General features: G+C 66.3%; 65 protein-coding genes (1 of these 65 running past the window's edge). 29 read left to right on the top strand and 36 right to left on the bottom strand.

Annotated features, from left to right (window positions below):
• The first annotated feature begins 3 nt into the window (after positions 1–3).
• Together rocF and NO363_RS03890 are read left to right on the top strand one after the other, a co-directional pair.
• A complete protein-coding gene (rocF, locus tag NO363_RS03895) occupies positions 4–900 on the top strand; it encodes an arginase (protein ID WP_256687020.1) in 897 nt (298 codons plus the stop codon).
• Positions 901–991: 91 nt separating this feature from the next.
• Entirely contained in the window at positions 992–1354 is a 363-nt protein-coding gene (locus tag NO363_RS03890; protein WP_256687019.1) for a HesB/IscA family protein, read from the top strand.
• A gap of 144 nt (positions 1355–1498) precedes the next feature.
• On the opposite strand, the gene NO363_RS03885 is transcribed toward NO363_RS03890, so the two are convergent.
• The 11 genes from NO363_RS03885 to NO363_RS03835 form a co-directional block, all read right to left on the bottom strand.
• Entirely contained in the window at positions 1499–2974 is a 1476-nt protein-coding gene (locus tag NO363_RS03885; RefSeq protein WP_256687017.1) for an NADH-quinone oxidoreductase subunit N, read from the bottom strand.
• Complete coding sequence (locus NO363_RS03880) at positions 2975–4498, bottom strand: complex I subunit 4 family protein (protein WP_004054765.1); 1524 nt, start codon at positions 4496–4498, stop codon at positions 2975–2977. It lies immediately after the preceding gene.
• Positions 4499–6499, bottom strand: coding sequence for an NADH-quinone oxidoreductase subunit L (gene nuoL, locus NO363_RS03875; protein ID WP_256687015.1), 2001 nt, complete (start codon positions 6497–6499; stop codon positions 4499–4501).
• A 2-nt stretch (positions 6500–6501) separates the two neighbouring features.
• Positions 6502–6804, bottom strand: a complete 303-nt coding sequence (nuoK, locus tag NO363_RS03870; protein ID WP_004054770.1) for an NADH-quinone oxidoreductase subunit NuoK — start codon at positions 6802–6804, stop codon at positions 6502–6504.
• Entirely contained in the window at positions 6804–7214 is a 411-nt protein-coding gene (locus NO363_RS03865; RefSeq protein WP_256687013.1) for an NADH-quinone oxidoreductase subunit J, read from the bottom strand. The genes nuoK and NO363_RS03865 overlap by 1 nt, the downstream gene beginning before the upstream one ends.
• On the bottom strand, positions 7211–7483 hold the full coding sequence (locus NO363_RS03860; RefSeq protein ID WP_004054773.1) for an NADH-quinone oxidoreductase subunit J: 273 nt from the start codon (positions 7481–7483) through the stop codon (positions 7211–7213). Before NO363_RS03860 ends, NO363_RS03865 begins: the two co-directional genes overlap by 4 nt.
• A 128-nt stretch (positions 7484–7611) precedes the next feature.
• Complete coding sequence (gene hisD / locus NO363_RS03855; RefSeq protein WP_256687010.1) at positions 7612–8892, bottom strand: histidinol dehydrogenase; 1281 nt, start codon at positions 8890–8892, stop codon at positions 7612–7614.
• A gap of 42 nt (positions 8893–8934) precedes the next feature.
• Entirely contained in the window at positions 8935–9147 is a 213-nt protein-coding gene (locus tag NO363_RS03850) for a hypothetical protein (RefSeq protein WP_256687008.1), read from the bottom strand.
• Between the two features lie 89 nt (positions 9148–9236).
• A complete protein-coding gene (locus tag NO363_RS03845) occupies positions 9237–9503 on the bottom strand; it encodes a hypothetical protein (protein WP_256687006.1) in 267 nt (88 codons plus the stop codon).
• Positions 9500–9745, bottom strand: coding sequence for a hypothetical protein (locus NO363_RS03840; protein ID WP_256687004.1), 246 nt, complete (start codon positions 9743–9745; stop codon positions 9500–9502). Before NO363_RS03840 ends, NO363_RS03845 begins: the two co-directional genes overlap by 4 nt.
• A 566-nt stretch (positions 9746–10311) precedes the next feature.
• Complete coding sequence (locus tag NO363_RS03835) at positions 10312–11658, bottom strand: NAD(P)/FAD-dependent oxidoreductase (RefSeq protein WP_256687002.1); 1347 nt, start codon at positions 11656–11658, stop codon at positions 10312–10314.
• 132 nt (positions 11659–11790) lie between these two features.
• Here NO363_RS03835 and NO363_RS03830 point away from each other — a divergent pair, with 132 nt between their 5' ends.
• The gene (locus NO363_RS03830; protein WP_256687001.1) at positions 11791–12753 is read left to right on the top strand and encodes a D-2-hydroxyacid dehydrogenase; all 963 of its coding nucleotides are present in this window, start codon (positions 11791–11793) and stop codon (positions 12751–12753) included.
• A gap of 4 nt (positions 12754–12757) precedes the next feature.
• On the opposite strand, the gene asd is transcribed toward NO363_RS03830, so the two are convergent.
• The 6 genes from asd to cofD are packed head-to-tail and all read right to left on the bottom strand — an operon-like array spanning position 12758 to position 17263.
• Positions 12758–13789 carry an aspartate-semialdehyde dehydrogenase gene (gene asd / locus NO363_RS03825; RefSeq protein ID WP_256687000.1) on the bottom strand — a complete coding sequence of 344 codons (1032 nt, stop codon included), beginning with the start codon at positions 13787–13789 and terminating at the stop codon, positions 12758–12760.
• 55 nt (positions 13790–13844) lie between these two features.
• Complete coding sequence (locus tag NO363_RS03820; protein ID WP_007742596.1) at positions 13845–14033, bottom strand: 30S ribosomal protein S17e; 189 nt, start codon at positions 14031–14033, stop codon at positions 13845–13847.
• Between the two features lie 44 nt (positions 14034–14077).
• A complete protein-coding gene (locus NO363_RS03815; protein ID WP_256686998.1) occupies positions 14078–14674 on the bottom strand; it encodes a DUF447 domain-containing protein in 597 nt (198 codons plus the stop codon).
• A complete protein-coding gene (locus tag NO363_RS03810; RefSeq protein WP_256686996.1) occupies positions 14671–15504 on the bottom strand; it encodes a triphosphoribosyl-dephospho-CoA synthase in 834 nt (277 codons plus the stop codon). The genes NO363_RS03815 and NO363_RS03810 overlap by 4 nt, the downstream gene beginning before the upstream one ends.
• Complete coding sequence (locus tag NO363_RS03805) at positions 15501–16265, bottom strand: tRNA-dihydrouridine synthase (protein WP_256686994.1); 765 nt, start codon at positions 16263–16265, stop codon at positions 15501–15503. The genes NO363_RS03810 and NO363_RS03805 overlap by 4 nt, the downstream gene beginning before the upstream one ends.
• Positions 16265–17263, bottom strand: coding sequence for a 2-phospho-L-lactate transferase (cofD, locus tag NO363_RS03800; protein WP_256686992.1), 999 nt, complete (start codon positions 17261–17263; stop codon positions 16265–16267). Before cofD ends, NO363_RS03805 begins: the two co-directional genes overlap by 1 nt.
• 348 nt (positions 17264–17611) lie before the next feature.
• On the opposite strand from cofD, the gene NO363_RS03795 reads away from it, so the two are divergent.
• From NO363_RS03795 to NO363_RS03775, 5 genes are all read left to right on the top strand, one after another.
• Positions 17612–18838, top strand: a complete 1227-nt coding sequence (locus tag NO363_RS03795) for an HD domain-containing protein (protein ID WP_256686990.1) — start codon at positions 17612–17614, stop codon at positions 18836–18838.
• 123 nt (positions 18839–18961) lie between these two features.
• The gene (locus NO363_RS03790; protein ID WP_256686988.1) at positions 18962–19885 is read left to right on the top strand and encodes a DUF1028 domain-containing protein; all 924 of its coding nucleotides are present in this window, start codon (positions 18962–18964) and stop codon (positions 19883–19885) included.
• 39 nt (positions 19886–19924) lie between these two features.
• The gene (locus NO363_RS03785) at positions 19925–20071 is read left to right on the top strand and encodes a DUF8555 family protein (protein ID WP_007742586.1); all 147 of its coding nucleotides are present in this window, start codon (positions 19925–19927) and stop codon (positions 20069–20071) included.
• Between the two features lie 318 nt (positions 20072–20389).
• Complete coding sequence (locus NO363_RS03780) at positions 20390–20665, top strand: PadR family transcriptional regulator (protein ID WP_007742585.1); 276 nt, start codon at positions 20390–20392, stop codon at positions 20663–20665.
• Positions 20666–20722: 57 nt separating this feature from the next.
• Positions 20723–22045: an aminotransferase class III-fold pyridoxal phosphate-dependent enzyme gene (locus tag NO363_RS03775; RefSeq protein ID WP_256686983.1), complete on the top strand. Its 1323-nt coding sequence runs from the start codon at positions 20723–20725 to the stop codon at positions 22043–22045.
• A 389-nt stretch (positions 22046–22434) separates the two neighbouring features.
• Here the strand turns inward: NO363_RS03775 and NO363_RS03770 are convergent, their stop codons facing one another.
• Both NO363_RS03770 and NO363_RS03765 read right to left on the bottom strand, forming a co-directional pair.
• Positions 22435–22755, bottom strand: a complete 321-nt coding sequence (locus tag NO363_RS03770) for a transcription factor S (RefSeq protein ID WP_256686981.1) — start codon at positions 22753–22755, stop codon at positions 22435–22437.
• Between the two features lie 65 nt (positions 22756–22820).
• A complete protein-coding gene (locus NO363_RS03765) occupies positions 22821–23588 on the bottom strand; it encodes an enoyl-CoA hydratase/isomerase family protein (protein ID WP_256686979.1) in 768 nt (255 codons plus the stop codon).
• A gap of 82 nt (positions 23589–23670) precedes the next feature.
• Between NO363_RS03765 and NO363_RS03760 the strand changes: the two genes are divergently transcribed.
• The gene (locus tag NO363_RS03760; RefSeq protein ID WP_256686978.1) at positions 23671–24060 is read left to right on the top strand and encodes a MaoC/PaaZ C-terminal domain-containing protein; all 390 of its coding nucleotides are present in this window, start codon (positions 23671–23673) and stop codon (positions 24058–24060) included.
• Positions 24061–24091: 31 nt separating this feature from the next.
• On the top strand, positions 24092–24313 hold the full coding sequence (locus NO363_RS03755) for a DUF8024 family protein (protein WP_256686976.1): 222 nt from the start codon (positions 24092–24094) through the stop codon (positions 24311–24313).
• Here the strand turns inward: NO363_RS03755 and NO363_RS03750 are convergent.
• On the bottom strand, positions 24267–25247 hold the full coding sequence (locus NO363_RS03750; protein WP_256686975.1) for a 5,10-methylenetetrahydromethanopterin reductase: 981 nt from the start codon (positions 25245–25247) through the stop codon (positions 24267–24269). The two genes, NO363_RS03755 and NO363_RS03750, sit on opposite strands and share 47 nt — an antisense overlap.
• Positions 25234–25986, bottom strand: a complete 753-nt coding sequence (locus NO363_RS03745) for a coenzyme F420-0:L-glutamate ligase (RefSeq protein WP_256686974.1) — start codon at positions 25984–25986, stop codon at positions 25234–25236. Before NO363_RS03745 ends, NO363_RS03750 begins: the two co-directional genes overlap by 14 nt.
• A 119-nt stretch (positions 25987–26105) precedes the next feature.
• Here NO363_RS03745 and NO363_RS03740 point away from each other — a divergent pair, with 119 nt between their 5' ends.
• Positions 26106–27362, top strand: a complete 1257-nt coding sequence (locus NO363_RS03740) for an eIF2B alpha/beta/delta subunit family protein (RefSeq protein ID WP_256686973.1) — start codon at positions 26106–26108, stop codon at positions 27360–27362.
• A gap of 32 nt (positions 27363–27394) precedes the next feature.
• Here NO363_RS03740 and NO363_RS03735 read toward each other — a convergent pair whose 3' ends face one another.
• From NO363_RS03735 to NO363_RS03710, 6 genes are all read right to left on the bottom strand, one after another.
• Positions 27395–28159 (bottom strand): TrmB family transcriptional regulator, encoded by a 765-nt coding sequence (locus NO363_RS03735; protein WP_256686970.1) that lies wholly within the window; start codon positions 28157–28159, stop codon positions 27395–27397.
• Entirely contained in the window at positions 28156–30603 is a 2448-nt protein-coding gene (locus tag NO363_RS03730) for an efflux RND transporter permease subunit (protein WP_256686969.1), read from the bottom strand. The genes NO363_RS03735 and NO363_RS03730 overlap by 4 nt, the downstream gene beginning before the upstream one ends.
• Positions 30604–33351: a COG1361 S-layer family protein gene (locus NO363_RS03725; protein ID WP_256686967.1), complete on the bottom strand. Its 2748-nt coding sequence runs from the start codon at positions 33349–33351 to the stop codon at positions 30604–30606.
• A 166-nt stretch (positions 33352–33517) separates the two neighbouring features.
• Entirely contained in the window at positions 33518–34717 is a 1200-nt protein-coding gene (locus tag NO363_RS03720) for a methionine adenosyltransferase (protein WP_244700613.1), read from the bottom strand.
• A 68-nt stretch (positions 34718–34785) separates the two neighbouring features.
• The gene (gene cyaB / locus NO363_RS03715; RefSeq protein WP_256686965.1) at positions 34786–35340 is read right to left on the bottom strand and encodes a class IV adenylate cyclase; all 555 of its coding nucleotides are present in this window, start codon (positions 35338–35340) and stop codon (positions 34786–34788) included.
• Between the two features lie 25 nt (positions 35341–35365).
• Positions 35366–35608 carry an amphi-Trp domain-containing protein gene (locus NO363_RS03710; protein ID WP_256686964.1) on the bottom strand — a complete coding sequence of 81 codons (243 nt, stop codon included), beginning with the start codon at positions 35606–35608 and terminating at the stop codon, positions 35366–35368.
• A gap of 149 nt (positions 35609–35757) precedes the next feature.
• Here NO363_RS03710 and NO363_RS03705 point away from each other — a divergent pair, with 149 nt between their 5' ends.
• Positions 35758–36711 (top strand): FKBP-type peptidyl-prolyl cis-trans isomerase, encoded by a 954-nt coding sequence (locus NO363_RS03705; RefSeq protein ID WP_256686963.1) that lies wholly within the window; start codon positions 35758–35760, stop codon positions 36709–36711.
• 18 nt (positions 36712–36729) lie between these two features.
• Here NO363_RS03705 and NO363_RS03700 read toward each other — a convergent pair whose 3' ends face one another.
• Together NO363_RS03700 and NO363_RS03695 are read right to left on the bottom strand one after the other, a co-directional pair.
• The gene (locus NO363_RS03700; protein WP_256686962.1) at positions 36730–37056 is read right to left on the bottom strand and encodes a DUF8064 family membrane protein; all 327 of its coding nucleotides are present in this window, start codon (positions 37054–37056) and stop codon (positions 36730–36732) included.
• Between the two features lie 59 nt (positions 37057–37115).
• Positions 37116–37742: an RAD55 family ATPase gene (locus NO363_RS03695; protein WP_256686961.1), complete on the bottom strand. Its 627-nt coding sequence runs from the start codon at positions 37740–37742 to the stop codon at positions 37116–37118.
• A 91-nt stretch (positions 37743–37833) separates the two neighbouring features.
• Here NO363_RS03695 and pyrB point away from each other — a divergent pair, with 91 nt between their 5' ends.
• The 16 genes from pyrB (at position 37834) to NO363_RS03615 (ending at position 48823) form a co-directional block, all read left to right on the top strand.
• Positions 37834–38751 (top strand): aspartate carbamoyltransferase, encoded by a 918-nt coding sequence (pyrB, locus tag NO363_RS03690; RefSeq protein ID WP_256686960.1) that lies wholly within the window; start codon positions 37834–37836, stop codon positions 38749–38751.
• Positions 38748–39257 carry an aspartate carbamoyltransferase regulatory subunit gene (gene pyrI, locus NO363_RS03685; protein ID WP_256686959.1) on the top strand — a complete coding sequence of 170 codons (510 nt, stop codon included), beginning with the start codon at positions 38748–38750 and terminating at the stop codon, positions 39255–39257. Before pyrB ends, pyrI begins: the two co-directional genes overlap by 4 nt.
• Positions 39258–39338: 81 nt before the next feature.
• Complete coding sequence (locus tag NO363_RS03680) at positions 39339–39545, top strand: hypothetical protein (RefSeq protein WP_256686958.1); 207 nt, start codon at positions 39339–39341, stop codon at positions 39543–39545.
• Positions 39546–39599: 54 nt separating this feature from the next.
• The gene (locus NO363_RS03675; RefSeq protein WP_256686957.1) at positions 39600–40421 is read left to right on the top strand and encodes a glycoside hydrolase family protein; all 822 of its coding nucleotides are present in this window, start codon (positions 39600–39602) and stop codon (positions 40419–40421) included.
• 60 nt (positions 40422–40481) lie between these two features.
• Positions 40482–41024, top strand: coding sequence for a DUF6789 family protein (locus NO363_RS03670; protein ID WP_256686956.1), 543 nt, complete (start codon positions 40482–40484; stop codon positions 41022–41024).
• A 71-nt stretch (positions 41025–41095) separates the two neighbouring features.
• Positions 41096–41275, top strand: a complete 180-nt coding sequence (locus NO363_RS03665) for a hypothetical protein (protein ID WP_004054856.1) — start codon at positions 41096–41098, stop codon at positions 41273–41275.
• Between the two features lie 31 nt (positions 41276–41306).
• A complete protein-coding gene (locus tag NO363_RS03660) occupies positions 41307–41732 on the top strand; it encodes an RNA-binding protein (RefSeq protein WP_256686955.1) in 426 nt (141 codons plus the stop codon).
• A 1-nt stretch (position 41733) separates the two neighbouring features.
• Positions 41734–42441, top strand: a complete 708-nt coding sequence (locus NO363_RS03655) for an RNase P subunit p30 family protein (RefSeq protein WP_256686954.1) — start codon at positions 41734–41736, stop codon at positions 42439–42441.
• Complete coding sequence (locus NO363_RS03650; RefSeq protein WP_256686953.1) at positions 42425–43060, top strand: class I SAM-dependent methyltransferase; 636 nt, start codon at positions 42425–42427, stop codon at positions 43058–43060. The genes NO363_RS03655 and NO363_RS03650 overlap by 17 nt, the downstream gene beginning before the upstream one ends.
• Positions 43061–43062: 2 nt before the next feature.
• Positions 43063–43539: an Rpp14/Pop5 family protein gene (locus NO363_RS03645; RefSeq protein WP_256686952.1), complete on the top strand. Its 477-nt coding sequence runs from the start codon at positions 43063–43065 to the stop codon at positions 43537–43539.
• A 4-nt stretch (positions 43540–43543) separates the two neighbouring features.
• A complete protein-coding gene (gene psmA, locus NO363_RS03640) occupies positions 43544–44299 on the top strand; it encodes an archaeal proteasome endopeptidase complex subunit alpha (protein ID WP_256686951.1) in 756 nt (251 codons plus the stop codon).
• 70 nt (positions 44300–44369) lie between these two features.
• Positions 44370–45095: a ribosome assembly factor SBDS gene (locus NO363_RS03635; protein ID WP_256686950.1), complete on the top strand. Its 726-nt coding sequence runs from the start codon at positions 44370–44372 to the stop codon at positions 45093–45095.
• A gap of 116 nt (positions 45096–45211) precedes the next feature.
• Positions 45212–45607 carry a hypothetical protein gene (locus NO363_RS03630; RefSeq protein WP_256686949.1) on the top strand — a complete coding sequence of 132 codons (396 nt, stop codon included), beginning with the start codon at positions 45212–45214 and terminating at the stop codon, positions 45605–45607.
• A 12-nt stretch (positions 45608–45619) separates the two neighbouring features.
• On the top strand, positions 45620–46537 hold the full coding sequence (locus NO363_RS03625) for a DUF7972 family membrane protein (protein ID WP_256686947.1): 918 nt from the start codon (positions 45620–45622) through the stop codon (positions 46535–46537).
• A 115-nt stretch (positions 46538–46652) separates the two neighbouring features.
• Positions 46653–47945: a GTPase HflX gene (gene hflX, locus NO363_RS03620; protein WP_256686946.1), complete on the top strand. Its 1293-nt coding sequence runs from the start codon at positions 46653–46655 to the stop codon at positions 47943–47945.
• Positions 47946–48097: 152 nt separating this feature from the next.
• Positions 48098–48823: an HNH endonuclease gene (locus NO363_RS03615; RefSeq protein WP_256686944.1), complete on the top strand. Its 726-nt coding sequence runs from the start codon at positions 48098–48100 to the stop codon at positions 48821–48823.
• Positions 48824–48830: 7 nt separating this feature from the next.
• Here the strand turns inward: NO363_RS03615 and moaC are convergent, their stop codons facing one another.
• Genes moaC through NO363_RS03595 form a run of 4 tightly spaced genes read right to left on the bottom strand, consistent with a single transcriptional unit; the run spans position 48831 to position 52035 of the window.
• Positions 48831–49331 carry a cyclic pyranopterin monophosphate synthase MoaC gene (gene moaC, locus NO363_RS03610; protein WP_256686942.1) on the bottom strand — a complete coding sequence of 167 codons (501 nt, stop codon included), beginning with the start codon at positions 49329–49331 and terminating at the stop codon, positions 48831–48833.
• Positions 49328–50752, bottom strand: coding sequence for an NAD(P)H-hydrate dehydratase (locus tag NO363_RS03605; RefSeq protein ID WP_256686941.1), 1425 nt, complete (start codon positions 50750–50752; stop codon positions 49328–49330). Before NO363_RS03605 ends, moaC begins: the two co-directional genes overlap by 4 nt.
• A 38-nt stretch (positions 50753–50790) precedes the next feature.
• Positions 50791–51066, bottom strand: a complete 276-nt coding sequence (locus tag NO363_RS03600) for an acylphosphatase (RefSeq protein ID WP_256686940.1) — start codon at positions 51064–51066, stop codon at positions 50791–50793.
• A 60-nt stretch (positions 51067–51126) separates the two neighbouring features.
• The gene (locus tag NO363_RS03595; RefSeq protein ID WP_256686939.1) at positions 51127–52035 is read right to left on the bottom strand and encodes a DNA-3-methyladenine glycosylase family protein; all 909 of its coding nucleotides are present in this window, start codon (positions 52033–52035) and stop codon (positions 51127–51129) included.
• An 84-nt stretch (positions 52036–52119) separates the two neighbouring features.
• Here NO363_RS03595 and NO363_RS03590 point away from each other — a divergent pair, with 84 nt between their 5' ends.
• On the top strand, positions 52120–52617 hold the full coding sequence (locus NO363_RS03590) for a DUF555 domain-containing protein (protein WP_256686938.1): 498 nt from the start codon (positions 52120–52122) through the stop codon (positions 52615–52617).
• Between the two features lie 59 nt (positions 52618–52676).
• Here NO363_RS03590 and NO363_RS03585 read toward each other — a convergent pair whose 3' ends face one another.
• From NO363_RS03585 to NO363_RS03575, 3 genes are all read right to left on the bottom strand, one after another.
• Positions 52677–52916 carry a UPF0058 family protein gene (locus NO363_RS03585; protein ID WP_007742527.1) on the bottom strand — a complete coding sequence of 80 codons (240 nt, stop codon included), beginning with the start codon at positions 52914–52916 and terminating at the stop codon, positions 52677–52679.
• 141 nt (positions 52917–53057) lie between these two features.
• A complete protein-coding gene (locus tag NO363_RS03580) occupies positions 53058–53237 on the bottom strand; it encodes a DUF7836 family putative zinc-binding protein (RefSeq protein WP_256686936.1) in 180 nt (59 codons plus the stop codon).
• Positions 53238–53280: 43 nt separating this feature from the next.
• Positions 53281–53855, bottom strand: partial view of a transcription initiation factor IIB gene (locus NO363_RS03575; RefSeq protein ID WP_004054891.1) — the 3' portion only. Its footprint extends 406 nt past the window's final position; only the last 575 of its 981 coding nucleotides appear in the window; its start codon lies off the right edge, out of view — the gene reads right to left on this strand; its stop codon occupies positions 53281–53283.

The following is a 53855-nucleotide window of genomic DNA, read 5'->3' as shown; positions in this document are numbered from 1 at the left end:
ACCATGACGATCCGGACTATCGGCGTCCCGATGGATCTCGGTGCCGACCGGCGCGGTGTCGACATGGGTCCGTCGGCGATACGCTACGCGGGACTGTCGGCAACGCTCGACGAGATCGACCGCTCGACGATCGACAGGGGCGACCTCACGGTGCCACACGCCGAGGAGCGAGACCCCGAGCGGGCGGCGACGAACGCCAAATATCTCCCCGAGGTCGAGGGGATCTGTACGCGACTCGCCGACGAGGTCGACGATACACTCGCCGACGGCGCACTCCCGCTCGTCCTCGGCGGCGATCACTCGATCGCCATCGGCACGCTCGCCGGGGCCGCCCGCGAAGCGGAAATCGGCGCGGTCTGGTTCGACGCCCACAGCGACATCAACACGCCTGCGACAACCCCCTCGGGCAACGTCCACGGCATGCCGCTGGCGGCCGCGCTCGGTTTCGGCGATTTCAGCGATATGCCGTGGGCAACATCTCCGACGCTCTCCGAGGAGAACGTCGCGCTCGTCGGCCTGCGCAGCGTCGACGAGCCCGAACGCGAGCGCATCCGCGACAGCGACGTGACCGCCTACACGATGTCCGATATCGACGAGCGCGGCGTCGTCGACGTCACCGAGGAAGCGCTCACGGTCGCCACCGACGGCGTCGATGGCATCCACGTGAGCCTCGACATGGACTGGCTCGACCCCTCACACGCACCCGGCGTGGGCACCCCCGTCAGAGGCGGCGTCACCTACCGCGAAGCCCACTCGGCGATGGAACTGGTCGCCGACCACGACGACGCGCTGCGCTCGCTCGAAGTCGTCGAAGTGAACCCGATCCTGGACTCGCACAACGAGACCGCCGAGCTCGCCACCGAACTCGCCGCGAGCGCGCTCGGCAAGCGCGTGCTGTAGCACGCTCACCGCAACCGCCACCCCACTCACTGCGACCGCTACTCACCGGGATCGCCGTCACCGTTAACCACCTGGCGACGAATCCATACGCATGAGCACGGCAGAGACCGCCGACGCGACACCCGAAATCGAGGTCTCGGAAACCGCCGCCGAGCAGGCGCTCGACCTCCTCGACGGCGAAGGGATGGATACCGATATCGCCGGCCTCCGCCTGTTCGTCCAACAGGGTGGCTGCGCCGGTCTCTCCTACGGAATGCGCTTCGACACCGAACCCGAACCCGACGACGAAGTGTACGAACACCACGAGCTCCGCGTGTTCGTCGACCCCGCGAGCATGAACTACATCGGCGGCAGCCAGCTCGACTTCGAAGGCGGCCTCCAGGGTGCCGGCTTCCACGTCGAAAACCCGAACGTCGTCAGCGAGTGCGGCTGCGGGGAGTCCTTCCGCACGTAAATCGCTTTTTCGCTCCTCGGATTCGCCTCCGGCGAACCACTCTCCTGAGCCGACTCGTTTCACTCGTCGAGACACCAGGCCCGCACCGCACAGCCGCCGCTGGTGACACGATGAGAACAGAACGAATCGAAAGCAGCAGTCGAGTTAGAACAGTGCCGCAGCCGCGTCGACCGCCGGATCGGCGACGAAGTTGAACGCCGGGATCAGCAGCACCGTGACGACTGCGGCGGCGATGACGGCAGTGTAGAGACCGAGCGGGTAGCCCTCGATCGTGCGATCGCCGTTCGACTCCTCGAACCACATCGCGCGCACCACGCGCAGATAGTAGTACAGCGAGAGCACGCTGTTGACGATCGCGATGGCCGCGAGCCACCAGAAGCCCGCGCCGACAGCCGCGCCGAACAGGAAGTACTTCGAGAGGAACCCGCCGCCGAGCGGGATGCCGGCGAGGCTCAGCATGAACACCGACATCGCGGCACAGGCGATCGGTGCCTGCGAACCGAGTCCGTTGTAGTCGGCGAACGTCCGGCCGATGTCCCAGTGTTCGGCGAGCGCGATGAACAGGAAGGCCCCGGTGTTCATGAACCCGTAGACCAGCAGGTGGGTCATACTCATGCCCAACACGAGCGCGTCCTGCCCGCCACCGAGGGCGGCCAGTCCGATGAGCACGTAGCCCGCCTGGCCGACCGAGGAGTACGCGAGCATCCGCTTGACGTTGTCCTGTGTCGCGGCGGCGAAGTTACCGAGCGTCATCGTGACGATCGCGAGCACCTGGAAGGCGAGCACCCAGTCGACGCTGGAGACGATGTCGAGCCCGAACGCGACGGTGAAGACGCGGAAGGCGACGACGAACCCGGCGGCCTTCGACGCCGAGGAGAGGAACGCTGAGATCGGTCCCGGAGCGCCCTCGTAGGCCTCCGGTGCCCAGAAGTGGAACGGCACACTCGCGGTCTTGAACGCGAACCCGCCGAGCACCATCAGCACGCCGATGCCGAGCATACCCGTGAGACCGCTGTTCTGGATGTTCGCGGCGATCGTCTCGAACGACAGCCCGCCGGTGACGCCGTAGATGAGGCTGATGCCGTAGAGCAGGATCGCCGACGACAGCGCGCCGACGAGGAGATATTTCAGACTGGCCTCGACGCTACCACGATTGTCCTTCAGGAACGCGACGAGCGCGTAGGAGGGCAGCGAAAGCAGCTCGAAACTCACGAAGACGAGCGCGAGACTGCCGGCAGAGGCCATCATCGCCATCCCGGTCGTCGCGAGCATCACGAGCGCGTAGTATTCGGCCTGTTCGGTCTCACCGGCGAGGTAGTCGTAGCTCGCGAGCGTGACGAGCGCCGCGACGCTCGTGAAGATGATCGTGAAGAACAGGCTCATCCCGTCGACGACGATCTGGCCGCCGTAGATGGCGACGCCACCGTTCGTGCCCGTCCCGGTGACGAGCAGTCCGACCGCCGCCGCGAGCGCCGCCAGCGTCCCCACGAGCGTCGTGCCCGCAAGCAGGTTTCGGTTCTTCGAGCGCGGACTGATGCTGTCGATGATCAGCAGTGCGATCGCCGTCAGCCCGAGCAGGATGGCCGGTGCGGCCGCCGTCCAATCGGGGAGGGGTGCCATCTACAGCCCACCTCCCAGCATCGGCCCGACCGCATCGGTGATCATGTCGAAGAAGATGTTCGGCGCGGTGCCGAGCACGATGACGAGTACGACCAGCACCGCCAGCGGCACGATGTCGTGGACGGCCGCCCGCCCGACCGTGTAGTCGGTTTCGAGGCGGTACTCGCCGAACAGCGTCCGCTGCATCGCGTAGAGGAAGTAGCCCGCGACGATGACGATGCCGAACATCGCGACCGCCGTGAACACCATCGAGCCGGCGAAGTCGGCGGCGAACGAGCCCTGGAAGATGAAGTACTCACCCATGAAGCCGGCCATGAACGGCAGCCCCATGTAGCCGAACGATCCGGCGACGAACATCCCGGTGGTGACGGGCATGCGATCGGCGAGCCCGGACATGTCCCCGACCATCCGCGTGTGCGTCGTGTTGTAGATGACGCCGACGCAGGCGAACAGCAGGCCCGAGAGCAGGCCGTGTGAGAGCATCTGGAAGGTCGCCCCGCCGAGGCCGTACTCGGTGTAGGCGACCAGCCCCAGGATGACGAAGCCCATCGACGAGATCGACGAGTAGGCGACGATCCGTTTCAGGTCCTGCTGGGCGAGCGCCAACATCGCACCGTAGATGACCGAGACGACCGCCAGCAGCGCGATGAACGGGGCGAAATCGGCCGCGACGTCCGGCAGCATCGTGAAGTTGAATCGCAGCAGTGCGTAGGTGCCCATCTTCAGGAGTGCGCCAGCCAGCATCACCGAAGCTGGCGTCGGGGCCTCGACGTGAGCGTCGGGCAGCCACGTGTGGACCGGCACGATCGGCACCTTGACCGCGAAGCCGGCGAACATGGCGACGAAGGCCACGCTCTTGATCGTCCCCGGCGCGATACCCGCGAGCGAGCCGAGCTCGCCGGCGCGGATCGCCTGTGTGATCGCCGGCATGTCGAGGGTCGACACCGAGTCACCGAGCCCGAACACGAGCGCCATGAATCCGAGGAACATCACCAGCGTCGCGAGGTTGGTGTAGACGAAGAACTTCACGGCGGCGTACTTGCGCCGCGGGCCGCCCCAGACGCCGATGAGCATGTACATCGGGACCAGCACGACCTCCCAGAAGACGAGCCACGCGAAGAAGTCGAGCGCGACGAACACGCCGAGCAGGCCCGCTTCGAGCAGCAGCATGAGTCCGTAGAACTGCGAGCGCCGCTCGTCGATCGGCGTCCACGCCGTCAGGATCGCGAGCGTCGTCAGCACCGTGGCGAGAACGACCAGCGGCATGCTGATACCGTCGACGCCGACGTGCCAGTTGATGGCGTACGGACCCAGTGATATCCACTGAACCATCGTCTCGTAGGCGAGCTGTCCGCCTTCGAGGAAGGCGTTGCCCGAGCCGTCGAAGCCGAACCACATGACGAAACTCGTCACGAGCGGGAACAGGCTCGCGGTGAGCGCGCCGACCGGCGCGTACTCGTCGGGCAGGACGAACACCACGACCGCACCGATGAGACAGAACGCGAGCAGGAGTTCGATGATCATTCAGAACCACCCCCCGAGCAGGCCGAAGACCACCAGCAGCGCGACCAGCCCGAGCGAGAGCAGCGCCGCGTAGTTGGTGACGACCCCAGTTTGAACGCGCTTGATGCGACTGCCCGAGAACAGGCTCACGCTCGAAACGCCGTTGACGACGCCGTCGATGACTCCTTGGTCGAACGTATCGGCCGCACGCGCGACCCGCGTGGTCGCGTCCGCCAGCCAGACTTGATACTCGTCTTGGTAGTAGTTGCTCATGAGTAGCGTTTTGATGCTGCCGAGTCGGTCGGTGTGTGGCTCCGGCGAGCCACCGCTGTAAAGCGTGTACGCCAGTCCCGCACCGGCAAGTGCGAGCCCCAGCGAGACCACGGCGGGGAGCAGCGGCGAGAGCTCGGCCGCCTGATAGCCCGCGACGTCGTGGAGCAGTTCACCGTAGTGTTCGGAGGTGACGCCCGTGATACCGTGTTCGAGCCACTTGTGGAGGAACTCGATGTTCGCCCCCGTGAGCTCGGCCACCGGCACCATGTTGATGAAGCCGGCGACGACCGCAAGCACACCCAGCACGGCCAGCGGAAGCTTGACGTTCCAGCCGACGCCGTGGGGGTTTCTGGCGGTGTCGCTGCGTGGCTCGCCGTGGAAGGTCAGGAGGACCATCCGGAAGGTGTAGAACCCGGTGAAGAGCACGGCGAGCAGCCCCATCGCGTACGCGCCGAGCAGGAGCGGGTCGTTGAGCCCGTGGACGAGCGCCTCGTAGAGCACCTCGTCCTTCGACCAGAAGCCCGCAAACGGGAAGATGCCCGCGAGCGCGAGCGAGCCGGCGAGGAAGGTGTAGTAGGTGACGGGCATCCGATCCTTTAGCCCGCCCATATCCCACATGTCCTCGTTGTGGTGCATGGCGATGATGACCGACCCCGCACCGAGGAACAGCAGCGCCTTGAAGAAGGCGTGGGTCATCAGGTGGAAGGTCGCGGCGACGTAGCCGCCGACGCCGAGCCCGAGCATCATGTAACCGTACTGGCTGATCGTCGAGTAGGCGAGCACCTGCTTGATCTCGCGTTTGACGACCGCCATCGTCGCGGCGAACAGCGCGGTGAACCCGCCGATGAACGCGATGATCGCGAGCACGGTGGGGAGGAGCGCGTAGAAGCCGTACATACGTGCGACGAGATAGACACCGGCGGCGACCATCGTCGCGGCGTGGATGAGCGCCGACACGGGCGTCGGGCCCTCCATCGCGTCGGGCAGCCACGTGTGCAGCGGGAACTGGGCGGATTTACCGATGACGCCGCCGAGCACGAGCAGCCCGAGGATCGCGAACCAGGTCTGCGGCTCGAAGCCGAAGGTGTTGACCGCGCCCGCGTTGCCGGCGAGCGCCTCCTCGGCGAGCGTGACGAAGCTCTCCGAGCCGGCGAACGTCGCCGTCGAGAACGTGACGAAGATCCCGACGACGCCGACGAGGAAGAAGTAGTCGCCGAAACGAGTGACCAGGAAGGCCTTCTTCGCGGCGCTCGGCGGTGCGTCGTCACGGAACCAGAAGCCGATGAGCAGCCACGAGCAGAGGCCGACCATCTCGAAGAACATGAACGCCATGAACAGGTTGTCGGCCAGGACGAAGCCGAGCATGCTCGCGGTGAACAGCCCGAGTCCGGCGTAGTAGCGCGGCAGGCCGGTCTCGCCCTCGTCGTTCATATAGCCGAGGCTGAAAATGTGGACGAGGAAGGCCACGAGCGAGACGATGACGAGCATGAGAGCTGCAAGCGGATCGACGAGAATCCCGAGATGGAGATCGAACGCTTCCGGTGAGACGAACGTGTAGAGTTCTTCGTTGTAGGTTTCGCCGCCGGCCACCGTGAACGCCATCCAGATCGAGAGCACGAGCGAGCCACCGGTGGCGAGGATGCCCGCGAACGCGCCGCGTTTGGGCATGTACTTGCCCGCGAAGAGCGCGATAACGAACGAGGCGAAGGGCAGGAGCGCGATCGCCGGCGCGTAGTCGAATGCCACCATCGTTACCACCTCATTGTCGCTGCTTCAGTCACGTCCACGCCGCGGAAATTGCGGTAGAGGACGAGGACGATGCCGATGCCGACCGCGACTTCCGCCGCGGCGAGTGCGATCGTGAACAAACTGAACACCTGTCCGGTGAGATTCCCGTGCTGGAACGAAAAGGCAACGAAGTTGATGTTGGCGGCGGTGAGCATGATCTCGACGCTCATCAGGAAGACGAGCGCGTTGCGGCGGGTGAGGATGCCGAACAGACCGACGCAGAACAGCCCTGCCGACAGGAGAAGATAGTACTGGACGGGGACCATCAGCGACCGTCCTCCTCGACGTCACGGCCACCATCGGCCCTGGCAGCGGTCTCGGTGTCGGTTTCGGATTCGTCGTCGGCGTCGTGGTCGGGCGAGACGAACCGCAGCGCACCGGCGATATGACCGTTTTCTTCAGTTTTCGCGAGCATCACCGCGGCCGCGAGCGCCGCCACGAGCGCCAGATCGATGATCTCGAAGGCGATCAGAAAGCCCTCGCTGGGATACGCGCCGCCGTCGAGACTGAACAGCGCGTAGCCGATCGACGCCGTCACCGAGCCGCCGCCGGGAAAGCCCGCGGGGGCGTCGAACGAACTCGTCAGGAAGACGGCGGCGAAGACGACGAACAGCGCAACCGCGATGAGCCCGGGGAGGAGATGGCTGCCGAGCCGCAGGCGCGGACGGGTGGTCACGACACTGCCTCCTTCGGATCGTCAACCCGTGTCAGCATGACGGCGAAGGTGATGAGGATGAGCACCCCGCCGACGTAGACGAGTATCTGCATCGCGGCGAGGAACTCGGCACTCATCATCACGTAGTGGATGGCGACGCTCAACAGCGTCACCCCGAGCATGAGCGCCGAGTGCCAGACGTCCTCCATGAGGACGACGCCGAAAGCACCCGCGATGGTGACGAGCGCGAACAGCGCAAACGCGGCCGTCTCGTACGGTAATGCTGCCATTGTGCCACCTCATATGGGATAGTGTTTGAAGGTTTCGAGACCCGCCCGTTAGCGGACGACGCCCGTACCGGCTGCAGCCGCTGGCTCCGGTCCAAACAGGCCCGAACGCTCGGCAACGAACATGATCGTTACTCGGACGCCGATCGATCGCGAACCCGGACGCTCTCGGCGTGAGCCTCCAGCCCCTCGGCCTCGGCGAGCGTCGTCACCGTGTCGCCGAGCGCATCGAGCGCATCCGACGAGAGCCGCTGGACCGTCGTCGATCGGAGGAACGTCTCGACCGACAGCCCGCCCGTGGTGCGCGCGTGGCCCTCGGTCGGCAGTACGTGATTCGGTCCAGCGGCATAATCGCCCGCTGCCACCGGACTGTACGGACCGAGGAAAACGCTGCCCGCATTGCTGATCCGATCGAGCAGCGCTTCGTCGTCGGCAGCCTGAATCGAGAGGTGCTCGGCGGCGTACTCCTCACAGAAGAGGACCGCCTCGGGCATCGAGCGGGCGACGAACACGCCGCTGGCGTCGTTGTCGAGCGCCTCGCGGATGGTTTCCTCGCGCTCGCGTCCCTCGGCCTGTCGATCGACGGCCGTGACGATGTTCTCGGCGAGTTCCTCGTCGTCGGTGATGGCGACGACCGACGCCGCGGGGTCGTGCTCGGCCTGCGCGACGAGGTCGGCCGCGACGAATTGCGGATCGGCCGAGTCGTCGGCGAGCACGCAGATCTCGCTCGGCCCCGCGAGGAAGTCGATGGCGCAGTCGTTCCTGACGGCGGCTTTGGCGGCCGTCACCCACCGGTTGCCGGGGCCGACGATCTTCTCGACCGGCGAGACCGTCTCGGTGCCGTAGGCGAGCGCGGCGATCGCCTGTGCACCCCCGACCTGGTGGATCGCATCCGCGCCGGCGACGTGCAGCGCCGCGAGCGTCGCGGGGCTGAGCTCGTCGGCCGGCGGCGTCGCGACCGCCACCTGCTCGACACCGGCGACGGTGGCCGGAACGACCGTCATCAGCGCGCTGGAGGGGTAGGCCGCCCCGCCGCCGGGGACGTACGCACCGACGCGCTCGATCGGTCGGTAGCGCCGTCCGAGCTCGCGACCGTCGAAATCCTCCCGCCAGTCGTCGGGCAGTTGGCGCTCGTGGAACTCCTCGATGTTGTCGGCGGCGGTCTCGATGGCCTCTCTGAGATCGTCGTCGATCTCGTCGTAAGCGCGCTCGGCGGTGTCGGTCACGTCGATCGTGCCGACGGTCGTGTCGTCGAACTCCTCGGCGTACTCACGCAGCGCCACGTCGCCCTCTTCGCGCACGCGCTCGACGATGTCGGCGACATCGCCGGCGATCGCGTCGATGCCGGCATCACGATGGAACAGCGCCCGCCGCCGGTCGGGCGGGAGATCCGCAACGGTGGTGACGTCCATGCGAGCGACTCGGGGGCCGGTGCGAAAACGGTTTGTGGTCTCTCAGTCCTCGATCTCGACGAGACGGAGTTTCGACAGCATAGCTCGCACGAGGAGATAGCAGACCAGCCCGAATCCAAGCAGGGTCGTCGGTGCGGCGAGAACGCGCGCCGTGCGGTAGGGCAGGACGAGCCGCGAGAAACCGAGGAGCAGGAAACTCACCAGGATCAGCCCGAAGGCGAGAAGCGAGAGTTTCACGAAACCGTTGCGATCCATGTACCCGTGCTATGGGGGTTACGAACATAAATGCGCGACAGGGCCGGGCTACTCGGCTCACGGTCGTCACCCCGCCATCGTCGTACCGACTATCCGAAGTAGCCCAACGTGTCGAGGATCAGCGCGAAGACACCGCTGAGAACGGTGATGATGAGCACCCCGCCGGTGAGGAGAAAGCCGACCGAGCTCGGCAGCGTGAACTGGAACAGTGCGATGAACACACAGGTGACGCTCCCGACGGTGAGGAGGAACGATCCCATATTGGGGTTCCGGCCGGTCAGCGCCTCGACGTCCTCCGAGAACCGGTTCAGTTCGCCGCCACTGTCGGTGCCGTGGGAGGGTTCCGACTCGCTCATTGTGATTCCGGGGTCGACGGATCGGTTCCGTTGCGGTTCGCCTCGGCGGCGCTCTGGACCACCTGCAACAGATGCGAGACCCAGAGCCCGGCGGTGAACCCGAAGAGCGTCCCGACGGTCGTGATTCGAATCGACTCCTGGAGCGGTGCGAACGCGGCGAGGATGCACAGCGCGCCGAAGACGGCCATGAGGGCGTATTGAGCGCGCGTGTCCCGGTTCGCACGCCGTATTTCGTCGAGCATTTGCAAATGAACTGTCGGGTCGGACAGGGTTAAAACCTCCGTACACCCGATCAGTAGCGTACAGAGCGCCTCTGTCGCTCGATCCGCCAATCGGCAAACAGCCCACAGATATACCGATCTGTAGCTCGTCGATCGGGGGTTGTACGGTCGAATCCGTCGATCTGGCAGCACGAAAACGGGTTTTCAGTTGGCGTCTCATCCGTCAGCGTCACCGACTCGTTGAGGCTGCGCTCGTTGCACGGAGCGTGGGCTCGATCGAGTGGACTGTCGCCCGGAACACTAACGGCCGGCCTCATCGCGGGCGGTGTGCCGTCTCGGCCGGGAAACCCTATGCCGGGCGGGTCGTCGGCGACCATCCGCGGCCGGCGTGTGCCGGCCTCGCGTTCGGTTGCGCATGGCGCAACCCGTGTCGCCGGTCGACACCGGCTCCACGTTCGGTCGTGTATCACACGACCTGTGTCGCACGCCGGGGTTCGCCGCGCGTCATCGCGTCCGTGTGGACGTACTCGGGCGAGGACTACGGCGTGCGGTCGCGATACGGACCGCGAGTATAAACCGTCCGTGACTCAGACGGCGTACTCCGACTCGCGGAGCTGGACGTAGCCGTCGTTGCGGTAGCCGAACTTCGCCTTGCTGTATCGTGCGAGCACCGAGAGCCCGGCGCGACCGGAAAACGGCATCCGGAGTGCGCTGAGACGACCGTCGTCGAGCATCCGATCGACCGATCGGAAGGCGTCGTCCCAGTCGTCGGGCTCGAAGCCGGTAACGACGTCGGCCATCGAGACGTTCCGCAGGATCTCGTCGCCGACCGCGCGCTTCCACTCGCGGTTGTAGGCGTCGAGCGTGCCCGCGCCAGCCAGCGAGCCGGCGATCTTGCCGGTGCGCACGGCCACGTGGTCGCCACCCTCGTGGAAGGCCGAGGTCGCGCCCATCGCACCGCCGACGATGGCGACGTTCGCACCGGTCGGCGAGTCGATCGGGCGCGTCGAGGAGATCGGGTAGGTCTCGGTCCCGCCGCTCTTGCCCCGATCCTCGACCAGAGGGAAGTCGTCGAGATCGTAGTCGGGATACTCGGTAGCAAGCAGTCGCTCGACGTACGTTCTACCTGATGGGACGGTCTCGTCGTCGGGTTCGAGCAGTCGATAAGTCTCTGGATTTTGCACCTCGTCGATATCGAGCCCGATGGGCATCGTCAGGCCGACGCGCGCCACACAGCCGTCGTTCGGGAACACCCACGGGTAGGCCGTGTGGCCGGGCATCGATCCCCACCAGAATTTGAGGAGGTCCTCGTCGAACAGTTCGGGCGGGAACTCGCGGTACTCCTGATAGGCGATGTGGTTCGCGCGGTTCGAGGCGAGGTTTTGCAGTCGCTGCTCGGCGACGAACTCGCCGAGCACCCCGCGAGTGACCGTCCGCTGTGGCCCGTCGGCGAGGATCAGATAGTCGGTCTCGATCTCGGTGCCGTCGCGTAGCGTGAGCGTGTGGGTTCCGCGACGGCCGATGTCGACGTCCCTGATGCTCGTGCCGACACGATAGCCCGCGCCAGCGGTCTCGCAGCGCTCGCGTAGCCAGTCGTCGAAGCGCGCACGATGGAAGGTGAAGCCGAAATCGGGATACGAACTGCCCATACCGGTGTCCCGGATCGTGAGGCGTTCGGTGGGGCCGGCGAAGGTCGCCCCGTTCAGTTCGCGAAGGATCACGTCGTCGGGGATCGCTTCGGGAAGATCCATCAGATCGACCCAGTAGTCGAGCATCCCCGCGGCGTCGGTCGAGTCCGGCCCCAACCCTGCACGGTCCTCGCGTGGGACACCCTTCTCGAACACGACCGTCTCGGCACCCTGTCGGGCCGCCGCCTGCCCGGCCGAGCTGCCTGCCGGACCGCCACCGACGACCGCCACGTCAATCCGCTCCATACGGTTCCGGCCAGCGCCGCGAATAAAGGTCTCCCGCTCGGCGGTCGCCGCCAGACAGGGGAGCGCTCGACGGGTGAAGTTAATGACGGTGGCCGTCGAACAGCCGCCCATGATCCGATCGAGGGACGAGCGATGAGCGGCGACGGACCGGACGTTCTGGTGCGCCGAGAGGGCGTCCACGGCATCCCGACCAGCGAGTACGCGGCGGCGCTGCGCGAGCGCCTCCCGGAGTACGACATCCGGCTGGCACGCACGCCCGCCGAGGAGCGCGAACTCGTCACGAACGCACGCGTCGTCGCCGGCAAGACCGTCGACGAGGACCTGCTCGATCGCGCCGAGAACCTCGAACTGCTCGCCTGTTCGTTCGCGGGCTACGGCCATCTCCCGATGGACGCCATCGAGAGCCACGGGGTCAGCGTGACGACCGCCTCCGGCGTCCACGGGCCGAACATCGCGGAGGACGTGCTCGGCCACCTGCTCACGCTCACCCGCCGGCACCACGAGGGCTGGCGACGCCAGCAGAACCGGGAGTGGCGTGCCTACCCGACCCGCGAGTTCGCCGGCTCGACGGTCACGGTCGCGGGACTGGGCGCACTCGGCAGCGCCGTCGTCGAGCGACTCCAGGGATTCGACGTCGACACGATCGGGGTTCGCCACTCGCCCGAGAAGGGCGGTCCGACCGACGAAGTCGTGGGCCCCGATCGCCTCCACGAGGCGCTCGCCCGCACCGACCACCTCGTGCTCACGGTGCCGCTGACCGACGAGACCGAGGGGATGATCGCCGAGGCCGAGTTCACGACGCTGCCGCCCGATGCGACGATCGTCAACGTCGCGCGCGGGCCCGTCGTCGACACGGAGGCGCTCGTCTCGGCGGTGCGCTCCAACGACATCGGTGGGGCGGCCCTCGACGTGACCGATCCCGAACCGTTGCCCGAGGACCACCCGCTCTGGGGGTTCGAGAACGTGCTGATCACGCCGCACAACGCCGGCAACACGCCGGAATACTACGAGCGGCTCGCGGACATCCTCGCCGAAAACCTGCGACGAGTTGCCGACACCGGCGAATACGAGGGCCTGAAAAATCAGGTCGCGTAGTCGCTCAGACCCAGCCCTGTTCGACGAGCAGTTCGCCGTTCAGAACGCTCGCGCCGGCCGCGCCGCGCAGGGTGTTGTGGGCGAGACAGTTGTACTGCACACCAGTGGAGGTCTCACGGAGGCCACCGGCCGCGACGCCCATCCCGTCGCCGACCATCCGGTCGAGACGGGGCTGGGGACGGTCCGGCTCCTCGAAGACCTCGATGAACTGGTCGGGCGAGCTGTGCAGATCGAGTGATGGGGCCTCGCGCATGGCCGTCGCGGCGTCTTCGGCGGTGATCCCCTCGCTGGTTTCCGCCCAGACGTTTTCGAGATGGCCGTCGAGCGTCGGCACGCGGTTGCAGGAGGCGGCGACGTCGGCGTCGTGGTGGTCGAGTTTCGCGCCGTCGAAGTTTCCGAGGAGTTTGCGCGATTCGGTCTCGATTTTCTCCTCCTCGCCGCCGATGTGGGGCAGGACGTTGTCGATGATCTCCATCGAGGTCACGCCCGAGTAGCCGCCACCCGAGACCGCCTGAAGCGTGGCGACGTGGGCGGTCTCCAAGCCGAACGTGTCGAGCGCCGCGAGCGTCGGCACCGCGGTGATCGTCGAGCAGTTCGGGTTCTTCACGAGCGCGCCGTCCCAGCCACGCTCGTCGCGCTGGACTTCGAGCAGATCGAGGTGGTCGTGGTTGAGCTCGGGGATCGTCAGCGGAACATCACTATCCATCCGCGCGTTCGACGAGTTCGACGAGACGACGTAGCCCGCCTCGCAGAGGTCGGGTTCGACGCGCTCGCCGACCGACGAGGGCAGCGACGAGAACAGCAGGTCGATGTCGTCGGGGATCGCGTCGGGAGCGGTCTCGCGGACGTCGAGCTCGGCGACGTCGTCGGGGATCGGGGTTTCGATGCGCCACTTCGCGGCATCGTGGTAGGAACGGCCCGCGCTGTCGTCGCTCGCCGTGAGACAGGCGATTTCGAACTCGGGATGGGGATCGAGCAGTTGGATCAGTCGCTGTCCGACGGCACCGGTCGCACCGAGAACGCCAACGTGTGTCATTGCTCGGCGTAGGACAATGCCGATGAAAACTGTTCTGGTCGACGCAACGTCCGATTCAGGCGACTGCGCCCTGCTGTTTTCGCGAGACGTAGCCCGCGATGCGATTGCGAACGCCCTTCGATTCGACGTTCGTCAGCGCGGTGACGCTCTCCTTGTTGTGTTCGAAGTCCGTCGAGAACGCTTCCGGATACTGTTCGAGCAGGAGATTGCCCGTCTTCTTGATGTAGGCCGGTTTGATCGCCATACCATCTCTTTTTCGCCCGGCCTATAAACGACGCGCTCTTGCTTTCACCCGTCCTCGGGGGTCCAGGCGGTGTGTTCGACGATCCGCTCCATCGCCGCTCGCTCGCGCGGACCACCACACGTTTCGACCACGTCGGCGAAGTAGTCGAGTCGCTCGCGGAGTTCGTCGGTGTCGTAGGCCGAGACGTCGAGTCGTGAGGCCGCGACGGTGGCCTCGACGACCGCGCCGTAGCCACGATTGGTCGTCGGCACGATCCGGTCCTCGATAGCGGCCTCGATCGGCGTGAGCTCCCACTCTTCCCATTTCGTCTCACCCGATTCACCCTCGTCCACCGATTCGACCGCGACGCGCACCCACGCGTTCGCCGCTGGATGCACGGGTGAACCGCGTTCCTGGATCGTGAGTGCGCTCTCGGCGAACACCAGGGGATCGTGCAGGAACTGGACGATACCCTGCCCTTTCTCGTGGAAGTTCCGCCACGTCCGCGTGCGTCCCCAAGTGCGCGCCGTGACCGGCTCGCCGGCGTGAAGCCCGAGCGCCGCGAGATTCCACCTTCCGTTCGGGCCGAGTGTCGCCACCAGGGATTCGATCACGCCCCGAAGCTCGATGGGCCAGTCGATCCTCTCCTGCGAATCGGTCATACGGCAAGTCCGTCCTCGAGCGCGATGAACAGTCCGGCCGCGACGAGATCGGCCGTCGTCCCGGGGTTCACTTCCGCATCGACGAGTTCTCCGGCGAGCGCGTCGGGATCGGCGTCGCCGCGCAGCGCCGCCCGTGCGGCCTCGGTGACCTCGCGGGCGGTCGCCTCGTCGTGGCGCTTCGCGACGAAGGTGTCCGGTTCGCTCGCGAGCGCTTCCAGGAAGGCCCGTGCGGCGCGATCGGGGACGTTCCCTTCACCGCTCGCAATGCGCTCGGCGATCTCGAAGCTCCGCGAGAACCGCGACACCCACTCGCGGGCCACGCCGTCGCGCTCGACACTCGCGGCGAGTACGTCTTCGAGGGTGAGCTCGCGCGCTTCGAGTTCGGGAATCGCGTCCGCACCGCGGCGCACGTCGAGGGCTTCCATCTCGTCCGGCGGGTCGCCGATACCGACGTCGACGTGCTCGAAGGCGCGATAGAAGCCGGCGGCATCCGCGACGGTCGTCCCCTCGACGACTTCGGCCGCGTGCTCGGGCGTCAGTTCGCCGGTCGCGCTCGCCCGAACGAGCGGGACGAGGAGCAGCAGCGCGCCGAACTGCGTGTTGCCGCCGCGCTGGTCGGCCATTCCGTCGATCGCGCACTCGAAGGATTCCCCAACTGGTTCGCCCGCACCGGCCATCCGAAGCCCCTCGCTCGCGCCGACCGCACCAGTCATGAAGTGCTCGAAGCGGAGGTCGGGGTACTCACGGTCGCGATCGACGTTGCCGGGTTTCGGTGTGGCGGCCACTTCGAGCAGCAGCGCCAGCTGGGCGTTCTCTGCGGGGGTTCTCATCGACCCGCCCCCGCAGTCGGTTCCGTCTCCGTCTCGAACCAGTCGTCGACCGCTTCGCGCACGCGCTGGAGGATCGCAGGCCGGTCGCTCGGACGGCCGACGCTCACCGCGTCCGCACCGTATTCGAGGTATTCTCTGGCAGTCTCGCCGTCGCGGACGCCGTTGTTGGCGACGACGAACAGTTCGGTCGCGTCCGCGACGTCACGGATCACGGACTCGGAGTCCATCGCGTCGACGTGGATCACGTCCGCGCCGGCCTCCTCGATCCAGCGCGCGGTGTCGGCGAGCGAGACACCGGGCACCTCTGCCCGAACCTTCACGCTCACTGTTGCGCCCGTGTCGGCGGCGGTCTCGACCTGCTCGCAGAGACGGTGGGCGTCGCGAAGCAGGGTCTCGCCACAGCCGACGGCGCAGAGTTCGTCCTGGCGGCAATGGGCGTTGAGTTCGAGCATCGCGTCGTACTCACGACAGAGTTCGGCGACTTCATGGATCGGTGCGCGCGAACTGCTGCGGACGTTGACGCCGGCGCGGAGCGGGGCGTCGTCGAGCGCGTCGAGTTCACGCTCGATGAACGCCAGCGGGCCGTCGGGGAGGAACTCGTCGCGGTCGCGCTCGGTCATCCGTCGGGCGGCCCGTCGCGACGATTCGTCGATGGCGATGCCACCGAGAAACGCCGCACCAGCGTGTGTTTCGGCGCTCCGTGCCCACGCGGCATCGGACTCGCCGCTCAGACTCGCCAGCGCGAGTCGTGGCTCGAACATCAGGTCGCCCCCACGAGAGCGAGCGCGTCGGCGACCGCTTCCACGACACGCTCGGAGTCCTCCGAGCCGTCGATACCGATGTCGGTCGTGACCGTCGGGCGACCCAGTTCGGTGGGATCGCGCTCGTCGACGACGAACGCGTCGGCGAAGGGGTACGATTCGGCCATCCCCGCAGTGCTCGGTTCGGTGCCCGTCGCCTCCATGAGCTTCGCCGCCGGCCCCGAGAAGAGATCGTCGCCGACGAACGGCGAGACGGCAACCACGGTGGTCTCGGCGAGTGCTTCCGGGACGCCGTCAAGCGCGAGCAGCGGGCCGATGCTCGTCACGGGGTTCGACGGGCCGATGATCACCGGCTCGGCGAGCGCGTCGATCACCTCGGAGGTCGGGTCGGCGCGCTCGGCACCCCGGAACTCGACGTCCTCGACGACTGGCTCGCCACCGTGGGCAACCCAGAACTCTTGAAAGTGCATCTCGCCATTGGGCGTGTGGATCATCGTCGCCACCGGATCGTCGCTCATCGGGAGCAGCGAAACGTCGAGCGAGAAGGCGTCGGCGAGACGGTTCGTGGTCTCGGTGAGTGTGTGGCCCTCGGAGAGGAGACTCGTCCGCAGGAGGTGCACAGCTCTATCGCGATCGCCGATGGTCATGAACTCCCCCACGCCGGAAAAGCGTCGCCAGCGCGCGAGAGTTCGACCACTGGTCTGGCGCTCGTCGCCGAGATAGCGCGGTCCCGTTTCGAAACCTGCCCGCTCGGAGAGATCGCGGACTTCCTCGTGGGTAGTGGTACTGTCGCCCTCGATGCCCCACCAGCGTTCGCGGTCGAGGACACCACCGCGCTCGAACAGAACGGTGTCGAGATCCGGACAGATCAACAGCCCGCCGAGTTCGATATCGTCGCCGGTGTTTCCGACCACCGTGAGATCAGCGGGGTCGAAGACCTCTCTGGCTCCGGCCAGCAGTTTCGGCGTGCCGGTGCCCCCGGAGAGAAACGTCACCATACGCCGACTCCACGACGGGCGGAGTAAACGCTTGTGCTCACCGCAGCCGACGGAATCAGTTGAGAAACAAACCAGCAGCGGTCGGCGCGCGCTTGCGTTCGTGTGCGAACAAAGTGAGCACCGAGCGCAAACACTGCGCGAGGGATGAGCACCACAGCGAGTGAAACGAGCGAGGAGCGCAGTCGGTTGGGGAGGTATGTGGGACGTGCGGGGCGTTGCGGCCACTCATTGTCGTCAGCAGTAGTCGTGTGACCATCGAGTCGATGACAATAGAAAAGCCATGCCGTGAGAACCACCAAACACGAGCAGGGCCGAAGTTTTTCACCGAACACGTCGAACGGAGAACCAATGAAGACGATCAAGGACAGCGTCCACGATCACATCGAGATTTCGGGCGTCGCGCAGGCTCTGCTCGACACCCCGGCCGTCCAGCGCCTGCGCCACGTCCGCCAGCTCGGCACCGTCGATCTCGTCTATCCCTCGGCCAATCACACCCGGTTCGAGCACAGTCTGGGGGTGTACCACCTCGCCGATCGCGCGCTCTCACAGCTCGGCATCGAAGGCGTGCGAGCCGAACGCGTCCGCGCGGCCGCGATCCTCCACGACGTCGGGCACGGGCCGTATAGCCACAACCTCGAAGCGCTGATCCACCGTCGAACCGGCAACTACCACGACGACGTCGACGAACTCCTCGCGACCGGCGAGGTCGCCGACGTTCTCGCCACCCACGACCTCGATCCGGGGCACATCGCGAACCTGGTGGCCGGTGAGGGGCGACTCGGCCAGCTCGTCTCGGGCGAGCTCGACGTCGATCGGATGGACTACTTGGTGCGCGACGCCCTCCACACGGGCGTTCCCTACGGCACGATCGACCACGGGCGGCTCGTCCGCGAGCTCCGCTTTCTCGACGGCGAGCTCGTCCTCGCCGAGGGGAACGTCCAGACGGCCGAGGCGCTATTGCTCGCTCGCGCGCTGATGAACCCCGTCGTCTACAGCCATCCCGTCGCGCGCATCGGCAAGGCGATGCTCCGGCGGGCGACCGAGCGCCTGCTCGACGGTGACCTGAGCGGGGCGGACCTCCGCCGGATGGACGACCACGACCTGCTGGTGACGCTACGAAACGACGAACGCACGGAAGCGGACGCGGCACGGCTCGGCCGGCGCAATCTCTACAAACGGGCGGTGTGGGCCGAGCTCCGCGACACGCCGGACGAACTCGTCGACGCCGATCACACGACGATTCGCGAGTACGAACGCGAGATCGCCGAGCGCGCCTCGGTCGCCGCTGAAAGTGTGATCCTCGACGTGTCAGCGCGCCCGCGCATGACCGAATCTTCCTCGCGGGTCGTCGTGAGCGGCGAGATCCGCCCACTCGGCCGGCAGTCGACGCTCGTCGAGGCGCTCAAAACCACTCAGCGCGACCAGTGGCGTTTCGGAATCTACGCACCGGCCGAGGCCACCGAACAGGTCGGGACGGCGGCCGTCTCGGTGCTCGGGCTCGATATCGATGGCGCGCTCGTCTCGGACGTCCGGGCCGGCGTCAACACGACGCTAGACGAGTTCGCTGCCGAGTGAGCGGAGATCGGGGGTGTAATCGCTATCGATGAAAGACGTCTCAGGGGAGGGCGGAGCCGGCTCTCGTCGATCAGTTCTCGTGAGCGAGGAACGCTTTTTGCCGGCGCGTGTGCACCCGGAGATATGCCACCACGCCCGAGCACGTTTTCCATCGTCGCGCGCGACCCAGAGCAAGACGCGATCGGCGTCGCCGTCCAGTCGAAGTTCGTCAGCGTCGGCTCGGTCGTCCCCTTCGCCAGCGCCAACGCGGGCGCGATCGCCACCCAGAGCTTCGCGAACGTCGCCTACGGTCCCGATGGGCTAGACCTGCTCCGCGAGGGGAGGTCGGCGAGCGAAGTCGTCGAAGCGCTCACCGACGCCGACGATCAGGCCCCCGAGCGCCAGGTCGGCGTCGTCGGGCGGGACGGCTCGGTTGCGGCGTTCACCGGTGCGGACTGTTTCGAGTTCGCCGGCGACATCCAGGGCGAGAACTACACTGTTCAGGGTAACATCCTCGAAAACCGCGCGACGATCGAGGCGATGGCCGACACGTACGAATCGACCGTGGGCGGCCTGCCCGAGCGGCTCATCGCCGCGCTGCAGGCGGGCAACGAGGCCGGTGGGGACGCCCGTGGCGAGCAGTCGGCGGCGCTCTACGTCGTGAAACCCGACGGTGGTTACGACGCGGGCAACGATCGCTGGATCGACGTCCGCGTCGACGATCACGAGAGCCCGATCGACGAGCTCGAACGGGTCTTCCGCGTCTACGACGTGACGCTTCTCGAACGCGAACCGCCTGACACATTTCGAGAACTGGACGGGGAGACTGCCGAGGCAGTCACGGAAGCACTCGTCAAAGCAGGATTCGCCGAGGGAGCATCGGGCGAGTTCGGCGAGGACGAACGCGCGGCGCTCGCCGATTTTCGGGACGCGAACAACTTCGAGAACCACGATCTCGATACGCTGGCGGACGCGCTCGCCCGCGGATGGGACGATGCGGAAGGTAGCGGCGAGACGCGACTGGTCAACGCGATCTGGCACGGAATCGCCGGTCGCGAGCGTGCCTGACGGGTGAAGGTTCATGGGGGTTGATCCCGTCGAGCCGATATGCGTGACGAGGAGGAAATCCGTGAGCAGTACGAGTTCCTCATGGACGAACTGGACGACGAGGAGATGAACCACGAGGGCGTCAGGCAGATGTTTACCTACTACCGGCGCGCGCTCGGCTGGGCGCTCGAAGAGGAGCACATGTGACGGTCGGCCGATAAGGTTAAGTGTCACAGTCCACAGGATACGAGTGACGCTTCGCTTGGAGGGCCGAAGCGTCAGCGGGGACCAATTCAGGGCGGCGAGCGCCCGACGCGGGCTTTTCTCCCGCGCGGGCGCTTTCCTTGATACACGACCGATAGCCAGCCTCCGGCTCGCCGTGGCGGTCGATCGTCGAGAGACAGGTTCGATTGACGAGCGACAGCGATGCGAAACCCGCTTGCATTTTTCCGGCGCAACCGTTTCGGCGAGCAGACAGTTTCGATATACTTATACGAATCATCCACTTACCAGTAACGGAGTACGATGCACGATCTGACAGGATTCCAGCGCGACCTGCTGTACGCCATTGCCGGCAAGGAAGAGCCCCACGGGCTGGCGATCAAAGACGAACTCGAAGAGTACTACGAGACCGAAATACATCACGGACGGCTGTATCCGAACCTCGACACGCTCGTCGACAAGGGGCTCGTCGAGAAAGGTCAGATCGACAGACGGACGAATTACTACAAGATCACCCGTCGTGGCCAGCGCGAGATCGACGCCCGTCGCGAGTGGGAAGACCAATACGTCGACGTCTGATGAATATTGCACCAACCGAAACGAATTAGTTAAGAAGCCAGGCCGACGGTGTTGAGCATGGACCGGGATACCACAGCACCCCGTGTCAGTGAGCTACCGGGCCCGCGTGCCCGTGAGTGGGTCGAGCGCCAGCAGGACGTCGCTGCTCCGAGCACCTACGTCTACGAGTTCGTCTGGGATCCGACCGCACCCGCCGAGGGACCGTTCTGTACCGACGCCGACGGTAACGTCTTCCTGGATTTCACCTGCCACGTCGGGGCCGCCCCGCTCGGCTACAACAACCCGAAGATCACCGAGCCGATGGCCGAGTTCGATCTCGTCGACCCGCTGAAGACCGCTGGCCACGATTTCTATGTGGGGGCTGGCTCGCCCGACGATCCCGATTTCCCCGGTCCGGCGGGGCTGATGGAGCGGCTCACGGATCTGACGAGCGCGTACGACATGGACAAGGTGTTCCTCTCGAACTCGGGAGCCGAAGCGATCGAGAACGCCATCAAGATCTGCTACGACGGCGGTGGCTCCTACGGTATCACCTTCCAGGGAGCGTTCCACGGTCGGACACTCGGCGCGCTCTCGCTCAACCGCTCGAAGTCGGTCTATCGCCGTGACTACCCCGAGATCGCGGGGATCCACGATGTGCCGTTCTGCAGTGATCGAACCTGTAGTGATGGAGACTGTTCGTGTGGCTTTTTCACCGGCGAGGGCTCGCAGCTCCGCCGAATGCTGAGCGACGAGGGGTCGGTCGCGCCCGAGGAAGTCGCCTACCTCGTCATGGAGCCGATCCAGGGCGAGGGCGGCTATCGATTCCCGAGCGACGCCTTCATGGAGGAGATCGCCGACGTCTGCGAGCAGTACGACATCACGCTGATCGCCGACGAGATCCAGGCCGGGATGGGCCGGACGGGCGAGTGGTGGGGTGCCGATCACTACCCAATCGAGCCCGACGTCATCACGGCCGCGAAGGGACTGCGCGTCGGCGCGACGATCTCGCGCTCGGACGTCTTCCCCGAGGAGAAGGGACGGATCTCCTCGACGTGGGGTGCCGGCGACATCATCGCCTCGATGCAGGGTGCGCTCACGATCGACGCGATCCAGGAGTACGACCTGATGGACAACGCCGTCGCGCGCGGTCGCCAGTTCAAGCAACATCTTCGCGACGCGGCCCCCGAATCGGTCGTCGACGTGCGCGGGAAGGGCTTGATGCTCGCCATCGAGTTCGACACCGCCGACACCCGCGATGCGGTCCTCGAAAACGCCTTCCAGAGCGGGCTGCTCACGCTCGCCTGCGGGAACAAGACGCTCCGGATCCTCCCGCCGCTCGACGTCACCGAGCGCGAGATCGATCTCGGTGCGCGCATGCTGCTCGACGCCATGGAGTGACGCCGCCGCGCGGCAGCGGTGCGGCCGCTGTGCGGTTGGCGGTGCCTGGCGTCTGCGGTCGCTCTGCGACCGCAGACTCAGGAGAGCACGGCTCTCCTGGTGGATGAAGGGCGAACGAGCGACCGGAGCTCTGGTGAGCGAAGCGAACGAGAGCACGGAAGGGCTTCGCTCTTCCGGAGGGAGCGAGTGAGGGCTTCTGCGGTGCTGTGCGGTCGGCGGTTGCGGTGCTGTGTTGAAGATCGTCCGCGCGAACGCAGTGAGCGCGGTTCACTGCGAGTGAGCGCGAAGCGCGAACGAGCAGACGTTTTTAGTCCAGGTTTTTGGTTGGGGGTTGAGCGCGAGCGACCGAAGGGAGCGAGCGCGATTCCCCCGTCTAAAAAAGTGGGTGTTTAGTGATCGTCCTCGCGCCAGCGGTGTTCGCACTCCGTACAGACGAAGAATCGCGTTTCGGATTCGTCGGCCGAGCGGATCTGTTGCATGTACCAGTAGGCTTCGTCGTTGCCACATTCGGAGCAGTGGACTTCGGTCGTGGGAAGTCCCCGATCCTCGGCGTCGCTGACGTCGATGATTTCGGTCTCCTCCTGGCCTTGTGTGGTCGTCATCGCTGCCTCCTTCGCATCGTCGCGCGGTTTGGTGTAGCCACAGTTGTCGCAGACCCACACGCCGTCGTCGGTCTTCATCATCGAGCCGCACTCGTCGCAGAACTCCATACTCGGTAGGTAGGCGTGCGGTCGAAGTTAAACGTCGGGATCGACCGCTGTCGACACGATCGGGGTTACTCGAAGTCGGGCTCGCGATCCTCGACGAACGCCGTCATGCCCTCGCGCTGGTCGTGCGTGCCGAAGAGGCCGCTCCAGAGGCGGCGTTCGTAGGTCAGTCCCGCCGAGAGGTGGGATTCGTGGACCTGATTCAGCGACTCCTTGGCCGCCTGGAGGGCGTGTGCGGGCTTCGCCGCGAGGTCGGCGGCCATGTCGGCGACGTGATCGTCGAGGTCGCCATCGGCGACGACCTCGCCGACCAGACCGATCTCGCGAGCCTCCGCTGCGTCGACGCGCTCGCCGAAGAAGACCAGCCGGCGGGCGCGTTCGTCGCCGACGAGTCGCGAGAGGCGCTGGGTGCCGCCCCAGCCAGGGACGATGCCGAGATCGATCTCGGTCTGGCCGAGGACAGCGTTTTCGGCGGCGACCCGCAGATCGGCCGCGAGCGCGAATTCGCAGCCGCCGCCGAAGGCGTAGCCATTGATAGCGGCGATCACCGGCGCGGGAAACGTCTCGATCGTGTCGGTGACGCGATGGCCGAGTTCGGCGTAGGCCTGCGCTTCGGCCACCGAGAGCTCAGCCATGTAGCCGATGTCCGCGCCCGCGACGAACGCGTCGTCGCCGGCCCCGGTGAGCACGAGCGCGCGGGCGTCGCGTGCCTCGTCGAGCGCCTCGGAGAGCGCGTCGAGCGTCTCGACGTTCATCGCGTTCAGCGCGTCCGGTCGGTCGATGGTGATGGTCGCCACGCCCTCGTTTCGGTCGAGATCGACGGTCTCCCACGTCATACCGCAACGACGGGCAGCGAGAGTATAATAGCTCGCCTCCCGATGGCGAGGGAGTTATGCGCGCGGGCCGAGACGGGTGGTCATGGCGAGCGAGCCCGCGGACGGCGACGTGCACGTCTTCGAGCGCACCTTCACGCACGCGGACGTCGAACAGTTCGGCGAGGTGTCGGGCGACCAGCAGGCGATCCACACCGAGCCCGATTCGGAAGGCCGGCTGGTCGTCCAGGGATTGCTCACGGCGACGCTCCCGACCAAGATCGGGGGCGAGCTCGGCGTGCTCGCGCGCTCGATGGAGTTCGAGTTCCTCGAACCGGTCTACACAGGCGAACCGATTACCTGCGAAGTGACGACCGAGAGCGTCGACGAGCGAGAAGACAGATACGAGATCGCCTGTGCGGTCGTCTGCCGTCGTGCGGGTGAGACGGTACTGGAGGGACGGTTCGAGGGGCTCGTCTGGAAGACGGGTCAGTAGGCACAAGTACCCTCGCCAGCAACGGAACGGTATGGCAAACGTCGTCTTCGAACTGCTCGGCAATCTCGCCGAGCTGACGAACATCGTGACCGGCGTCGCGCTCGGCGACCCGCTCTCGGCAGCACTGATCCTGTCGAGCACCCTCATCTGGATCGTCGCGTTCGGGCTGTTCGCCTATCTCGCCATCGGCGGACTGCTCTCGGGACTCACTCCCGACGGCTTCGGTCGCACACCGCCCCAGCAAGGTCGATAGCTTCCTCGACGTCGGGCCCGAGCGGCGAGCCGATCACGATGCTGTCGGCGTGTTCCAACACCGCCGACAGCCGTTTTTCGACCGTTTCGGGCGTGCCGGCCATACAGAACGCGTCGATCATCGCGTCGCTCACACGCTCGAACGCAGTATCGAACTCGCCGGCCGAGATCGCCTCGCCGATCGCGTCCGCGCGCTCGCCGTCGAGTCCGTGGCGCTCGATGACGGGCGGCGGCGCACCGGCAGCGATAAACGCCACCGGCGGGCGGGCTGCCTCGCGTGCGGCCTCGCCGTCCTCGGCGATGCTCACGCTCGCGTACGCCGTGAAATCGAATTCTCCATACTCGTCGGGTCGCTCGTCGAGACCCTGGTCGACCTGATCGGCCGCCCACGCGACGTCGTCGGGATGTGAACCGTTGAACAGCAGTCCATCGGCGTGTTTGGCCGCCATCCGGCACATGTGTGGCCCCTCACCACCGACGTAGACCGGAATCTCGCCGACCTCGTAGTTCAGGCCGGCGTCGTGTGCGCCGAACGTGCCGTCGTGATCGACGCGCTCGCCCGCCCAGAGTTCCTGTGCGGTTTTGAACGATTCGAGGACGGAGCGGAGCCCACGGCGCTCGCCGAGGCTGAGGTTTTCGAGCGTCGAGGGATCGCCCGGTCCGACGCCGAAGACCGCTCGGCCGTCCGAGAGTTCGTCAAGCGTCGCCACGCGCGAGGCGAGCGTCACCGGGTGGGTCTCGTAGGGGTTCGTCACACCCGGGCCGAGACGGACGTCGTCGGTGCGATCGGCGAGCAGCGAGAGCGCTGCGAAGGGATCGCGGTTGTTGTAGTGGTGGCTCGCGAAGATCGTGTCGAACCCCGCCTGAGCGGCCCGCTCGCCGAGATCGACGGTGCGTCGCGTGGGTCGTTCCGGGGTGAGTTCAATGCCCTGCATACGACCACCCCCGGAGCGCCTGCCGGACGAAATCACCCTCGACGGCGCGAAAGAGGTTGTCGCTGCCGTCGAACCCGTCCACGTCGAACCCATCCACGACGGCGACGGGGTTCCCGCCCGCGCCTTCGCCGAGCACGAGGTTCGCCGCCGCCGCGAGTTCGTCCACCACGGACTCGACGGTGACACCGAGTTCGCGGCCGTCGCGGTCGTGTTCGCCGCGCCAGTCGCGGCTGGCGGGCAGGCCGGCCCAGCCGATGGCCACGCCGCGCTGGCCGTGTCGGAACGGTCGCCCGCAGGTGTCGGTGACGATCACCGGAACGCCGAGTTCGTCGCTGAGCCGGCGCGCGCTCTCGCTCGGGCGTTTCGGCAGGAGGAGGATATCGTTGTCGGGGACGTTCGAGCGGTCGATGCCGGCGTTCACCGAAACGTGTCCGAACCGCGTCTCGGTCAGGAGGAACGGTTCGTCCATCAGGAGTTCGGTGCTCTCCTCCAGGACGGCCTGTGCGAACCGGGGATCCTTCTCGTCGCCGGAGAGCTCGGCCAGTCGGTCGGCGATCTCGTGTGCGCGCGGGCCGGCCGGGAAGTCGGCGAGATCGCGCGCCCGGCCCTCGGCCTTCGAGACGATGGTGCTCGCCATGCAGACCACGTCGGCGTCGCCGTCGGCCCGCTCGGCGATCAGCGCAGCGAGATCGTCGCCGGCACCGATTTCGGGGAGATCCGTGACGGGTGAGACGTTCATACACGGCAATCGCCGGGTAGCCACTTCCGTACTTCGGGTCGTGCCAATACTGGCGACCGATCGAATCCGGTTCCTCCTCTCCGCACTATCTTGAAACGCCGCGAGTAGCTACGACTGGTATGGACGAACCTCGTGTCACCTGTTTCCTCCGCAATCGCGGCGAGATACTCTTGGTCAGGGGCGGCGACGGGATTGACTCGAACGTCGATCGGTGGAGCAGCCTCATCGACGGCGCTGATGACGATCCCGACGAAGCCGCACGCGTGGTGGTCAGTGAACAGATGGGGGTAGACGATGCCGTCTCGCTCGTCCGTGCTGGCAAGCCATTCACCGTCGAAGACACCGACCGCGAAACGCGCTGGCGGGTCCATCCGTACCTGTTCGACTGTGACTCGCGGGCAGTCGAGACGAACGACGAGACCACCGCCGAGTTCGCGTGGGTCTCGCCGATCGAAATCCGTCGTCGCGAAACGGTCCCCGATCTCTGGAAAGCCTACGCACGCGTCGCGCCGACAATCGAGACGATACGTGAGGACGGCGATCACGGCTCGGCGTGGCTCTCACTGCGCGCACTGGAGATGCTCAGGGATCGCGCCAGCGTGCTCGCAACGACAGGTGGAGACGAGGCGAACGGCTGGAACGACCTCGCGACGCTCGCGCGGAATCTCCGGACAGTGCGACCGAGCATGGCAGCCATTGAGAATCGAGTCAATCGAGTAATGGCGGAGGCAAACGCACGGACGCCGGCGGCTATCGAGGAATCCGCACACCAGGGAATCCAGCGGGTGCTCGACGCCGATTCGCGGGCCGCCAGCGAAGCAGCAGCCCGGCTCTCGGGCACCGTCCTGACGCTCTCGCGATCGGGGACGGTGCTGGAGGCGCTTCGCGAGGCGACCGTCGAGCGGGTGATCATCGCCGAGTCGCGGCCCGCACGCGAGGGTGTCGGCGTCGCCGAAGCGCTCGCGAGTGACGATGATCGACGGGTGACACTCGTAGTGGATGCGGCCGCTGCGCACGTTCTTGCCGAGCACGCCATCGATAGCGTGCTCGTCGGAGCCGACACGATTCTCCCGGACGGGAGCGTCATGAACAAGGTCGGCACGCGTGCGGTCGCCATCGCTGCCGCCCGCGAGGACGTTCCCGTCCACGCCGTCGCCGCGGGTGACAAGATCGCCACCGACGCCGACGCACGCTTCGAGCCGGGCGATCCCGAGGCTGTCTACGATGGCGATGCCGACATCGAGGTGCTGAACCCGACGTTCGACTGCACGCCCGCCGACGCGATCACGGTCGTCACCGAGAATGGAGCGCTCGGCCCGACGACGATCGGTGAGTACGCCGAGCGGTTGGCCGGGCTGGCTACGTGGGACGACTGACGGAAAAATCACGGTACGGATCGAGGCGTGGATCAGCCGTCTTCGAGATACTGATCGAACCAGACGTCGAGCAGGCCGACGAGCACCGTCGCGAAGCCCGTGTGGGCGCTCCAGATGGCCGCCTCGTGATCGACGGCCGGCAGTCCGTCGCCGCCGGTGACGCTGATGAGCACCGTGTCGGCATCGACGACGAGCACGCGCCCGCTCCGTTCGTCGTTCGGTGCATCGGTCGTCGCACGGAACGAGACGTCTTCGCCGAAGCGCTCGCGTGTTCGGTCGCCATTGACGATCGTCACCGCGACGCCGCGCTCGCTCGACGCCGTCAGCGCGTCGGCGACGGCGTCGTCGAACGTCCCCTCCTCGCGTGCGCCGAAGACGACCCGGTCGTCGGCGTCCTCGATGAGTGTGACGACCCGACCGTCGATCGTATCGGTTCCTTGAACCGTCCAGATATCTTCCTGCGCCTCGTTCTCGTCGGCGCGTTCCCGGCGGGCGGATTCGAGGTAGTCGAACGCGCGATCCTCCTCCCTGTCGAGGCGCTCGCGGAGGCGCGTGCGTGCCTCGTCGAGATCGACCGCGCGATACTGGATCGGGGTCGACTGTTGAATGTCGACCAGACCGCGCTCGGCGAGGTCCTCGGCCGCGCCGTAGATCTGCGAGCGCGGCACCTCGGTCGTCCGATCGACCTCGCGGACGGTGGCGGTGTCGAGGCGCTGGAGCGCGATGAACACCTGCGCCTCGTAGCTCGACAGTCCGAGTCGCTTGAGCGCCGCGACCGCCTCGTCGTGCTCGCTCACGTGAGCGCCTCCCACGCGACGAACACCGACGGCGTGACGAGCATCGCCGTGAGGTAGGCGAAGAAGATCGAGAGTGCGACGACCAGCCCGAACTGGCCGAGGATCGGCGTGATCGCGAGCGCGAGCACACCGATACCGGTCGTCGTCGTGAGCATGCTCCCGGTGAGCGCGCCGCCGGTCCCCCGCACGGTCTCCTCCAGAGCGGGGAACAGCTGCTCGTCGAACTCGTGGTACTCGTCGATGAACCGATGGACGAAGTGCGCCGAGTAGTCGACGCCGAGCCCGATGGCGATCGAGAGGATCGTCGCCGTGAGTGCGTTGAACGGGATACCGAGCAGTCGCATCGAGCCCGCGAGCAGCGCGACCGAGACGACGATCGGCGCGAGATTCACTAGGCCGAGCGAGGGCCGTCCCTCGATGACGTAGTAGACGAGCACGAGGAAGATCGCCGTGACGATCAGCGCGGCGACGAGACTCCGGATCGCCGAGGTCAGAATGGTGCCCGAAACGGCTTCGAGCACGAGCGTCTGGCCCGTGGCGGTCGCCGAGAACCGATACCGGTCGGCGAGCGCCCGTGCGTCGCTCGCGATCTCGTCGTTCGAGGCGTCGCTCTCGGTCGAATACACCACCTGGGCGCTGCGGTAGTCCTCGGTGATATACTGAAGCGCCTGCGCGCGGAACGGCGAGTCGAGCAGCGCGTCGTAGATCTCGCCGAGGTTGTCATCGGGCACGCCGTCGTCGTCGACGTCGTTGCGCGCGACCAACTGGGCGAACTCTGGCGACTGTGCGGCGTAGTCATCGATGACGCCGACGATGCTATCGGCGTCGGCCGTCCGGTTGCTCGCGACGAACGCATCCGGCGGGTCGTCGTTCGCGCGCTGGATGGATTCGAGTGCGGAGTCGGCGCGTAACGGTCCCTCGACGAAGATCGTCACCGAACTCCCCTGGGTCGTCGAGAAGCGATCCTCCAGGAAGTTCGTCGTGTCGGTGACGGTGTAGGTGCCAGGCGCGAACGGTTCGGGCAGGTCCTCGACGTAGCCCGGCAGCTCCTCGGGCGGCAGGAAGTCGTCCTGGGAGAACGAGGTGTCGACACCGGTCGCGTACGCCCCCGAGACGACCGTCAGAACGACCGTGAGTGCGAGGATCACGTAAGGCGCACGCCGCGCCGCGCCAACACCCACCAGCAGAATCCGACCGAGGATCGACCCCTCCTCGCCGAGCGGCGAGAGGCCGAACTCCGGAATGCCGTACTCGATGCGGAGCTGGTCGCCCCAGACCTTCGCCGCCGGCAGGAAGATCCCGAAGATCAGGAACGTGAAGACGATGCCGACGGCGGCGATGAGACCGAACTGCCGGATCGGCCCGAGACCGCTGATGCCGTTGGCGGCAAAGCCCACGACAGTGGTACCGGTGACGATGAAGAACGCCACCAGCAGCTGGTCGGTCGCGGTCCGCATCGACTGGCTGATGCCGACGTCCTGGACGCGCTCCTCGCGATAGCGGTTGATCGCGTGGATGCCGAAGTCGATGCCGACCGCGAGCAACAGCGGCGGCACGGCGATGAGCATCTGCGAGAACGGCAGCCCCGCGAGACCAGTGAACCCGAACGTCCAGATGATCGCCATCACGAGCGCGAGCACGCCGAGCAGCAGATCGATCGGGTCGCGATAGGCGAAGACCAGGAAGAAGAGGATCAACAGCGACGCCGCGGGAACGACGATGACGAGCGAGTCGAAGATAATGTTCGTGAACTCGTCGGAGATGATGCCGCTTCCGAACACACGGATGTCGCTATCGACGGAGCCGACGATCTCCTGTCCACGCGTCTGGATGTCCATGAGCGGACTCGACCCTCCTGTTCCGGCCGACGACGAGGAGACTCCACCTAGGACGTCGTGCTGGACGGTGCCGATCGTCGCCGAGGCCGATACCGACTGCCGGTCGAAGTCGTTGCTCACCAGTCCCGTGAAGCCGGGCCCGGCAGCGGCCGTCCGGATCGCACTCTCGATCTCGGACTGTGTCGCGCCGTCGAGCGTCCGGATCTGTGCGTCGACGGTCGTCGCGTTCGGATCGATCGTCTGGGCGACGATGCCCGCGGCGCTCGACGCCGACACTACCCGCTGGCTCTCGTGGTCTTCGAGGCGCTGCTGGGCTTCGAGCATCGCCAGCAGTTCGTCCTTCGCGAGCACGTTCGATCCCGACTGGATGAGCTGCGTGCTCCCGTTACCCTTCGAAAAGGACGGCGAGAACTCCTGATCGATATCGTCGAGGGCGGCCTGTGCGGGGCTGTCCTCGGTGAACTGGCTCGTCCCGGCGTCCGTCGAGATGTTCGCCAGCCCGCCGGCGAAGACGAGCGTGAGCAGGACGAACGCGATCACCACCGTCCGCGGCCGTTCGGTGATCCACTCGTCGATCCAGTCGATGTAGCGCTGATAGTCGACCATCTACGACCGTCGTGACCAGACCCAGCCGATGCCGAACACGACGAGCAGCGCGCCGAGCGCCCACATGATCGACAGCGACGAGAGGATGCCGCCGTCCTCGACTTCGACGAGCTCGACCGGCACTTCGTAGGTGTTCGAGAGCTTCGATTCGCCGCCCGAGTCGTACTGGAAGTCGACCGACAGCGGATATTCGCCAGCGCTCGCGTCGCCACCGGCGCTCGCGTCGAAGGCGATCTGCTGGGTTTCGTTCGGTTCCAGCCGAGAGATGTACGCCTCGTCGCTCGATATCGACAGCGGGTCGTCGACGAACGCCTTCGCGTTGACGTTGCTGACCGTGCTCTCACGGTTGTTGGTCACGTTGAGCGTCACCGTGTCGGAGCCGCCGACGTCGAGGCTCGCGTTCGCCCGCTCGACAACGAACGCGTCACGCTGTGGCCCGATGTCGACCTGCGTGTCGAGCGTGCCGCTCCGGCGCGTGTCGCCGTTTCGGTTGTCGTACTCGACGACGAACGAGAACTGCTGCCCGCCGGGTTCGGCGCTGTCGGTCACCTCGACAGGGACCGAGAACGCCGTCGATCCGTTCGCCGGCAGGCTGCCGAGCGCGACCTCCGTCGACTGCGGTTTGACGTTCTGACTCTGGGAGATCAGCTTGATGACCGCGTTCCCCGCGTCCTGCGGGCCACGGTTCGTGATGGTTCCCGTGACGTTGCCCTCGTCACCGACGTTGAGCGTGCTGGACGTGTTTCCGAGGGCGAACGACTGCTCGGACTGTGGCGTGATCCCAACCGTGAACGGTCCCGACCGTCCCGGATCGCCGTCGCTGTCCTTGTACGAGATCGACGTCTGCAGCGGGTAGCTTCGAGTTTCGGACTGATTGCTCGCGGTCGCGTTGACCGTGACCGTACGCTGGGCACCGGCGGGCCACTCGCCGATGAACTGCGTGGCGTTGGCCGTCCGTCCGAACAGGATATCGCCGGTCAGCGACTGCAGCGAGACGGTCGCCTCGGAGACGTTCTCGCCCTGGTTTTCGAGCGTGACGCTCACGGGCCCCTCGTCGCCGACCTGCACGTCGGACGAGGAGGAGACCACCGCGAAGTCATCGCTTTCGGCATCGATGTCAACCCGTGCGTTGAGCGGCTTGCTCTGGAGCGGGTTGCCGTCCGCGTCGTAATACTGGACAACGAACGAGACCTGGCGCGCGCCGGGTTCGGCGGTGCTGTTGACGAGCACGGGATACTCGAACGCCTCCGATTCGTCGGGATCGAGCCCGCCGAGAACGTACTGCGACTGCCGGGGGACGATGGCGCGGCTCCCGTTCGGCGAGAGTGTGATCACCGCGTCGGTGGCCTGTTCGGGTCCATCGTTGGTGATCGTGCCCGAGATCGTGCCCTCCGATCCGGCCGCGAGATCGCCGTCGACGCTACTCAGGGTGAAGCCCTGTTCGCTGGCGGGGCTGACGCCGAAGGTCAGCGGCGCGGACTGCGAAGCGTTGCCGTCGTCATCGTCGTACGAGACCGTCGCCTGGACGGGGTAGTCGTCCGTGTCGGCACCCTGCATCGCGCGCGCCGTCACCTCGATCGTCCGCGATTCGCCCTCGTCCCAGTCGCCGACGTACCGACTCGTCTCCGCCGACTGGCCGAAGACCAGATCGCTCGACTGTGACTGGAGGCTGACGACCGCGTCGGTCGCGTCCTCGCCGGTGTTCTCGATCGTCACCGAGACGTTGCCCGTCCCGCCGACCGACACGTCGGAGGAGACCCCGGTGACGTTGAACTCGGCGTCCGGCGAGGCACCCGTGCTGCCCGTAGCACCGCCGGCCGCTGCACCGCCTGGCGCACCGCTCGCGCCCGCTGCGCTCGGGGCACGCGCCGCCCCGGCCGCCCCGCTTGGCGCGCTACCAGCGGCTCCACTGGGTGCGCCACTCGGGGCACCCCCGGCTGCTGCACCGCTCGGTGCGCCGCCCGCACCACCGGCCGCCGCACGGGGCGCACCGCCAGCGGCCCCGTTCGGCGCGCCACCGGACGGCGCTGCACCCGCTCCGGGCGGTGCTGCACCGGCTGCCCCAGCCGGACGGCCCGCGGCCCCACCCGAGCCACCGGAAGGCTGTCCGGCATCGGCCGACGGGGCGCTCGCTCCACCGCTTCTCGACGGCCCGCCGGCACCACCGGATCCGCTGGCTGGCGGCGTGGCGCTTCCGGCATCACCCTGCGGTGCGCCACCCTCGCCAGCGCCGCTGGACGGGGGCGTTCCCTCACTCGGCGCTTTGCCGCCGTTGTCTCCCGACGGAGTCTCCCCATCGGTCGATGTTGGGGCCTGCGTCGGTGATTCTGGTTTTGGGGAAGTTTCCTCGTCCGAGTCGTCCGATTGATCCGTCTTATCCGAAGTTTCGTTGTCGTTCGTGCTCTCGGGATTTTCGGGAGTTGTCGTGTCGTTTTCGGTCGACGTTTCTGATTCGGTACTGGTCGGCGTCGTCGTTTCCTCCGTGGTAGTCGGCGTCGTCGACGTTTCCGAAGAATCCGTCGTGGGTGCCGACGTCTCGTGGGAGTCCTCGTTATTGGCCGCCATCACCGAGGTCGAACTCGTTCCTGGCGATCCAGCGGTCGTGAGTTCCGTCGACTGTTCGACGGTCGTGTTGGGACCGTCGTTCGTGCTCTCGTTCGGCAAGACGTCGCCCGTGAGGACGCCGACGACGCTTCCCTGGATCGTGAGAAGAACGACGAGAACGGCGGCGAGCGCGGCCCGGTTCATTCACCACTCCTCCGCAGCGACCGCCTGCTCGTCGATCGCGGCCCATCGAGACGGTCCGCACCTCTTGTGTGTATTCTTCTACTGACGGTACTCATACTACGTCGATACACACAGCTAACAGTTATACGGCTTTCGGAATCCGCAACACAGCGAGTGAAACGCGGCGTCAGAACGTCGAGATGTCGCCCTCGATGACACGTTCTGTCAGCCCGGTGATGTCGGCGAGTTCGCGGTCGACGATCGTGCGGATCTCGTCCTCGACGTCGCCGACGGCGATGCCCGCCTCGGTGCTCACGTGGATGTCGGCGACGTGTGGCTGATCGACGGGTCGGCCGATCTGGCTCAGCAGTCGGACCCGGAGATCGCGGATGCCCGCCACGTCGTCGACGACGCGCTCGGCGATCTCCGTCGAGAGGAGGTTGTAGATCTTCCCGATGTGGTTGACCGGGTTCTTGCCCGACGTGGCCTCCATACTCATCGAGCGGTTCGGCGTGATGAGCCCGTTCGCGCGGTTGCCCCGCCCGACGGAGCCGTCGTCGCCCTGCTCGGCGGAGGTGCCAGTGGTGGTGAGATAGATCGAGCCCGCATCGTAGTCGTCGGCGGTGTTCACGTCGATCGAGACCGCCCGATCGGTGTACTCGCCGGCGAGCTCGGCGACGTACTCACGGACTTCCTCGACTGCCGCCGCGTATTCCTCGACGTCCCCGATATACGTATCTACCATCGCGGCCGCCACAGTAATATCGATTGCGTCGCCCTCGCGCTTGCCCATCACCTTCACGTCGGGGCCGAGCTCGGGATGCTCGGCGGCATACTCGCCGGTGAGTCGTCGTTCGGCGTTCAGCACGATCTCCTCGGTTTCGGAGAGCGGCGCGTGACCCACGCCGTAGCTGGTGTCGTTGGCCATCGCCACGCCGCCCTCGCCGAAGACGTCCCGGAGATCGCCGCTGCCCTCGCCAAGTTTCACGTCGATCACGACGTCGGTGCCGACGTCGAGCTCGGGGACGTGTGCTTCGAGATACTGACGGGCCGCTCGGAGCGCGATCGGTTCGGTGGGGATCGTCGTCCCCTCGTACTCGCTGGTCGCGCGCCCGACGATGAGCAGGTAGATCGGTTCGACGACCTCGCCGCCACCGAAGGCGGGGGCGGCGCTGCCGGCGACCAGCTGAGTCTCGTCGGTATTGTAGTGGAGAATTCGTCCGACGCGATCGAGATAGGCCGCCGCGAGCGCCCGCGAGACGCTCTCGGCGATGCCGTCACACAGCGAGTCCGGATGGCCGATGCCCTTTCGCTCGACGATCTCTACTGGCTCGTCCTCGGCGGCCGGCCGATCGAGTGCCGCCACGCGGATGTTGCGTTCGGTCATGCCGTGGGTTCGCCGCCGCCCGGCCTATAACTTGCGGAAACCTTCGCGTGCCCGGAGATAACCAGTAGTTATTCGTTCGGCGGTCGTTCGTCCGTTTCGGCCGCGGACAGCAGTTCGAGATAGGAGGTCCGGATCTGCTCTCCCGGATCACAGTCGAGCGCCGCCAAGAGGTCGCGCGCGCCGTCACGCACTCGTTCGATCTCGTCTTCCGTTTCGGCCTCGTCTTCGACCTCGACGAACGTTCCGAGCCCCGCTACCGAATCGAGCGCGACGGTGTAGCCCCGACAGCGGAACCTCTCGCGGGTCTTCTCGACGGTTGCGGCAGGGACGAACCCGAGCGCGTCGAGGACGTTCGCCATCTCCTCGGCGCTTCCGATCGCCGTCTCGTGTTCAGCACGGGTTTTCGATCGCGAATCGACAAGCGGTCCCTTGTAGGTGAGTCGTACCCCATCGTCCTCGCGGCGGATCCTGAGCGCCTCGTCGGTCTCCGGAAAGCTCCGATGTGGCGCGTCGTAGTACGTATCGACCTGCTCGACGGTGCCCGTGGCCTCGGCATCGAGCGCCGACAGCCGCTCGCGGACCGGTTCGTGGGGGCTGGCGACCTTACACTCGACTTCGTACACGAGGGTCGTTCGTCCGGGACGGAAACTACTCTTCGGCTTTCCAGTTGAGGTCGATGCTGATCGATTCGCGTTTGTCGCCGAGCATCGGCTCGCGCTCGCTCACCTCGATGTCGTACTCGACGGTGTCGCGCGGCGTGAGCGCGACCGACTTGTTGCCGGCGAGGACCGTCATCTCGGCGTCCCCGCGCAGCTCGTTCGCGAGCGATTCGAGCGCTTCGGCGGCCTCGTCGCGCGAGAGGGACTGACTCGCTTCGGTCGTGTCTGCCATATCCGACAGAGGACGTTCCGGTTCCTAAACCTGTCCCCTGCACGAACGGCGACGACGTCGCTCGCTTGCAGTACGTGAGCAGCGCGATCCGTCGTCCGCAGGCGAACGTGAAGCAACGTTCTTAAACGTCGAACGGGAGTTGAGGGGGTATGAGCGACGAAGCAAGCGAACAGTCCGCATCGGACGCCGACGAGGAAGCCGCAAGCGGGATTCAGGAGGGAGATTTCGTCCGTCTCGCCTACACCGCCCGGTCGGTCGAGAACGACCAGCTCGTCGACACGACCGACGAGGAGGTCGCCGAGGAGGAGGGCGTCGACGACCAACAGCAGAGCTTCGAGCCGCGCGTCATCGCGGTCGGTGCCGGCCACCTCTTCGACACCGTCGAGGAGGACTTCACCGGCGGCGAGGCCGGCGATTCGGGCACCGTGACGGTGCCCGCCGACGAGGCCTTCGGCGAGTACGACGAGGACGAAGTTCGTACTGTGAGCGCCGACCGCATCCCGGAGGACGACCGCTATCCGGGCGGCCACGTCGACATCGACGGCGAGCACGGCCACGTCGAGACGATCATCGGCGGGCGCGCACGTGTGGATTTCAACCACCCGCTCGCCGGCCAAGACGTCGAGTACGACTACGAGGTGCTCGACACGGTCGACGACCGCCTCGAACAGGCCGAGGGGATGCTCGGCATGTACTTCGACGCCGACTTCGACATGCGCATCGAGACGGACGAAGTCGAAGAAGAGCAGATGGTGGAGTCCGACGAGGACGAGGACGACGAGGAGAGCGAACCCGAGTTCGAGACCGAGGTCGTCGAGAAGGAGACGCTCTACATCGAGCAGTCGCCCCAGCTCCAGTTCGACCAGCAGTGGATGATGGGCAAACAGCAGATCCTGGGCGATCTCATCGACCGGCTCGACCTCGATCGCGTGATCGTCGAGGAGGTCATCGACGGCACCGGCGGGATGATGGGCGGCATGGGTGGCATGATGGGCGGTATGGGCGGCGGCGGTGGCGAGGCCGATCTCGACGCCATCGAGGAGGAGCTCGAGGATGCCGACGTGGACGTCGACGACATCACCGAAGAACTCGACGAGGAGTAACGACCTCGCGTCGAACCGTTAGGCGCGCTCGTACTGCCGATAGCCCCAGTCACCGAGATAGACGAGCCCGCCGAGAACGAGCAGCGCGACGACGAACCCGAACCCGTTGATCAGGATTCCTCCGACACCCGCGAGAACGATGACGACGCCGAACGCGACCGGGTAGAGCGGATGTTCGCGGATCGTATCGACCGCCGCCAGCACGAGCAACAGCCCGCTGAGGAAGCCGACGACGGCGAAGACGGGGTTGCCGAAGTCGCTGAGCGCGACCGTGACGACCAGCCCGACGAGCACGATCTGGGCGGCGAGGCGTCGGAGGTCGAACGCCGACTCTGCGGTTGCCATTGCGGGCGCTGTCGGCCGGCTACCGCATAAACGCTCCGCCGGTGACAGCCGCCGTCTCATTACGCGATATCGCGACTGGTGTCGACCGCGACTCGATCGGTGAGGGTGAGTTTGAGCGTCTCGGTGAGCGCACGCCCGCCGCGGAACTTCGGCACCGCGAGGCGGTTCTCGACCGTCGCGCCGGTCGTATCGGTCGTGAGACGGAAGATCACGTCCGCAAGGTGTTCGGTGCTGTCGCGCAGCGGCGAGACGTTACGCCCGTCGAGGCAGTGCAACACGGCGATACTCCCCGCGTCATCGACGCGTCGGCGTAGGCCGGTCATGAACTCCAGAAACGCCGGGCGCTCGGCGCGCTCGATCACCGACTGTGGATCGACGACGACCGTCGAGCGTTCGGGGAGCTCGTCAAGGACGGCGAGCGCTTCGTCGATGGGATCGTCGGCGTCGATCGTCCGGACCGTCGGGTCGCCGGTATCGACGTCCGTTCGTTCGATGTTCGCCGAGACGACCGCTGCGGGTCGGTCGAACGCGAGATAAAGCGTGTCGCGCGGCATCACGAACTCGGCGAGCAGGAGTTCGGCCTGGCTTGCCGGCGGGGCCGAAAGGGCGACGATGCTCCCCGCTGGAACCCCACCCCCGAGTCGGTTGTCGAGAACGTCGATGCCGGTCGGCAGGCGCGTTGGCATTGGATTATCTTTCCGGTGAGGCTGGATAAAGCTTGCCGGCGGACGGGGCGTGTCGGGGGATTCAAGACGAGTCGGTGCCCGGCTGTATGCAGTGAGCCACGACCACGTCATCAGCGCCAAGAGCCTCTCACGGGCGGACATCGAGACGGTGCTCGACCGCGCAGCCGAGATCGATCGAACGCCGCCGGACCGGGATCGCCACGCCGACGATCTGCTCGCGCTCTGTTTTTTCGAACCGAGCACGCGCACGCACATGAGTTTCGAGACGGCGATCAAACGCTTGGGCGGAGATGCACTCGACATGGGGCCGGTCGAATCCTCCAGCGCGACCAAGGGCGAGAGCCTCGCCGACACCGTGCGCGTCGTCGAGGGGTACGCCGACGCGCTCGTGCTGCGCCACCCCAGTGAAGGCGCGGCGCAGATGGCGAGCGAGTTCGTCGATATCCCGCTGATCAACGCGGGTGACGGGGCCGGCCAGCATCCGACACAGACGCTGCTCGATCTCTACACGATGCGCGAGGCGGCCGGCGATCTCGCCGATCTGACGGTGGGGATCATGGGCGACCTGAAATACGGGCGGACCGTCCACTCGCTGGCCTACGCGCTCACGAAGTTCGACGCCCGCCAGCATTTCGTCAGTCCCGAGAGTCTCAGCCTCCCCCGGAGCGTTCGCTACGATCTCCACGAGTCGGGCGCACGGCTCAAGGAACACACCGATCTCGACGCCGTCATAGAGGAACTCGATGTCCTCTACGTGACTCGCATCCAGCGCGAGCGCTTCCCCGACGAGAACGAGTATCGGCAGGTCGCCGGCGAGTACCGCATCGACGCCGCAACGCTCGAGGACGCGCGCGAGGAGTGCGTGGTGATGCACCCGCTGCCCCGAGTGGACGAGATCGCTCCCGATGTCGACGCGACGCAGCATGCACACTACTTCGAGCAGGCGCACAACGCGGTTCCCGTACGGATGGCGCTGCTCGATCTGCTGCTTGCGGAGGACGACCGATGAACGAGTACGACGGGAGTGGGGACGGCATCGACGAGGAGGGTGGCGAGGAGTCGGCACACGAACTCCGGATCAGCAAGATCCGCAACGGCACCGTCATCGATCACATCGCGGGCGGGCACGCGCCGGACGTGCTCGCCATTTTGGGCATCGACAGCGCTACCGACGAGGTCGTCAGCATCGGGATGAACGTCCCCTCGGACAGGCTCGGCTACAAGGACGTGGTGAAGATCGAGGGACGCGAGCTCAGTCAGGACGAAGTCGAGGTCATCTCGCTCGTCGCGCCAGCGGCCTCGATCAACATCATCCGCGAGTACGACGTGATCGAGAAGAATCGTGTCGAGCGGCCGGCGACCGTCGAGGGCGTGCTCTCGTGTCCGAACCGCAACTGCATCACCACCGCGGACGAACCGGTTGCCACCCGCTTCGAGGTGCTCGACGACGGCGTGCGCTGTCTGTACTGCGGGACGATCATCCGCCGACGCTTGACCGATCACATCGACGTCTGAGGAGTGATTTTTCGACAGCGGCTGGCGCACGCTTGCAGCCGCCGGCCGAAGGCCGAAACCCGTTCGTAACCAGTAGACGATATGGCCGATCCCGGCGCACGCTTCGGGTTCGACTTCGTGACGACGCTCGTTGGCTCCGGGCTCACCCTGCTGGTGTCGGCGGGCATCCTGCGCTACGGGAGCCGATTCCAGTGGACGACGACCGAGCTCTACGCCATCGGCGGCGGTGGGCTCCTGGTGGTCGGTCTCCTGTTCGGTATCATCCTCGCCGCCGCCGGCTGGAAGTGAGCCGACCGGGTGGCGGAACGAACCGCTTACCCGCGCCCACACCCCACTGCCGGTATGTTCGGGGTCGTCACGCGCAACGAGAAGGAGCTCGACTGGCCGGAGTTCGACCGCGCGTTCTTCGAGGTGAAATCCGTGAGCGGCCGGACGAACGAACCGGTCGAGGACGCGGTGAGCATGATCTCCTGTCACGCCGACAACGCCATCGCCGACGCCAATCCCGACGTCGTTCCCGTCAACGAGGCGGGCGAGCGGGCGACCCGCGAGCGGCGCTACTTCGACTGGGCGTACGTCTGTCCGACCCATCCCGGCTATCGCGAGGGGCTGCTCGAAACGATCGCCGACGCCGCCGCGGTCAGTGGGGACGTTCGCCTCGACGACGTGGGCTTTCCCCGCCCGGAGTACTGTTTCTGTGACCGCTGTATGGAGCGGTTCGAGGAAAGCGAGTTCGACGACCGGTTCGAGTGGCGGCGGCAGGTCATCACCGATTTCGTCGCCGATGCCGCCGAGCGCGTGCCGGGCCGGCTCTATCTCACGGTCCACCCCGACCCGTACCCCGGCCACCTCGTCGAGCGCTCGGGCATCGACTTCGACGAACTCTCCGAGCACGTCGACGAGTTCGTCGTCCCGCTGTACGATATGGCCTACTCGACGACCTACTGGATCGAGATCATCGCCAAGGGCTTTCTCGATGCGCTCAGCACACCGTTCTCGATCGAGCTCTACGCGCCCGACATCGATCTCGACGAGCTGATCCACGCCACCGAGGTCGCCGACGCCTACGCCAAGGACGTCCTGTTCGGCTACGACGCGAGCACGGCCTGCGGGGCGATCCGGCGGATGAACGCCGAGCGCAACGAGGGCCACTCCTACGGCTGAATCGGCCCTCGTCGATCCCTTGCGCGATGGACTTTTATTTTTGGCCGACTATGTGTGCGTATGTCACGGTCCGATTCGGTCATCGCGGCGATCGCGGGCGAATCACAGAGCGAGGCCGAAAACGATGTCGTCGCCGTGGTCAAGGGCGGCGTCATCGGTGCGATCGCCGGCGGGGTCGGCCTGCTCGCGATGGCACCGATCCTCTGGGCCGGGGTCGCCCTCGGCGTCATCGACAGCGCAGCCTTCTCGGAACTCGCCTATCTCGGCCTCGGACGGCCGGATAACGCGCTGCTCGGCTACGTCATCTTCGCCGGCGGCGGCATGACGACGTGGCCGCTGCTGTTCGCCGTACTCAACGACTATCTCCCCGGTCGGACGATGGTCCAGAGCGGGTTCGGCTTCGCCACCATCATGTGGACCGGGTTCCTCGTCGCCTTCTACAGCTCACAGGCCGGACTGGCGCTCGTGCTCTACCTGCTGTTGACGCTGCTGGCCCACTGGGCCTACGGGGTCCTGCTCGGACTCGTGTTCGCGATCATCGCCCAGCGGACGGAGGTGCTGTTCGTCACGACGAACACGATGAGCGTGAGCAAGGAAATCTGATCGGGACCGCGACGCACGGCCGTTCACGGCGAAACACGGCGCTTTTATCCGCCCGTCCGATAACGCGATCCATGAGCTTCGAGGAAGACGACGAGGTCGTTCTGCACGACGAGCACAGCGAGTACGACGGCGAGACGGGGACGGTGACGCAGGTGATGGAGACGATGTTCGGCGACGCGACCTACACCGTGACCTTCGAGGACGGTCAGGAGGCGGGCGTGCCCGAGGACTCGCTCGAAGCCGAGGAGTAAGGCGTTTGACGCCCGAGAACGGAGCGAGAGTATGAGCGGCGTTCCGTTCCACTACATCGACCTGCGGACTTTCTGCTATGCGACCGAGGACGAGGCGCGCGTCCAGGGTGCGCTCCGGCAGTTCCTCCCCGACGAGGTCGCGATCGACCGTATCGAAAACGAGGGGTTCAACGGCGATCGCATCGTCGTGCTGTCGGCTCGCGTCGAGAACGCCGACGAGATCCGCCACGTGCTCGACGAACTCGCCGCGATCGACCTCGACACGATCCGCAGCGAACTCGAAGAGCGCGTCGACGAGAACTGTTCGCTGTTCTTGCGTCTCGACAAACAGGCGGCCTACGGCGGACGAGTCGAGCGCGGCCCGGGGATCGAACTCCGTGCGAAGATCGAGGCCTACCCCGCGAAGAAGGCAGCGGCCGTCGAGAACGCCGCCGACGCGCTCGAATCGCGGGCGTAAGATGGACGCCTACGAGGCCGTCCAGGCGTATCCCGACGGCGAGAGCACCACCGCACGGCTCGCGCTGACGGCCGCGGAGTGTGATTTCTCGGGTATCGTCATCCGCAACGGTCCTGCTGCGTTCGAGAACGGTCCGAGCAGGAGCGAGATCACCGACGAGTACGACATCGACGCCGTGGACGCGGTCGAGATCGGCGGCGACAGCCGGTCGGCGGCGAGCGCGCGGGTCAAAGAGCACCGCGACGAGCACACGCTGGTCGTGGTCGAGGGCTCCGACGCGTTGAACCGCTTCGCCTGCGAGGAACCCCGCGTCGACGTCCTTGCCCGGCCGATGACCGACGGCGACGTCAACCACGTGCTCGCGCGGGCGGCGAAGCGAAACGGCGTGCGCTTCGAGTTCGACTTCGGGCGCGTGCTCCGAACGAGCGGCGGCCGGCGCGTCCAGGCGCTCGGCGATCTCCGCAAACTCCGCGAGATCGTCGCCTACTACGACGCACCGTACGTGGTGAGCGCGAGCCCGGAGAGCCACCTCGAGCTGCGCGCACCCCGGGAGCTGCTCGCGCTCGGCGACGTCATCGGCTTCGATCGCGAGTCGGTCGCGAAGGGGCTCGCCGAGTGGGGTCGTCTCGCCGCTCGCAATCGCGAGCGCCTAAGCGAGTCGTTCATTGGGCCGGGCGTCCGGAGAGGGAGACATGAAGAAGACGATTGAGGAACACGCCGCGCGCTTCGACGAGCATTCCGGGAGCTACGACGAGGATCAGGACAGCGCCGAGTACCGTGCCTGCGCGTCGCTGGTCGTCGAACACGCCGCGCCCGACGCCGACGACACCGTACTCGATCTCGGCACCGGGACGGGAGCCATCGCCCTCGCGCTCTCGGGCGACGCCGAGCGGGTCGTCGGCCGAGACATCTCGGACGGGATGATGGATGAAGCACGCTCGAAGGCAACGGAGGCAGGCATCGAGAACGTCGCCTTCGGCGAAGGGAGTTTCCGCGAGCCGGCAGTCGACGAGTCGGTCGACGTCGTGGTCTCGAACTTCGCGATGCACCATCTGGACGACGAGGAAAAGCGCGAGGCGATCGAGGCCATCGCGACTCTCGGTCCTCGCAAATTCGTGCTTGGCGACGTGATGTTCTTCGGCGAGCCCGATCCCGACGAGCCCTTCTACTCGCCCGACGTCGACGATCCCGCGACCGTCGGTACGCTCGCGGACGCGCTGACGGATACGGGTTTCTCGCTCACCGCGGTCGAGCGCGTTCACGATCAGGTCGGCGTGCTGGTCGCCGAACGCGCCGACGAGAGGGACGCGTCGACGGCGGACGGGTAAGCATGAAACACCTGCCGAAACATCTCCGTCCGCGCCGGCGCTATCTCGCGGTCGGGATCGAATCGTGGCCCGACGACGACTTCGGCACCCGTGACTTCCAGCACGAGTGCTGGTACGCCGCCCAGAACCTCCTCGGCGATCCGGGCAGCGCCGATGCCGACCTCAGAGTCATCGATTTCGAGGTGGACGACGGATCGGGAATGGCGATCGTCCGGGTGCGCCACGGTGAGGTCGAGCGAGCACGGGCGGCGATCGCCTGTATCGACACCGTCGGCGACGCGCCGGTCGGCATCCGGCTGCTCGGCGTGAGCGGAACGATACGCGCCTGTGAGGAAAGGTATAAAGGTCGCGCGGTCCGAGAATCCGCCGAGAGAAACGTCGCGTTCGCGGATGCACGACGGCCCGCGACCGTGCGGGGCGATCGGGTCGAGATAGACTCGGGGAGTGGGTTCGTGGGAGCGACAACACTCGATATCTAAAACTATGCAGGGACAATCCCAACAGCAGGCCTACGACCGCGGGATAACGATCTTCTCGCCGGACGGGCGACTTTACCAAGTCGAGTACGCCCGCGAGGCCGTCAAGCGCGGCACCGCGAGCATCGGCGTCAAGACCGACGATGGCGTCGTCTTCGCCGTCGACAAGCGCTTCCGCTCGCCGCTGATGGAGCGCGAGAGCGTCGAGAAGATGCACAAGGCCGACGACCATATCGGCATCGCCAGTGCGGGCCACGTCGCCGACGCCCGCCAGCTCATCGACTTCGCACGCCGCCAGGCTCAGGTCGAGCAGCTGCGCTACGGCGAGCCGATCGGCGTCGAAACGATCACTAAGGAGGTCACCGACCACATCCAGCAGTACACCCAGGTCGGCGGCGCACGCCCGTTCGGCGTGGCGCTCATCATCGGCGGCATCGAGGACGGCGAGCCGCGGCTGTTCGAGACCGACCCGTCGGGCACGTCGTCGGAGTGGCAGGCGCTCGCGATCGGCTCCGGCCGCAGCGAGATGATCGAGTACCTCGAAGGGAACTACCAGGAGTCGATGGATCTCCAGGGCGGCATCGGCCTCGCCCTCGAAACGCTCGCCGAATCCGTCGACGGCGGCCTCACGCCGGAGGGCATCGGCGTCGCCACGATCGACGTCGAGACCGAGCGCTTCGCGGAGCTCCCCGACGACGAGGTCGACTCCTATCTCGACGAGTACGAACTCCTCGAGAGCGACGACGAGGACACCGACGAGTAACCACGACGCAAGCGGGCCGCGCTTTTTCCCGATGGGAAACGACTTGTAGCTTCGCCCCCCAGAGGGTGGCATGATATCGCTCGACGAGGCGGTGACGGCACGCCTCGAATCGCACGGGGCACGTTTCGAGGTGCTCGTCGATCCCGATGCGGCGCTGGCCATCGACCACGGCGAGTTCGAAGGCGATCTCGAGGACGTGATCGCCGCCGAGGACGTCTTCGAGGACGCCTCCCGCGGGGATCGCCCCGCCGAGGCCGACGTCGAGGAGGTGTTCGGGACGACCGAACCGCTGGAGATCATCCCTGAAGTGATCCGCGAGGGCGAGATCCAGATCACGGCCGAGCAGCGCCGCGAGATGCAGTCCCAGAAGCGCAAACAGCTCATCAACACGATCGCGCGCAACGCCGTCAACCCGCAGATGGACGGCGCACCCCACCCGCCCGACCGGATCGAGTCGGCGCTCGAAGAGACCGACTTCCGGATCGATCCGATGGAGCCCGTCGAGAACCAGATCGACGACGCGCTCGACGCGCTGCGACCCGTGATCCCAATCCGCTTCGAGGAAGTGACGATGGCCGCCCAGATCCCCGCCGATCACGCCGGCAGCGCGCAGGCACAGATCCGCCAGTTCGGCGATCTCGTCAGGGAGGAGTGGCAGAACGACGGCTCCTGGATCGGCGTCGTCGAGTTCCCGGCCGGCCTGCAGAACGACTTCTACGAGCTCGTCAGCGAACAGTCGGCGGGCGAGGGCGAGACCAAGAAAGTGCGCGACGAGGAAGACATCCGCACCCGGTGAGCCGGCCACCGAAGGCAGTACGCTCTTGTCGGTGCCGCGTGAGGGAGATTCATGACGAACGAATCGGGAGCGGCGGGCGGTGCCGAACCACCGGTCTACGGCCGAAATACTGAGTGATGCAGGGTTCGCGAGTGCGGCTGCTGGCCGTCGTCGCCCTCGGCACGCTGCTCGTGACCAGCGGCTGTCTCACGACCGATCCGGCCGTCGAGCTGAACACGACGGAATCGACGGTGTTCGCGGGTGCAGCCACGGACGGGGCGGTGGCCGTCGGACAGGTGAACACGAAACTCCGCCTCGTGCCGAACGCGACGACCGACGAGGGCGTCGATCGGATCTCGGTTATCGCGCCGAACGGCGAGACGTTCCACCGGACCACGCTCGACAGCGGCCAGTCGAGCGCGTCCGTTCTCCTCCCGCCAGATGGGTCCGCGACCGTCGTCGCCGCCAACACCGTCAACGGCACGGTGGTCGAAACGCGCAACGCGACGGTCACGGGCGATTCGCTGCGCTGACTGGAGACCATCATGAACAAACTCTCGAAGTGGATCTTCATCGACGGCAATCGACTGCTCGTTTCCGTTCTGCTCGCCGCCGTGGCCTTTCTGGTCACGTTCGGGGCGACGCAGATCGGGCTCATCACGTTCCAGCCGGCGAGCGCGGTCTCGTCGATGTTCGGCAGCGGCGTCGTCTCAGGGACGTTCTCGCTCATCACGATCACGCTCACCGTGAACCAGCTTGTGCTCTCGCGGGTGTTCGGCACGGTCGAGGGGCTCACCGACCGCCTCGACGGCACCCGCGAGTTCCGGCAGTCGGTCGCGGAGCTCGCGGGACGGGCCACGAGCCCGAACGACCCGGCGGAGTTCCTCGCGCTCGTCGGCGAGACGCTCGACGATCGGGTGGAAGCGTTCGCGGCGGAGCACGACGAGACGACCGACGAGATCGAGGAGTACCGCTCGGCGATGCGCTCCTACGCCGAGCGCCTCGAAGGGGTCGCGGGCACCGAGGACACGATGGCGATCGTCTCGACGCTGCTCGGGCCGGCCTACGCACAGCGACTGACGGAAACGGAGGCCATCCGCCGGACGCACGACGACCGCTCGACCGAGGAGCTCGACGCAGTGGCGGAGCTGCTGGAAGCGGTCGCGGTCGCCCGGCAGTTCTTCAAGACGATCGCCATCCAGCAGGACCTCGCGGGGCTCTCGCGGCGGCTGGCCACCCTCGGCATCCCCATCCTCCTCGTCGCCTTTTACACCACGACCGTCTACACATCCATCCCGAGCGCGATGGTCGCACAACCGCTGTTGCCCGTCGTCGTCAGCGCCGCCATCGCGATCGTGTTGTTGCCGCTCGCGCTCCTCCTCAGCTACATGCTCAGGCTCGCCACGATCGCCCGCTATACTGTCTCGGTCGGTCCGTTCGTCCCGCCCGAGGAGCAGACTTGACGACGCATCGGTCGGTGCGGTCGGCAGTGGCCCCCGGCGTGACGGATCGGACCCGGGATTGAAAGGGGATGGAGCCGTATTTTCGACCGATCGACGCCACGCGTCGAGCCACCACATGAAGGTCATCATCGCAAAGCGGGTCGATTCGGGCAGCGCCGACACGAGTGAGATCGCCGATCTCGCGGCGGCGGCCGGCCACGAGGTCGTCGGCACGCTCACCCAGACCAGAACCGAAGACGCCGCGCTCCATCTCGGCGAGGGGAAGGCCGACGAGCTCGCGGCGCTCGTCCGCGACCGGGACGCGGCGGCGGTGATCTTCGACAACCGGCTCGGCCCGTACCAGATATACAATCTCGGCCAGCGCCTGCCGGGCGACACCGAAGTGCTCGATCGGTTCCGGCTGATCCTCGAGATCTTCGGCCAGCGCGCGGAGACGAAGAAGGCCCAGCTCCAGGTCGAACTCGCCGAACTCAGATACGAACTCCCGCGCGCGGAGGCGAAGACGAGCCTCGCCAAACGCGACGAACGCCCGGGGTTCATGGGGCTCGGCGAGTACGACGAATCGCGCGAGCAGGACATCAAGGCCCAGATCAGCGCGATTCGCGAGGAGCTCGACGGGATCGAGGAAACCGAAGCCCACCGGCGAGAACAGCGCCGCGAGTCCGGCTTCGATCTCGTGGCGCTGGCCGGCTACACGAACGCCGGCAAATCGACGCTGCTGCGCCGACTCGCCGCCGACGTCGATATCGACGAGAACGAGGGGCTCCACCCGGACCTCGATTCGACCGCCGAATCCGAGAACCGGCTGTTCACGACGCTCGGGACGACCACGCGCCGGGCGGCGATGGATCGGCCGGTGTTGCTGACCGACACGGTGGGATTTATTTCCGACCTCCCGCACTGGCTCGTCGAATCGTTTAAATCGACGCTCGATTCGGTCTACCGTGCCGACCTCGTGCTTCTGGTCGTGGACGCGAGCGAGCCGACCGAGACGATGCGCGAGAAGCTCGTCACCGCCCACGACACGCTCTACGAGCGCAACGAGGCCCCGATCGTCACCGTTCTGAACAAGACCGATCGGGTCGATGCGAACGAGCTGGCCGAAAAGCGCGAGGCGCTGTCGGCGCTCGCACCCAATCCCGTGCCGATCAGCGCCGCCGAAGGCGACGACATCGGGGAGCTGCTCGAACGCGTCGAGGACGAACTCCCCGATTACGAACGCGAACGGCTCGTGTTGCCGATGGGCGATGGGACGATGAGCCTCGTCTCCTGGATCCACGATCACGCCCGGGTCGAGGACGTCTCCTACGGCGAGCAGGTGACGGTCACGTTCGCCGCGCGTCCGGCGGTCGTCGAGCGGAGTCGGGATCGCGCCGCGAACCTCACCGTGCCGGCCGAGTCGGCCTAAGCGTTCGGTCGGTAGCGGAATCGTCGTCGGCCGTCAACCGATTCGGAGGGGTCGCGTGTCCGATTCGAGTCCGGAGACAGCAGGCAGCCGAACGGACGACGATCCCGGTAGCTTCTTGTCACGGACGAAACGTTCGCCGAACGTCGCAGATCATGGCAACGGAGACGAGCTACAACCCCGCGTACGACGATTACACAAGCAACGAGTATCCGCCGGACTGGGACGGCCGACGGAAGGCGGTGCTTACCCGCGACGGCTACACGTGTCAGAGCTGTGGCGTCAAGAGCACGCGTGTCGACGACGTCTACTTCGATGTCGACCATATCGTGGCGAAATCCGACGGGGGCGGTCACCAACTGTCGAACCTCCAGACGCTCTGTCCGACCTGTCACGCCGACAAACACGCCGGCAACGGGAAACTCGAACGGCGAGCACGGGACTGGGAGCGCCGGAACACGCGGTCGTTGACGTGGCGCGTGCTCCGCGTGCTGCTCGTCGTTCCCGTACTGTTCAACTTGCTCACCAGCAGTCCGGAGAGTATCACCGACGAGTACGGCCGCGAGATCGAACTCACTCCGGTCGGTTCGCTGCCCACACTTCCGACCGATCACGGCGTCAGCACCGACGTACGGGTCGCGACGCTGTGGAACAGTTCCTCGTCGTCGGTCCAGCAGGTCGGCCTGTTCGCGCCGGTCGACAGCGATCGTGACGACGACGTGACGCTGATCCGATTCGTCGTCTGGGCGGACAACGGACTTCGACGACTGCACGAAAACGAACGCTATCGCCTGATCGGCGGGCGTACGAACGAGTACGACGGCGACGCACAGCTCGTGCTCGACGGCCAGAGCGAGATCCAGCCGTTCGGCGACAACTGAAGGAATTTCAATCCTCGTCGAGCGTCTTCTCTTTTTCGAGCACCCGCACGTCCTCGATTTGCGTCGTGGGATACTGGCCGTCCTCGTCCTTCTCGGCGGCTTTCGTCATGTCCCAGACAGTATTCAATCCGGTCGTCACACCCTCGAGGGCCTCCATCTCGCAGCCCGTCTTGCCGGTGGTCTCGACGGCGACGGTGAGCGTCACGCGATCGTCGGCGAGGGTGAACTCGGTCTCGACGTTCGTGATGGGAATCTGGTGACAGAGCGGGATCGTCTCCCACGTGTGTTTGACGGCGCGGATCGCACCGATGCGCGCGGTCGCGAGGACGTCGCCCTTCTCGATCCCGTCGTCGGCGATCGCCGCGACCGTCGATTCCTGGAGACGGATCGTCCCGCGGGCGACCGCTCGGCGCGCGCTGTCGGGTTTCGCGCCGACATCGACCATCTGCGCGTCGCCCTCGGCCGTGGTGTGGGTCAGATCGTTCGCGTCGCCCGGGTCGTCGCTCATCGGTCCACCTCCATCGCATTCGGGATCCCGTCGAGCAGTTCGGAGGCGAGCAGCCCCTTCTCGGAGAACCGTTCGGCCGCCCGGCCGTTGACGTAGGGTGCGACGCTGGCCGCCTCGAACGGCTCCCGCGTCGCGAGCAGCGCGGCCGTGATCCCGGCGAGCACGTCGCCGGTCCCGCCGACGGTCATTCCGGCCGTTCCGGTCCGGGAGATCCGCGTCCGCTCGCCGTCGGTGATCACGTCGTCCTTCGCCTTCGCCAGCACGACGTGGCCGAGATCGGCGGCGAAGGTCTCGATCTCGTCGACGTGTTCGCGAAGGTCGTCGACGTCGGGACCGCCCATCGCGGCGAGTTCCTTTCGGTTCGGCGTGCAGACGAGCGTCGCGTCCGTCTCGATCCCGGGGACGACGGCGAGTGCATCGGCATCGACGACCGCCCGGCCGTCGAACCTTCGGAGGAACTGCTCGACGGCCGCGTGGGTCTCGTCGGCGCTGCCAAGACCCGGACCGAGCACCACGATGTCGTCGTGATCGGTCGCCGTCTCGACCAGTTCATCGACGTGATCGGGACCGAGCCGGTCGGCGTCGTAGGGCTGGACGATGAGGTCCTCGGCGTAGCCCGCGATCGGCTCGAACACGCGCTCGGGGGCCGCGACGAAGGCGAGATCGGCACCCGCCCGGAGCGCAGCCTGCCCCGCAAGCGCCGGCGCGCCGGTATAGGGACCGCCGCCGACGACGAACACGCGCCCCGAATCGCCCTTCTCGCCGTGGGGATCGCGCTCGACGGCGAGATCGCCCGGCCCGACGAACCGCTCGGCAGCCCACGGGATGCCGATGTCGGCGACCCGTACGTCCGCGTCGAGCGCGTCGAGACCCGGTTTCGTGTCGTGGAACGTGACGACGTGGTCGGCATCGACGGCTCCCGCACCACCTTCACCGGTGTCGGCGTCGACACCCGACGGAACGTCGACCGAGAGGACGGTCGCGTCGGCGTCGTTCATCGCACGCGCGGCCGTGGCCTCGGGTTCGCGGAGTTCGCCGGTGATGCCCGTGCCGAGCATCGCGTCCACCACCACGTCGGGCTCGCCGAGATCGAAATCTCGTGAGTCGCGCACTTCCTGGGTTTCGTAGCCACTCCGTTCGAGCGCCGCCCAGTTCTCGCGGGCGATCCCGGTCGTGATCGTTTCGGTGCGCCCGAGCAGCAGCGTTCGCACGTCGTACGTGTCGAGAAAGCGCGCGGCGACGAACGCGTCGCCACCGTTGTTGCCCCGGCCGGCGACGATCGTCACGCGCGCGCCCGAGTCGGCGATGTCGCGGACCGCACTGGCGACGGCGTTGCCGCTCGACTCCATCAACTGTTTCCTGGGGACGCCGAGCGCCGCCGCGTTCTCGTCGACGGCGGCCATCCGGTCGGTGTCGATCATGACGACAGCATCGATCGCCGGCGAATTAAGCGTGCGGACTACCGGCGAATCTCGAACTCGGACAGTCCCTCGGGATCGCCGTACTCGGCGTCGACGCTCTCGACCTCCGCGGCCGGACTGCCGTCGTGACACCACTCAACCATGCGCTCGACGCTCTCCTCTTCACCCTCGAAGACCGCCTCGACGCGGCCGTCGTCCAGGTTCTGCACCCAGCCGTCGACACCGATCTCGCGGGCGGTGTTGCGAGTGTTCGCACGGAAGGCGACGCCCTGGACACGCCCGGAGACGAACACGTGGGCACGGGTCTCGCTCATGGGACGGGTTTCTCGGCGACGAGCAAAAGCGGTCTGGCTCCAGAGACGGTTCGCCGCCGATCACTCGATTCCGCCACGCAGGTAGTGGAACACGTACGTCTGGACGTAGCCCGCGTAATCGTCGCCGAAGCGCTCGCGGATCGCCCGCGAGGTCTCGGCGTAGGAGCCGCGATCGCAGTCGGGGTAATGCTCGGAAATCGCTTCCTGGATCCAGGTGTCGAGCGGGACGGCTTCGAGGTAGTCGAGCGCGAAGAGGAGCACGCAGTCGGCGACCTTGTCGCCGACGCCGACGAACTGCTTGAGATACTCGCGGGCCTCCTCGAAGGCCATTCCGCGGGCTGATTCGGGGTGTGCGTCGCCGTTCGCGACGAGTTCGGCCGTCCGCTCGACGTAAGGCGCTCGATAGCCGAGCGAGCACTCACGCAGTTCTTCCTCGCTGGCGTCGGCCAACTGCGTGGGCGTCGGGAAGGCGTGGTAGGTTTCACCATCGAACTCGATCGTCGATCCGAACTCGCGGGCGAGCGTGCGCTGCATCCCGTGGATGCGGGACACGCGCATCTGTGCCGAGCAGATGAACGAGACGAGCGAGACGAACGGTGGGTCGCGGACCACTCGCAGCCCCTCGTAGGCGTCGAACGCCCGCTCGATCAGCGGTTCGGCCGGCGTCGCCTCGCGGATGGCGTCGAGATCGTCGTCGAGTCGCAGTCGGTGGGTGAGCAGCGCCGTCGCGTCGGTCGTCGCCTCCCAGTCGAGTCGGCCGTCGGTCTGGCGAGTGCGGATCACCTCGCGCTCGCCGGTGACGGTCGCCGGGAGCACCGTCTCGTACCACGCCGATCCGCCGACGGCCGACGGCTGGTCGTACATCCGGCCGTCGGCACGCTGCCACGCGTAGCTCTGGCCGCTTTCGAGCGTGGCCTGCAGATCGAAGTCGCCCGCCACCTCGTCGAGATCCAGGCTGCCGGTCTCCATCACGATGGTGGACGAACGGGTGGTCGTTGGCCCTTTCGACTTCGGCGACCCAACGTTGATACTATCAGCCAATGAACGGCCGACATGGACTGTCGAGTCGTCGTCGAGGCCGCCGTGCCCGTCTACGATGTCGAGACGCCCGATGAGGCCGTCCGCATCGCCATCTCGAAGACCGGCGGAATGCTCAACCCCGATCTGAGCTACGTCGAGATCGAGATGGGGTCGCGTAGCTCGCCCGCTGGCGAGGAGCTGGAGCCCGCCTTCATCGTCGCCGACGAAGCGCTCGTCGCACTCGAACTCGAGATGACCGTCTTCAACGTCGAACGCGAGGAACACGCTGCCCGCATCGCGCGCAAGGAGATCGGCCAACGCCTCGAAAACATCCCTCTCGAGGTCCTCGAAATCGAGGTCCTCGAAAGCGACGACTCGGACGAAGGCGACGATTCGACGAATGATCAGGACAGTGATGGCTCAACAAGCGACGGCGATGACAACTCGGCGAGCGACGAGACGACAACCGACGGAGAGGGCGCTGACGATGACGACCTGCTGCCGGAGTTCGACGAACTGCTCGAAGAGTGAGCCGCAACGCTACGGAACGTTGCTGACCGGAGAACGCGGTTGTCTGCCGTTCGCTCGTTTCAGTCGGCGGCCGCCGGAACCGTCTCCTCGTTTTCGGTTCGTCGCATATCGGTTGTAATACCGTCGGCGAGCGCGAAAACGGCGGCTTTGTGGTCTGTCTTCGACTGATGAATCGATGTCGGACGAACGCCGAGCGATTCGTACGAGTCGTAGTCGGCCGATTTCCCCGTCCGTGCTTCGTGATGCTTACGTACCTCTGCAAGCAGGCCGTGGAGGTGGATAAGCTCCTGCTTTTTCATGGGCACTTGTCCCTAGTGACTGGAGGATATTAGTAGTATCCTGACTCTCGTTAACATACGGAGGCGAAAAACGCCGCGAAACGGCCGTTCGCGGCAGTAAGTGTCATTGACGATAATGAATGTTACAGACGGCTCGGCCGACTACTGGAGCTGTTTGAACGCGCTGAGATCGCGGTCGGTTCGCATGAACTCGCTGATGCGATAGCTCGCGTGACAGTTCGGACAGTGGAACGTCGACCCGTCCGCCGGAAGCTCGCGCGGCGTCTCGCGCCAGTGTTTCGCACACTCCGGACACAACAGTTGGACGGCTGCTTCGTCCATGTCACCGTTCAACACGTGACGAGTACAAAAATGTTCGCGTCGATCAGGCAGCCATCACGTCGCCTTCGGCTTCGAGCAGCTCCTTGTACCGGTTGCGGATGGTGACCTCGGAGATGTCGGCGACCTCGCTGACCGCGCCCTGCGTGACCTTCTCGTTGGTGAGCAGCGCGGCGGCATAGACCGCGGCAGCGGCGAGCCCAACGGGGCTCTTGCCGCTGATGATCCCTTCGTCCTTGGCGGTTTCGAGGAGCTGTCGTGCGCGCCGCTCGGCCTCCTCCGAGAGTTCGAGATCGGAGGCAAAGCGCGGCACGTAGCTCGCGGGGTCGGCCGGCTGGATCTCCAGCCCGAGCTCGCGGACCACGTAACGGTAGGTCCGGGTGAGCTCCATCTTCCCCACTCTGGAGACGGTGGCGATCTCGTCGAGGCTCCGTGGCGTGCCCGCCTGTCGGGCCGCCGCGTAGAGCGCCGAGGTCGAGACACCCTCGATCGAGCGCCCGGGCAGGAGGTCCTCGTCGAGCGCACGGCGGTAGATGACCGACGCTGTCTCGCGGACGCTGTCGGGAAGCCCGAGCGCGCTCGCCATGCGGTCGATCTCGCCGAGCGCCTGCTTCAGGTTGC

This window comes from Halococcus qingdaonensis, assembly GCF_024508235.1.
Lineage (GTDB): Archaea > Halobacteriota > Halobacteria > Halobacteriales > Halococcaceae > Halococcus > Halococcus qingdaonensis.
The sequence above is the reverse complement of the archived record's forward strand: the minus strand, read 5'-3'. Positions and strand labels throughout refer to the sequence as shown.

Coding starts and splice junctions, on each gene's coding strand:
- rocF (WP_256687020.1), top strand. CDS start 4: ATGACGATCCGGACTATCGGCGTCCCGATGGATCTCGGTGCCGACCGG.
- NO363_RS03890 (WP_256687019.1), top strand. CDS start 992: ATGAGCACGGCAGAGACCGCCGACGCGACACCCGAAATCGAGGTCTCG.
- NO363_RS03885 (WP_256687017.1), bottom strand. CDS start 2,974: ATGGCACCCCTCCCCGATTGGACGGCGGCCGCACCGGCCATCCTGCTC.
- NO363_RS03880 (WP_004054765.1), bottom strand. CDS start 4,498: ATGATCATCGAACTCCTGCTCGCGTTCTGTCTCATCGGTGCGGTCGTG.
- nuoL (WP_256687015.1), bottom strand. CDS start 6,499: ATGGTGGCATTCGACTACGCGCCGGCGATCGCGCTCCTGCCCTTCGCC.
- nuoK (WP_004054770.1), bottom strand. CDS start 6,804: ATGGTCCCCGTCCAGTACTATCTTCTCCTGTCGGCAGGGCTGTTCTGC.
- NO363_RS03860 (WP_004054773.1), bottom strand. CDS start 7,483: ATGGCAGCATTACCGTACGAGACGGCCGCGTTTGCGCTGTTCGCGCTC.
- hisD (WP_256687010.1), bottom strand. CDS start 8,892: ATGGACGTCACCACCGTTGCGGATCTCCCGCCCGACCGGCGGCGGGCG.
- NO363_RS03850 (WP_256687008.1), bottom strand. CDS start 9,147: ATGGATCGCAACGGTTTCGTGAAACTCTCGCTTCTCGCCTTCGGGCTG.
- NO363_RS03845 (WP_256687006.1), bottom strand. CDS start 9,503: ATGAGCGAGTCGGAACCCTCCCACGGCACCGACAGTGGCGGCGAACTG.
- NO363_RS03840 (WP_256687004.1), bottom strand. CDS start 9,745: ATGCTCGACGAAATACGGCGTGCGAACCGGGACACGCGCGCTCAATAC.
- NO363_RS03835 (WP_256687002.1), bottom strand. CDS start 11,658: ATGGAGCGGATTGACGTGGCGGTCGTCGGTGGCGGTCCGGCAGGCAGC.
- NO363_RS03830 (WP_256687001.1), top strand. CDS start 11,791: ATGAGCGGCGACGGACCGGACGTTCTGGTGCGCCGAGAGGGCGTCCAC.
- asd (WP_256687000.1), bottom strand. CDS start 13,789: ATGACACACGTTGGCGTTCTCGGTGCGACCGGTGCCGTCGGACAGCGA.
- NO363_RS03820 (WP_007742596.1), bottom strand. CDS start 14,033: ATGGCGATCAAACCGGCCTACATCAAGAAGACGGGCAATCTCCTGCTC.
- NO363_RS03815 (WP_256686998.1), bottom strand. CDS start 14,674: ATGACCGATTCGCAGGAGAGGATCGACTGGCCCATCGAGCTTCGGGGC.
- NO363_RS03810 (WP_256686996.1), bottom strand. CDS start 15,504: ATGAGAACCCCCGCAGAGAACGCCCAGCTGGCGCTGCTGCTCGAAGTG.
- NO363_RS03805 (WP_256686994.1), bottom strand. CDS start 16,265: ATGTTCGAGCCACGACTCGCGCTGGCGAGTCTGAGCGGCGAGTCCGAT.
- cofD (WP_256686992.1), bottom strand. CDS start 17,263: ATGGTGACGTTTCTCTCCGGGGGCACCGGCACGCCGAAACTGCTGGCC.
- NO363_RS03795 (WP_256686990.1), top strand. CDS start 17,612: ATGAAGACGATCAAGGACAGCGTCCACGATCACATCGAGATTTCGGGC.
- NO363_RS03790 (WP_256686988.1), top strand. CDS start 18,962: ATGCCACCACGCCCGAGCACGTTTTCCATCGTCGCGCGCGACCCAGAG.
- NO363_RS03785 (WP_007742586.1), top strand. CDS start 19,925: ATGCGTGACGAGGAGGAAATCCGTGAGCAGTACGAGTTCCTCATGGAC.
- NO363_RS03780 (WP_007742585.1), top strand. CDS start 20,390: ATGCACGATCTGACAGGATTCCAGCGCGACCTGCTGTACGCCATTGCC.
- NO363_RS03775 (WP_256686983.1), top strand. CDS start 20,723: ATGGACCGGGATACCACAGCACCCCGTGTCAGTGAGCTACCGGGCCCG.
- NO363_RS03770 (WP_256686981.1), bottom strand. CDS start 22,755: ATGGAGTTCTGCGACGAGTGCGGCTCGATGATGAAGACCGACGACGGC.
- NO363_RS03765 (WP_256686979.1), bottom strand. CDS start 23,588: ATGACGTGGGAGACCGTCGATCTCGACCGAAACGAGGGCGTGGCGACC.
- NO363_RS03760 (WP_256686978.1), top strand. CDS start 23,671: ATGGCGAGCGAGCCCGCGGACGGCGACGTGCACGTCTTCGAGCGCACC.
- NO363_RS03755 (WP_256686976.1), top strand. CDS start 24,092: ATGGCAAACGTCGTCTTCGAACTGCTCGGCAATCTCGCCGAGCTGACG.
- NO363_RS03750 (WP_256686975.1), bottom strand. CDS start 25,247: ATGCAGGGCATTGAACTCACCCCGGAACGACCCACGCGACGCACCGTC.
- NO363_RS03745 (WP_256686974.1), bottom strand. CDS start 25,986: ATGAACGTCTCACCCGTCACGGATCTCCCCGAAATCGGTGCCGGCGAC.
- NO363_RS03740 (WP_256686973.1), top strand. CDS start 26,106: ATGGACGAACCTCGTGTCACCTGTTTCCTCCGCAATCGCGGCGAGATA.
- NO363_RS03730 (WP_256686969.1), bottom strand. CDS start 30,603: ATGGTCGACTATCAGCGCTACATCGACTGGATCGACGAGTGGATCACC.
- NO363_RS03725 (WP_256686967.1), bottom strand. CDS start 33,351: ATGAACCGGGCCGCGCTCGCCGCCGTTCTCGTCGTTCTTCTCACGATC.
- NO363_RS03720 (WP_244700613.1), bottom strand. CDS start 34,717: ATGACCGAACGCAACATCCGCGTGGCGGCACTCGATCGGCCGGCCGCC.
- NO363_RS03710 (WP_256686964.1), bottom strand. CDS start 35,608: ATGGCAGACACGACCGAAGCGAGTCAGTCCCTCTCGCGCGACGAGGCC.
- NO363_RS03705 (WP_256686963.1), top strand. CDS start 35,758: ATGAGCGACGAAGCAAGCGAACAGTCCGCATCGGACGCCGACGAGGAA.
- NO363_RS03700 (WP_256686962.1), bottom strand. CDS start 37,056: ATGGCAACCGCAGAGTCGGCGTTCGACCTCCGACGCCTCGCCGCCCAG.
- NO363_RS03695 (WP_256686961.1), bottom strand. CDS start 37,742: ATGCCAACGCGCCTGCCGACCGGCATCGACGTTCTCGACAACCGACTC.
- pyrI (WP_256686959.1), top strand. CDS start 38,748: ATGAACGAGTACGACGGGAGTGGGGACGGCATCGACGAGGAGGGTGGC.
- NO363_RS03680 (WP_256686958.1), top strand. CDS start 39,339: ATGGCCGATCCCGGCGCACGCTTCGGGTTCGACTTCGTGACGACGCTC.
- NO363_RS03675 (WP_256686957.1), top strand. CDS start 39,600: ATGTTCGGGGTCGTCACGCGCAACGAGAAGGAGCTCGACTGGCCGGAG.
- NO363_RS03670 (WP_256686956.1), top strand. CDS start 40,482: ATGTCACGGTCCGATTCGGTCATCGCGGCGATCGCGGGCGAATCACAG.
- NO363_RS03665 (WP_004054856.1), top strand. CDS start 41,096: ATGAGCTTCGAGGAAGACGACGAGGTCGTTCTGCACGACGAGCACAGC.
- NO363_RS03660 (WP_256686955.1), top strand. CDS start 41,307: ATGAGCGGCGTTCCGTTCCACTACATCGACCTGCGGACTTTCTGCTAT.
- NO363_RS03655 (WP_256686954.1), top strand. CDS start 41,734: ATGGACGCCTACGAGGCCGTCCAGGCGTATCCCGACGGCGAGAGCACC.
- NO363_RS03650 (WP_256686953.1), top strand. CDS start 42,425: ATGAAGAAGACGATTGAGGAACACGCCGCGCGCTTCGACGAGCATTCC.
- NO363_RS03645 (WP_256686952.1), top strand. CDS start 43,063: ATGAAACACCTGCCGAAACATCTCCGTCCGCGCCGGCGCTATCTCGCG.
- psmA (WP_256686951.1), top strand. CDS start 43,544: ATGCAGGGACAATCCCAACAGCAGGCCTACGACCGCGGGATAACGATC.
- NO363_RS03635 (WP_256686950.1), top strand. CDS start 44,370: ATGATATCGCTCGACGAGGCGGTGACGGCACGCCTCGAATCGCACGGG.
- NO363_RS03630 (WP_256686949.1), top strand. CDS start 45,212: ATGCAGGGTTCGCGAGTGCGGCTGCTGGCCGTCGTCGCCCTCGGCACG.
- NO363_RS03625 (WP_256686947.1), top strand. CDS start 45,620: ATGAACAAACTCTCGAAGTGGATCTTCATCGACGGCAATCGACTGCTC.
- hflX (WP_256686946.1), top strand. CDS start 46,653: ATGAAGGTCATCATCGCAAAGCGGGTCGATTCGGGCAGCGCCGACACG.
- NO363_RS03615 (WP_256686944.1), top strand. CDS start 48,098: ATGGCAACGGAGACGAGCTACAACCCCGCGTACGACGATTACACAAGC.
- moaC (WP_256686942.1), bottom strand. CDS start 49,331: ATGAGCGACGACCCGGGCGACGCGAACGATCTGACCCACACCACGGCC.
- NO363_RS03605 (WP_256686941.1), bottom strand. CDS start 50,752: ATGATCGACACCGACCGGATGGCCGCCGTCGACGAGAACGCGGCGGCG.
- NO363_RS03600 (WP_256686940.1), bottom strand. CDS start 51,066: ATGAGCGAGACCCGTGCCCACGTGTTCGTCTCCGGGCGTGTCCAGGGC.
- NO363_RS03595 (WP_256686939.1), bottom strand. CDS start 52,035: ATGGAGACCGGCAGCCTGGATCTCGACGAGGTGGCGGGCGACTTCGAT.
- NO363_RS03590 (WP_256686938.1), top strand. CDS start 52,120: ATGGACTGTCGAGTCGTCGTCGAGGCCGCCGTGCCCGTCTACGATGTC.
- NO363_RS03585 (WP_007742527.1), bottom strand. CDS start 52,916: ATGAAAAAGCAGGAGCTTATCCACCTCCACGGCCTGCTTGCAGAGGTA.
- NO363_RS03580 (WP_256686936.1), bottom strand. CDS start 53,237: ATGGACGAAGCAGCCGTCCAACTGTTGTGTCCGGAGTGTGCGAAACAC.